The 57,671-nt window shown below is 57.2% G+C and carries 53 protein-coding genes, 2 tRNA genes and 1 riboswitch (2 of these 56 cut by a window edge); of the genes, 41 read left to right on the top strand and 14 right to left on the bottom strand.

The window, feature by feature from the left end; genetic code table 11:
- From Absy_RS00970 to Absy_RS00955, 4 genes are all read left to right on the top strand, one after another.
- Positions 1-1,625, top strand: partial view of a TonB-dependent receptor gene (locus Absy_RS00970; protein ID WP_048852842.1) — the 3' portion only. Its footprint begins 667 nt before the window's first position; 1,625 of the gene's 2,292 nt are visible here — the last part of the coding sequence; its start codon lies beyond the left edge, outside the window; it ends in the stop codon at positions 1,623-1,625.
- Positions 1,625-2,353, top strand: coding sequence for a tetratricopeptide repeat protein (locus Absy_RS00965; RefSeq protein WP_048852841.1), 729 nt, complete (start codon positions 1,625-1,627; stop codon positions 2,351-2,353). Before Absy_RS00970 ends, Absy_RS00965 begins: the two co-directional genes overlap by 1 nt.
- A 31-nt stretch (positions 2,354-2,384) precedes the next feature.
- Positions 2,385-2,981 carry a DUF4405 domain-containing protein gene (locus Absy_RS00960; protein ID WP_146802572.1) on the top strand — a complete coding sequence of 199 codons (597 nt, stop codon included), beginning with the start codon at positions 2,385-2,387 and terminating at the stop codon, positions 2,979-2,981.
- A gap of 361 nt (positions 2,982-3,342) precedes the next feature.
- A complete protein-coding gene (locus Absy_RS00955; RefSeq protein WP_048852874.1) occupies positions 3,343-3,672 on the top strand; it encodes a hypothetical protein in 330 nt (109 codons plus the stop codon).
- Positions 3,673-3,732: 60 nt separating this feature from the next.
- Here the strand turns inward: Absy_RS00955 and nfsB are convergent, their stop codons facing one another.
- Both nfsB and Absy_RS00945 read right to left on the bottom strand, forming a co-directional pair.
- On the bottom strand, positions 3,733-4,383 hold the full coding sequence (nfsB, locus tag Absy_RS00950) for an oxygen-insensitive NAD(P)H nitroreductase (RefSeq protein ID WP_048852839.1): 651 nt from the start codon (positions 4,381-4,383) through the stop codon (positions 3,733-3,735).
- 186 nt (positions 4,384-4,569) lie between these two features.
- Positions 4,570-6,363, bottom strand: a complete 1,794-nt coding sequence (locus Absy_RS00945) for a sensor domain-containing diguanylate cyclase (RefSeq protein WP_084596765.1) — start codon at positions 6,361-6,363, stop codon at positions 4,570-4,572.
- A gap of 313 nt (positions 6,364-6,676) precedes the next feature.
- Here Absy_RS00945 and Absy_RS00940 point away from each other — a divergent pair, with 313 nt between their 5' ends.
- From Absy_RS00940 to Absy_RS00885, 12 genes are all read left to right on the top strand, one after another.
- Positions 6,677-7,189 carry an RNA polymerase sigma factor gene (locus tag Absy_RS00940; RefSeq protein ID WP_048852838.1) on the top strand — a complete coding sequence of 171 codons (513 nt, stop codon included), beginning with the start codon at positions 6,677-6,679 and terminating at the stop codon, positions 7,187-7,189.
- Between the two features lie 92 nt (positions 7,190-7,281).
- Complete coding sequence (locus Absy_RS00935) at positions 7,282-8,247, top strand: FecR family protein (RefSeq protein ID WP_158319830.1); 966 nt, start codon at positions 7,282-7,284, stop codon at positions 8,245-8,247.
- Between the two features lie 421 nt (positions 8,248-8,668).
- Positions 8,669-10,843, top strand: coding sequence for a TonB-dependent siderophore receptor (locus Absy_RS00930; protein WP_048852872.1), 2,175 nt, complete (start codon positions 8,669-8,671; stop codon positions 10,841-10,843).
- Positions 10,844-11,000: 157 nt separating this feature from the next.
- On the top strand, positions 11,001-11,438 hold the full coding sequence (locus tag Absy_RS00925; RefSeq protein ID WP_052945667.1) for an RcnB family protein: 438 nt from the start codon (positions 11,001-11,003) through the stop codon (positions 11,436-11,438).
- Between the two features lie 152 nt (positions 11,439-11,590).
- Positions 11,591-11,691, top strand: a riboswitch (yybP-ykoY riboswitch).
- A gap of 17 nt (positions 11,692-11,708) precedes the next feature.
- Entirely contained in the window at positions 11,709-12,365 is a 657-nt protein-coding gene (locus tag Absy_RS00920; RefSeq protein ID WP_456303452.1) for a manganese efflux pump MntP, read from the top strand.
- 175 nt (positions 12,366-12,540) lie between these two features.
- Positions 12,541-13,758 (top strand): zinc metallochaperone GTPase ZigA, encoded by a 1,218-nt coding sequence (gene zigA / locus Absy_RS00915; protein WP_048852836.1) that lies wholly within the window; start codon positions 12,541-12,543, stop codon positions 13,756-13,758.
- A complete protein-coding gene (locus tag Absy_RS00910) occupies positions 13,755-14,090 on the top strand; it encodes a DUF6525 family protein (RefSeq protein ID WP_048852835.1) in 336 nt (111 codons plus the stop codon). The genes zigA and Absy_RS00910 overlap by 4 nt, the downstream gene beginning before the upstream one ends.
- A gap of 101 nt (positions 14,091-14,191) precedes the next feature.
- A complete protein-coding gene (locus Absy_RS00905; protein ID WP_245614645.1) occupies positions 14,192-14,455 on the top strand; it encodes a hypothetical protein in 264 nt (87 codons plus the stop codon).
- A 181-nt stretch (positions 14,456-14,636) separates the two neighbouring features.
- Complete coding sequence (gene gpt, locus Absy_RS00900; RefSeq protein ID WP_048852834.1) at positions 14,637-15,122, top strand: xanthine phosphoribosyltransferase; 486 nt, start codon at positions 14,637-14,639, stop codon at positions 15,120-15,122.
- Between the two features lie 58 nt (positions 15,123-15,180).
- A tRNA-Pro gene (locus Absy_RS00895) sits at positions 15,181-15,257 on the top strand.
- A 22-nt stretch (positions 15,258-15,279) separates the two neighbouring features.
- Entirely contained in the window at positions 15,280-15,585 is a 306-nt protein-coding gene (locus Absy_RS00890) for an ETC complex I subunit (RefSeq protein WP_048852833.1), read from the top strand.
- A 38-nt stretch (positions 15,586-15,623) separates the two neighbouring features.
- A tRNA-Arg gene (locus Absy_RS00885) sits at positions 15,624-15,700 on the top strand.
- A 119-nt stretch (positions 15,701-15,819) separates the two neighbouring features.
- Here Absy_RS00885 and cysE read toward each other — a convergent pair.
- A complete protein-coding gene (gene cysE / locus Absy_RS00880; RefSeq protein ID WP_048852832.1) occupies positions 15,820-16,674 on the bottom strand; it encodes a serine O-acetyltransferase in 855 nt (284 codons plus the stop codon).
- A gap of 17 nt (positions 16,675-16,691) precedes the next feature.
- Positions 16,692-17,939, bottom strand: coding sequence for a UbiH/UbiF/VisC/COQ6 family ubiquinone biosynthesis hydroxylase (locus tag Absy_RS00875; protein ID WP_048852831.1), 1,248 nt, complete (start codon positions 17,937-17,939; stop codon positions 16,692-16,694).
- Positions 17,940-18,154: 215 nt separating this feature from the next.
- On the opposite strand from Absy_RS00875, the gene Absy_RS00870 reads away from it, so the two are divergent.
- From Absy_RS00870 to hflX, 9 genes are all read left to right on the top strand, one after another.
- Positions 18,155-18,493 (top strand): P-II family nitrogen regulator, encoded by a 339-nt coding sequence (locus tag Absy_RS00870; protein ID WP_048852830.1) that lies wholly within the window; start codon positions 18,155-18,157, stop codon positions 18,491-18,493.
- A 249-nt stretch (positions 18,494-18,742) separates the two neighbouring features.
- Positions 18,743-19,897, top strand: coding sequence for a 2-C-methyl-D-erythritol 2,4-cyclodiphosphate synthase (gene ispF, locus Absy_RS00865; RefSeq protein WP_048852829.1), 1,155 nt, complete (start codon positions 18,743-18,745; stop codon positions 19,895-19,897).
- Positions 19,898-19,984: 87 nt separating this feature from the next.
- A complete protein-coding gene (gene dusB / locus Absy_RS00860; protein WP_095351330.1) occupies positions 19,985-21,055 on the top strand; it encodes a tRNA dihydrouridine synthase DusB in 1,071 nt (356 codons plus the stop codon).
- Complete coding sequence (locus Absy_RS00855) at positions 21,052-22,158, top strand: two-component system sensor histidine kinase NtrB (protein ID WP_048852827.1); 1,107 nt, start codon at positions 21,052-21,054, stop codon at positions 22,156-22,158. Before dusB ends, Absy_RS00855 begins: the two co-directional genes overlap by 4 nt.
- Positions 22,159-22,219: 61 nt before the next feature.
- Positions 22,220-23,662, top strand: coding sequence for a nitrogen regulation protein NR(I) (ntrC, locus tag Absy_RS00850; RefSeq protein WP_048852826.1), 1,443 nt, complete (start codon positions 22,220-22,222; stop codon positions 23,660-23,662).
- An 8-nt stretch (positions 23,663-23,670) separates the two neighbouring features.
- Positions 23,671-25,938, top strand: coding sequence for a sensor histidine kinase NtrY-like (locus tag Absy_RS00845; protein WP_048852825.1), 2,268 nt, complete (start codon positions 23,671-23,673; stop codon positions 25,936-25,938).
- The gene (ntrX, locus tag Absy_RS00840) at positions 25,928-27,319 is read left to right on the top strand and encodes a nitrogen assimilation response regulator NtrX (protein ID WP_048852824.1); all 1,392 of its coding nucleotides are present in this window, start codon (positions 25,928-25,930) and stop codon (positions 27,317-27,319) included. The genes Absy_RS00845 and ntrX overlap by 11 nt, the downstream gene beginning before the upstream one ends.
- 79 nt (positions 27,320-27,398) lie before the next feature.
- Positions 27,399-27,683: an RNA chaperone Hfq gene (gene hfq / locus Absy_RS00835; protein WP_048852823.1), complete on the top strand. Its 285-nt coding sequence runs from the start codon at positions 27,399-27,401 to the stop codon at positions 27,681-27,683.
- Positions 27,664-28,983 (top strand): GTPase HflX, encoded by a 1,320-nt coding sequence (gene hflX / locus Absy_RS00830; protein WP_048852822.1) that lies wholly within the window; start codon positions 27,664-27,666, stop codon positions 28,981-28,983. The genes hfq and hflX overlap by 20 nt, the downstream gene beginning before the upstream one ends.
- 81 nt (positions 28,984-29,064) lie before the next feature.
- Here hflX and Absy_RS00825 read toward each other — a convergent pair whose 3' ends face one another.
- The 3 genes from Absy_RS00825 to Absy_RS00815 all read right to left on the bottom strand — a co-directional run bounded on the left by Absy_RS00825 (position 29,065) and on the right by Absy_RS00815 (position 33,256).
- Entirely contained in the window at positions 29,065-29,697 is a 633-nt protein-coding gene (locus tag Absy_RS00825; RefSeq protein ID WP_048852868.1) for an NUDIX hydrolase, read from the bottom strand.
- An 89-nt stretch (positions 29,698-29,786) separates the two neighbouring features.
- A complete protein-coding gene (clpB, locus tag Absy_RS00820; RefSeq protein WP_048852821.1) occupies positions 29,787-32,402 on the bottom strand; it encodes an ATP-dependent chaperone ClpB in 2,616 nt (871 codons plus the stop codon).
- 245 nt (positions 32,403-32,647) lie between these two features.
- Entirely contained in the window at positions 32,648-33,256 is a 609-nt protein-coding gene (locus Absy_RS00815; RefSeq protein ID WP_048852820.1) for a superoxide dismutase, read from the bottom strand.
- 245 nt (positions 33,257-33,501) lie between these two features.
- Here Absy_RS00815 and Absy_RS00810 point away from each other — a divergent pair, with 245 nt between their 5' ends.
- A complete protein-coding gene (locus tag Absy_RS00810) occupies positions 33,502-34,272 on the top strand; it encodes a squalene/phytoene synthase family protein (protein WP_048852819.1) in 771 nt (256 codons plus the stop codon).
- A gap of 5 nt (positions 34,273-34,277) precedes the next feature.
- Here the strand turns inward: Absy_RS00810 and Absy_RS00805 are convergent, their stop codons facing one another.
- Positions 34,278-35,153, bottom strand: coding sequence for an NAD(P)-dependent oxidoreductase (locus Absy_RS00805; protein WP_048852818.1), 876 nt, complete (start codon positions 35,151-35,153; stop codon positions 34,278-34,280).
- Between the two features lie 135 nt (positions 35,154-35,288).
- Here Absy_RS00805 and Absy_RS00800 point away from each other — a divergent pair, with 135 nt between their 5' ends.
- Entirely contained in the window at positions 35,289-35,918 is a 630-nt protein-coding gene (locus tag Absy_RS00800; protein WP_048852817.1) for a protein-methionine-sulfoxide reductase heme-binding subunit MsrQ, read from the top strand.
- 26 nt (positions 35,919-35,944) lie between these two features.
- Here the strand turns inward: Absy_RS00800 and Absy_RS00795 are convergent, their stop codons facing one another.
- On the bottom strand, positions 35,945-37,384 hold the full coding sequence (locus Absy_RS00795) for a SulP family inorganic anion transporter (RefSeq protein ID WP_048852867.1): 1,440 nt from the start codon (positions 37,382-37,384) through the stop codon (positions 35,945-35,947).
- A 179-nt stretch (positions 37,385-37,563) separates the two neighbouring features.
- Between Absy_RS00795 and lpxB the strand changes: the two genes are divergently transcribed.
- The gene (lpxB, locus tag Absy_RS00790) at positions 37,564-38,739 is read left to right on the top strand and encodes a lipid-A-disaccharide synthase (RefSeq protein WP_048852816.1); all 1,176 of its coding nucleotides are present in this window, start codon (positions 37,564-37,566) and stop codon (positions 38,737-38,739) included.
- Between the two features lie 17 nt (positions 38,740-38,756).
- Here the strand turns inward: lpxB and hisI are convergent, their stop codons facing one another.
- From hisI to Absy_RS00775, 3 genes are all read right to left on the bottom strand, one after another.
- On the bottom strand, positions 38,757-39,176 hold the full coding sequence (hisI, locus tag Absy_RS00785) for a phosphoribosyl-AMP cyclohydrolase (RefSeq protein ID WP_048852815.1): 420 nt from the start codon (positions 39,174-39,176) through the stop codon (positions 38,757-38,759).
- Positions 39,173-40,048, bottom strand: coding sequence for a CAF17-like 4Fe-4S cluster assembly/insertion protein YgfZ (ygfZ, locus tag Absy_RS00780; RefSeq protein WP_084596770.1), 876 nt, complete (start codon positions 40,046-40,048; stop codon positions 39,173-39,175). The genes hisI and ygfZ overlap by 4 nt, the downstream gene beginning before the upstream one ends.
- A 102-nt stretch (positions 40,049-40,150) precedes the next feature.
- A complete protein-coding gene (locus Absy_RS00775; protein ID WP_048852813.1) occupies positions 40,151-41,065 on the bottom strand; it encodes a glycosyltransferase family 9 protein in 915 nt (304 codons plus the stop codon).
- Positions 41,066-41,233: 168 nt separating this feature from the next.
- Here Absy_RS00775 and Absy_RS00770 point away from each other — a divergent pair, with 168 nt between their 5' ends.
- The 6 genes from Absy_RS00770 to Absy_RS00745 all read left to right on the top strand — a co-directional run bounded on the left by Absy_RS00770 (position 41,234) and on the right by Absy_RS00745 (position 47,929).
- A complete protein-coding gene (locus Absy_RS00770) occupies positions 41,234-41,623 on the top strand; it encodes a hypothetical protein (protein ID WP_048852812.1) in 390 nt (129 codons plus the stop codon).
- Positions 41,624-41,780: 157 nt separating this feature from the next.
- A complete protein-coding gene (locus tag Absy_RS00765; RefSeq protein ID WP_048852811.1) occupies positions 41,781-42,476 on the top strand; it encodes a tetratricopeptide repeat protein in 696 nt (231 codons plus the stop codon).
- 4 nt (positions 42,477-42,480) lie between these two features.
- Entirely contained in the window at positions 42,481-43,875 is a 1,395-nt protein-coding gene (locus Absy_RS00760; protein WP_048852810.1) for a PQQ-like beta-propeller repeat protein, read from the top strand.
- 13 nt (positions 43,876-43,888) lie between these two features.
- Positions 43,889-45,298: a ribosome biogenesis GTPase Der gene (der, locus tag Absy_RS00755; protein WP_048852866.1), complete on the top strand. Its 1,410-nt coding sequence runs from the start codon at positions 43,889-43,891 to the stop codon at positions 45,296-45,298.
- A gap of 107 nt (positions 45,299-45,405) precedes the next feature.
- Positions 45,406-46,797, top strand: a complete 1,392-nt coding sequence (locus Absy_RS00750) for an MFS transporter (RefSeq protein WP_048852809.1) — start codon at positions 45,406-45,408, stop codon at positions 46,795-46,797.
- Positions 46,798-46,837: 40 nt separating this feature from the next.
- A complete protein-coding gene (locus Absy_RS00745; protein ID WP_048852808.1) occupies positions 46,838-47,929 on the top strand; it encodes a glycosyltransferase in 1,092 nt (363 codons plus the stop codon).
- Here Absy_RS00745 and Absy_RS00740 read toward each other — a convergent pair whose 3' ends face one another.
- Entirely contained in the window at positions 47,930-49,360 is a 1,431-nt protein-coding gene (locus Absy_RS00740; protein ID WP_048852807.1) for a glutamate--cysteine ligase, read from the bottom strand.
- A gap of 61 nt (positions 49,361-49,421) precedes the next feature.
- On the bottom strand, positions 49,422-50,186 hold the full coding sequence (locus Absy_RS00735) for a 16S rRNA (uracil(1498)-N(3))-methyltransferase (RefSeq protein ID WP_048852806.1): 765 nt from the start codon (positions 50,184-50,186) through the stop codon (positions 49,422-49,424).
- 176 nt (positions 50,187-50,362) lie between these two features.
- Here Absy_RS00735 and ubiA point away from each other — a divergent pair, with 176 nt between their 5' ends.
- The 7 genes from ubiA to Absy_RS00700 form a co-directional block, all read left to right on the top strand.
- Positions 50,363-51,280 carry a 4-hydroxybenzoate octaprenyltransferase gene (ubiA, locus tag Absy_RS00730; RefSeq protein WP_084596763.1) on the top strand — a complete coding sequence of 306 codons (918 nt, stop codon included), beginning with the start codon at positions 50,363-50,365 and terminating at the stop codon, positions 51,278-51,280.
- Between the two features lie 20 nt (positions 51,281-51,300).
- Positions 51,301-51,984, top strand: coding sequence for a LolA family protein (locus tag Absy_RS00725; protein WP_084596769.1), 684 nt, complete (start codon positions 51,301-51,303; stop codon positions 51,982-51,984).
- Positions 51,985-52,110: 126 nt separating this feature from the next.
- Complete coding sequence (locus tag Absy_RS00720; protein WP_048852803.1) at positions 52,111-53,454, top strand: replication-associated recombination protein A; 1,344 nt, start codon at positions 52,111-52,113, stop codon at positions 53,452-53,454.
- Positions 53,455-53,464: 10 nt separating this feature from the next.
- The gene (locus Absy_RS00715; protein ID WP_048852802.1) at positions 53,465-54,448 is read left to right on the top strand and encodes an RluA family pseudouridine synthase; all 984 of its coding nucleotides are present in this window, start codon (positions 53,465-53,467) and stop codon (positions 54,446-54,448) included.
- A gap of 35 nt (positions 54,449-54,483) precedes the next feature.
- Positions 54,484-56,646: an AsmA family protein gene (locus Absy_RS00710; RefSeq protein WP_048852801.1), complete on the top strand. Its 2,163-nt coding sequence runs from the start codon at positions 54,484-54,486 to the stop codon at positions 56,644-56,646.
- Positions 56,643-57,401, top strand: coding sequence for an ATP12 family protein (locus tag Absy_RS00705; RefSeq protein WP_048852800.1), 759 nt, complete (start codon positions 56,643-56,645; stop codon positions 57,399-57,401). The genes Absy_RS00710 and Absy_RS00705 overlap by 4 nt, the downstream gene beginning before the upstream one ends.
- 123 nt (positions 57,402-57,524) lie before the next feature.
- Positions 57,525-57,671: the start of a Spy/CpxP family protein refolding chaperone gene (locus Absy_RS00700; protein WP_048852799.1), read on the top strand. It continues 372 nt past the right edge of the window; 147 of the gene's 519 nt are visible here — the first part of the coding sequence; the start codon lies at positions 57,525-57,527; its stop codon lies beyond the right edge, outside the window.

Raw genomic sequence — 57,671 nt, 5'->3', positions numbered from 1 at the left:
TCGCTCTGCGTATTAACGGCATGTATAACCGTGCGGGTACGCCAGGGCGGGATTATGTTTATTCCAACCGTTATGGTGCTGCTGCTGACCTGGGGGTTGGGTTGCATAGCAACACGACATGGCACCTTAACTGGCGCTGGCTCCATACAGACAGTATGCCAGATTACGGCGTGGGTATGATTAAAACGGCGAGCGGGATTTATCGCCCCATTACCAGCGAAGGTCTGGCGCGCGATACCACCTACGCCCGGAGTGCCGACAGGGATAATTCCGATATTCATAGCCTGACGTCATCGTTGAAGTCCAAAATATCGTCATGGTTCACGTTAAGTAACAATACCCGTTTGACCAAATATGAACGCAATTATTCCGCAACTACGCCTGCCGCCTGTAGCACCGCTGATTGTATAAGCCAGTTTATGAGTGGTGGTAACCCGTTGTTATCTTACGGGGCGGGTGGGGGTACGGCCTACCTTTCCAAAGGGTGGGGCGCTGAGAATGTGCTTATGGGAAATGCGCATTTTAATACATGGCGCTTCAAAAATGATCTGAAGTTTGGCGTGGACATCAATTATCAGGATGAAAACCGCTATATTGGCACATGGCATGGACGGTCTAATAACCAGACAATCCGTAACCCGTCGCATTCTTCCAACGGGGCTTATCTGACCTTCCCCAATGCCAATATGTCCAATGCCGACCAGCGGGATGTGGGGCTCTTTTTGTCCGACCATATCCAGTTAACAAAGCAGCTTTCGCTTTTTGGAGCTGTCAGGTGGGATGCGTTCCAGTCCACTTTTGCTGGTTATCAGCTTTCAAGCACTCTTGTGCCACGCCAAAAACAGAATGCAGACCGGTGGAGCCCATCGGGGAGCATTATGTATAAAGCCATGGATAATTCGTCTTTCTACTTCACGTTCTCACGGTCGTATAAACCTATTGGGACCGATGTTTCTTCTCAGGTGACAATTCTGGCGAGTGACACGCCGCAAAATGGTGCGGACTTCAAGCCCCAGCGGAGTGATCTGTATGAATTCGGGAACAAGACGGACTTTTTCCATAAACGTCTGGGGATGGGTGTTGCATTTTTCCAGATCAATCAGAACAACTCCTACTATTATGATGAAAGTGGAGATGTTGTGAATGGTTTTAGCGATTCAGGTGTAGGGTTGCGCACCCGTGGTGTGGAACTGAACCTGAGTGGTAAAATTACCAAAAACTGGGATATTTACGGTGCATATTCCTGGATGGATGGAAAAATAAGGAACCGCGCCCAGTATAATGGTAATCAGGCTCCCGGTGTTTCGCATAACAACTTTTCTATATGGTCATCGTATGATCTGACAGATCATTTCTTTAACCCTGAAACCGGACACCTTAAAATTGCTGGTGGTGCACAATATGCATCGGGTTACTGGGCAAACGGAGATTTTAGCAATGTTGCCCGTATTCCTTATCAGTTTTCGCTCAATGGGATGATCTCGTGGGAAACAAAACATTACCGTTTCTCGTTTAATGCGAACAATATTACCGACCACCTCAACTATGCTTCCTCGTTTAGTTCCAGCCGTGCCGTGCCGGGTCCAGGACGTTCCTTTATTGGAAACATGGGTCTTACCTTCTAATGACCACAAAAAATCTGGTGGGAGCTTTATGCTCCCCCAGTCCAGACCCTGATGGCCCGGAAGTGCAGTTGCTTATTGGGCAAATGTATTTGAATAAAGGGCGGTTTGCGCAGGCTTTTGGCATGTTTGCCGTGGCTGCGCAAAGTGGGCAGGCGCAAGCTTTGACAATGCTTGGCCGTGCCTATGAACAGGGTTGGGGGGTAAAGCGCAGTGTGGCTCAGGCTGTAAAATATTTTATGGCAGCAGCCGAACAGGGTGATGGCTGGGCCTGTTTTAATCTCGGTGATCTTTACCTGTCGGGTGATGGTCTGGAGGAAAACCCGGAACTGGCATTCCAATACTACGTGCAGGCTGCCTGCAAAGGTGTAAGTAAAGCCTTGAATATGTTGGGCACCCTTTGCGAAAACGGTATGCTCACAGCACAACCAGACAAGGCGCAGGCCCGTCTTTATTTTAAAGCCGGTGCGGAAGCTCAGGATTGCTGGGCTGCTTTTAATATGGGACGCCTTGCTTTGGAGGAGGAAGATTACGTGAGTGCGGCGCAATGGTTTGAGCGCTCTCTTCCTCATGGGTTTCCCGATTACTGGCGCACCGTGGAGCTTTTTTTGCGCGTCATACCTATGTCAGTTTTTCAGGTCATTGCGGATAAAGCACAAAAACTGCTTTTTGCCGCCACACGAAGCAGGCAATATCCGCTTGATCAAATTGGACTGAATACGTCCCTGTAAGGGCCATCTTATCATCAAAGGCTGTTTAACAATGTCTACCCAGATCTCGGCATCAAAGGTTACGGCTTCTCCCAAGCCTCGTTCGTCCAAGCCCTTTGCAAAATTTATGAATAAATATGGAACTCCGTTAACAACAATTTTCTTTCTTATTTCTACAATAACGGGTGTTGCATTATTTTTTCATTGGGGGCCGAGTTCTTTTCACCCTATGCACGAATGGCTGAGCATGGTGCTGCTGCTGGCTTTTGTGCTGCATTTAATTAAAAACTGGACACCACTGGTCAATTATGGTCGCCGTGGATTGTTGTATATTCCATTGTTGATTGGCATTGTGGCCAGCGCCTATTTTTTTATTCAGCCAGCAGGGAGTAAGGTTGGCGGCAGGCAGGTTGCCATGCGTTTGATTGGCGTGGTGAGCAAAGCTCCTCTTGGACAACTTGCGCCGCTGTGCGGAACGGATGAACAGGGCCTTCTGGCACGCCTGCGTGCACAAAAACTAACCGTAGAATCTGCTACAGAAACGGTTGAACAAATATCCAAAGAGAATGACCGCACCCCAAATGAAGTGATTATGGCTTTAATGTCTGGTGAAAATGCCAAGTCTGAGCACGGACATGGAAAGCATTAACTGGGTTTTATTGTTGATCCCGAAAGCATCTTGCGGGATGGGATGGCTTTGTAATGGGAGTGGAAGGGGGCTTGCGTACCCTTTCCTGTTGAATAAATAACTTTTTCAACCCCAAGGTTGGCGGTCAATACGCCTTGCGCCTCTTCTTTCCTGCGTCAACGCCTGTCTGGCTGGATAACATGCACGCTCTCCTCTTGGCACACGCTCTTTTCATTGCTTGATGCGTGGATCGGGTAGGTCTGGAGCAGGGTGTCATGGTATGGCATGGGCATGATTGTTTTTTGCTGGAAGAGGGTAGGTATTGTACATGCGTAAACACTGGCAGCTTTTTGTTGTTGGCTGCATGGTCGCTGCCTGCTCCATGCCCGCTCTGGCACAGGATAATGAAGAGGACGGAGACTATAAGGCGTTAATGCAAAAAACAACCAATAACGCGAACGGTATATGTATAGATTATCTTAATTCCGAACATGGTGATTATTCGGGTGATAAAATGATAGAATCACGCCCACCGGATGAAATAACCAAAGGTCTTTCCAAAGCTATTCGGGATGAATGCCAGAAGCACCCCAAGGAGCGGGTGGATAAAGCCGTTTCCAATGTTAAAACAGCTTATGCACACGAGTTGGCTCAAATTGTGAAGAGCATGAAAATTCAGGAAGACCCCATGTACACCAATGGCGGATCATAGACCGGGATAGGCATAACCTCTCTTCCCCGCAGTGTGGAGCGAGGAAGAGCCTGAATCTGTTTAAATATGTGTGAAAACCGTTTTTTCCGGTAGGCGGGATTTAGGGAGCTTGGCGTTAAAATCCGCATCCGAATGGTAGCCCAAAGCAACAATAACGGCGGGTGACAGGTCTTTTTGCGCCAGATCCAGTTCCTTGGTCAGAATGGCAGCGTCAAAGCCTTCCATTGGGGTTGCATCCACGCCAAGCAGAGCCGCAGACAGGAGCAGAAAACCTTGTGCAATATAAGTCTGCTTTTGTGTCCATGTAGGCACATCTCCGGCCTGTTCGTGTAGGCCTACAAAACCGGAACGTCCTTTATGTGCGGTGGTGCGGGCATTGTCGTCGGCATAGCGACCGTCGGCCTGTTCCTGATCTGCAAGAGTTTGCAGGTATTCGGCAGGGAGCGTGTTGCGGCTGCTCAGCACAATAACATGGGATGCATCCATAACTCTGGAAGCATTGAACGCAAATGGACCACTGGTTGCCTTGGCAATCCGGGCTTTGCCCGCATCATCATCTGCAACAAAAAAATGCCATGGCTGGGAATTAACGGATGAAGGGCTGAAGCGCAGGGATTCCAGTAATTGCGCTACCAGCGGAGCCGGTATTTTGCGATTTTTGTCGTATGCTTTGGTGGTGTGGCGGTGGTGGAGGATGTTCAGAAGGTCCATGAGAAAAATCCTACGTTGCCCAATTACATTGCCCTGTGTGTTGAGCAGAGTGTCTCAGGTTGCTGGTTCTGTTGTAATCTGTGGTGCCACGCCACGCAGGTCAACAGCCAGTTCCGTGGCAAAATGGATCAGGTTATGGCATGGAACAGGCCAGCTTATCTGTTTGCTTGCGCGAACCTTGTGTTTTTACCCGATAACAATGCGGTCCCGTCCATTTTTTTTGGCTTGGTAGAGTGCGGTATCAGCCTTACGGATAATGGCGGATGTGTCGGTGCTCAGGGATTTGTCCCACATTGCAATCCCGAACGACATGGTGGTTTTGCCTAATGGCTGGCCGTTGTAATACAAATCCAGTTTGGACAGGGTGTTACGCAGGTTTTCTACCCGTGGGATGAGCGTGTCCAAAGGGTGGGACGTTGTGATGATCAAAAATTCCTCTCCCCCGTAACGGCAGACAATATCGTTGCTCCGAAAGGAGTTCTGAATTTCGCTGGCAATGGTGCGCAAAACCATGTCGCCCGCGTCGTGGCCAAATTCATCATTAATATGCTTGAAATGATCAATATCAGCCATAATCAGGCCAAGAGTTGTATTGTTTTTGCTGGCCATGGAGAGTTCTGTATTCAGGGTCTCTTCCATATAACGGCGGTTGTACAGGCCGGTCAGCGGGTCGTGGATTGTTTGTTCGCGCAGGTCTTTTTGCAGGTTCTGGTTAACCAGAGCAGAGGCAATGTTTTCTACCAGAGCCACAAGGCGGAAGCGGTTTTCTTCCTCCACGTTGCTTTGCAGGTATAAAAGCCCCACGACCTCCCCGCTCGCAAACAGGGGTTCGCAGTGGTAGGCGTTTACGTCGCTTGCAACATGCTGGCACACAACATCCCCCCCAGGGGCGGAAACAGAGTGGCTTTGCCCCAGCCGCAAAGCCCAGCAGGCATTGGGGAGCAGGGAGTCACAGCCCACTGGGGGCGTGCCCCACTGTGCAATGCGTTCAAGCTGATTGTTGATGTGGTTATGTGTGTAGAGTGCACCGGGAATACCGGGGAGCACACGCGGCACAAAAGCGCAGATAATGGCCGAAAGCTCAGAACTGGTCCGGGCCGCTTGCAGGCGATGGGCCATTTCCCCCAGCAGTTCCATGGCTTCATTGTTGCGTTTGAGTTCAGCGTTGGCTTTGAGCAGCTTGTCGTCGCTTGCTTCCTGTGCCTGCATGGCGGCATCCAGCCGGGCCGCCATGGTGTTGTAGCCTTGGGCAAGCATGTCAAACTCGGTGCAGCCCATATGGTCATCCACGCGCACCGTGCGGTTGCCATTACCAAAGTCGGACATGGCGCGTGCAATCTGGCGCACGGACCTGCGCATTCCGTTCAGCACGACATAAAGCAGGCCGTTAATCAGGATAACAATAATCAGACAGCCACCAATGACCAGTTTTCTGTTCCAGCTCACATGGGCTTTTGCCGTGGCCTCGCGGGCAATAAGGAGTTCTTGCTCTGTTTGCCGGATTTCGTCTGCTTTTTGGACAATAATCGCCATGTCCACACGGCCTTGCCCCAGCACAACCCGGGATCTGGCCTCTTCAAAGCGACCTTGGCGGGCAAGGGTAATCTGCTTTGTCAGGGTATCAATACGCTGGTTGGTGGCGATCTGTAGGCTCTGGGCGCGTTCGTGCTGGATTGGATTGTCCTGCACAAGCTGTTCCAGAAGGTTGACCTTGGCGAGAGCCGAGGCAACGCGGTCATCAAAATCCTTGGCGAAGGAGGCGTCCGTAGTGAGCAGAAAGCCCCGTTCTTCTGCCTGTGCTTCCCGCAGGTCGGACAGTGTTTCTGATACGATTTCTGTAATTTTCTGCTTATGGGAGTTCCACTCAAAGCTCGCGATCATGCTGTTGGATGCAGAGAGCAGCAATCCGGACAGGCAGATCAGGTTAATGCTAACAATGGAGCCAACAAAAACGATCCGGGACGTAAGGGAGTGGAGCAAAGTAATCTCTTTAAAATATAAAATTTTTCCCCAAAATACAGAATGTAATGAAAGGTATCAATTCTGTTTTTTGTGAATTTGCAATAAGGTTCTGTGAATAAACACATGATTTAAGTGATTATTAAAGAGCAGATAAAGCAAAAACGAATATGTAACGCCCTCTCAGCAGGGTGGGAGTTGCGCAAGGCAGGGGCAGGCTGCTTCCATAGGTTCCCGTCAGGTAGGCATCTGTTTGGTCACGGATGTGTAATTGATATTAAGTCGCATATGCGGTATTGGGGCTGCATTGTTCTTCTCCCAGAGTTTTCAGCTTATGCGGTCCAACGCACTTACCCTGTCGCAACTGCTTATTTCCCAGCGTTCGTTGTTTGTCCGTATGGTCAGGAAGATTGTCGGCAGCCGGCCAGAGGCGGAAGATGTGGTGCAGGGGCTCTGGATCAAGTTGCAGGGGGTGGGGGAGGAGCGTTCCATAGATAACCCTCAGCCTTACCTTGTTCGCCTTGCCATTAATTCTGCCAAAACACATAAAATGAAAGCTGCACGCCACAGTCAGGCGCAACAGGATGCGCAGGAGCTCCTGCACGGAAGCGTGGAACATTTTTCCCCCGAAAGGGTGAGCATAGGGCGTGAGAACATTCAGTATATGGAAGAGGTCATTAAGGCTCTGCCAGAACGCACGAGGTACATTCTGTTCCTTAATAGAATTCAGGGTGTATCGCAGCAGCGTATTGCTGCGAAGCTGGGTATTTCCACCACATCGGTCGAGCGGCATATGCGCCGCGCACTGGATGTTATTGCCATGAACAGGCATATGGACCCTTCCTGAGCAGAAAAGTCGTGATAAAGCAGTATTTTGTATAAATATATGCTGCGTAGAGTGTGCGTTTTTATTAAGCATAGGTCGGTTACGTGCCCGTTTTGAGTTCTCAGTCACCAACGCGTATTAAAGCCAGGGAGTGGATTATTGTGCTGGCCTCTGGCCATGCCACACCCGAAAATATTGCAGATATCAAGGTCTGGCTGGCACAGGCACCGGCACACCGGCAGGCGTTTGAGGCTGAACGGCAGCTTTGGCAGGGGTTGCAGAGGTTCGAGCAGGTTTTGTCCGGTCATGGTGCACAGTCTGAGGTGACACCTGTTGTGCCCCGCAGGAGCAGAAAAAAACGCTGGGCTTTGATGGTGCCTGTTGCGGTGGCCATGGGGGTAACGCTTTGTTTCCTGCCCGATATTCTGTTGCGGTTGCGGGCGGATTACCAGACTTTTAATGGGCAGGTAGCGACCTACACATTGCCCGATGGAACGCGCTTGATGCTGGATGCGCAGTCTGCCGTTGCCCTGCATTACACCAAGAATGAGCGCAGGGTCGAACTGTTGGCTGGCCGTTTGTGGGTGGCGGTGCAACATCAGGATACACGGCCATTCAGGGTGGCTGCGGTCGATGGTGTGACGCAGGATGTAGGGACTGCTTTTTTTGTGGGGCGCGAAAACGAGCAGGTGGATATTGCCGTAACCGAGGGCCATGTGTTTGTTGGTAAGCAGAACGCTGCGGACCGCACAGACCTGCTGGTTGGGCAGGCGGCCCATTACCGACAGGGAGGCGCGGTTGTGCGCGACCCCCCGGTGGACCCGGAGGATGTGGCCGCGTGGCGCTATGGTGAGTTGATCATCCACAACAAAACGGTGGCGGAAGCCCTGCAACTTGTGGCGCGGTATCGCCACGGTTCCACATGGGTGTGGGCCAATACAACTGGCATGGACCGGGTGGATGCCGTGCTACGGAACGATCATCCGGATGATGCAATTCTGTCCCTCATCAATGGGCGGGGCTTAAAGCTGACCCATCTGCCCGGTAATGGGTTGGTTATTACATCTGCCGGGCACTGATTTTTTTTGCGCGCAGGGGGTGGGTAAAATCCTGCGCGGTGAGTCTTAGTCTGTATGCAGGGAGTTGCGAATGCATCTCACTGTCGGTTCTGGCCTTTTTGCCAAAGCTCGATGGTTGTTTGTCAGGTGAAAGATGCATCAGATTTTGGGTCGCCGTTTTAAAAAATTATCTGTTGGCTGGTACGCTCTGGGGGGGCTTTTGTGTGCTTCAACGGCAATTATGCCCGTTTGTGCGCAAACGCCTTCTGTATCCGGGGGGGAGGTGCATACATTTACTATTGCGCCGCAGCCTTTGGCCACCGCTTTGCGCCAGTTTTCCCGTCAGTCCGGTATTCAGGTTTCCGTGCCAACATCCCTGGCGCACAATCTGGTGTCTCCGGGGGTGTCCGGGCATTTGAGCGCGCAGGATGCGTTGGGTAAAATGCTGGCTGGCACGGGTTTGAGCTTCCGCAGTACGGCACCTACGTCTGTTGCTCTTGTGCAGGGGGCGGCAACTCCGCAGGGTGTGGCCGCCACAGCGCAGGGCGAAAAAGTGGATGTGGTGGGGCGTGCACGGACTGCCAGCACCATGGCATCCTCCGGCACCAAAACAAACACGCCTTTGGTTAATACGGCACAATCCATTACCGTTATAAGTCGGCACGAAATGGATAATCGTGGCGTATTAAGTCTTAATCAGGCAATCCGTTATATGGCCGGGGTGCTGCCAGACCAACGTGGGGCGACTGCCACCCGTTATGACCTGTTTACCCTGCGCGGTTTTACCGTTCCCACCTTTTTGGATGGTCTGAAGGAACAAAGTAGCCCCAATGGCTACGCAACCGCCCAGACCGATACTTCCCGCCTTGACCGCATAGAGGTGCTTAAAGGTCCATCTTCCGCCCTGTATGGGCAGTCCAGCCCCGGTGGGCTGGTTGCTCTTTCCAGCAAGCTGCCAACGGAAGATAAGTTTTATGGAGGGCTTACAGCTACCGGCGGAAGTTTTGACCTGTACCGTGTGGATGGTGATGTTGGCGGGTGGGCAACCAAGGACGGTTTTGTGCGCTACCGGCTGTATGGCACGGTCAACGGCTCGCATAGCCAGCTCAGTCAGACGGTCAACCGGCGCTATAGCATTAGTCCGGCCATAACAATTGGTGGCGATGGCCCCACAACCCTAACATTGCTGGGTAATTACCAGTATGACCCCAAAAACGCCTCTTACGGCTCTGTGCCCTTGGTGGGGTCGCTTAAAAAAGCTGATTTTGGCTACATCAAGCAGAATTTTTACGATGGGGATCGCTCCTACGAGGAGTTCGATCGCAACCATGGTTCCATAACCTATATTTTCAAGCATGATTTTAATAAGGACTGGAGCGTTGCATCGCGCGGTCGGTATGATGATGTGCGGACAAAATATAAGAGCGTCTATGGTTACGGCATTTATCAGGACGCATCCTACAACCGGGATATGGCTATGGAGCAGCTCGGCAATTTTAGCCGGGGTGTAGGTTTTGCCAACGAGCGGATGCAGAATCTGGCCTTTGACAGTCAGGTTAAGGGGCGGTTTGATACATCCATCCTTCACCATCAGCTCATGGTTGGATTTGATTACCAGCAAAGCCATGCCACCGAACTGGATGGGTGGGGGAGTGCACCCTCCATTAACGTGCTGCACCCGGTATATGGGCAGAAGATCACCGCGCCTGCGGCATCGAGCAATTATATTACCAACCAGCATCAGGTCGGGCTTTACGCGCAGGATCAGATCCGGATTCAAAACCTCTATCTCACCGGGAGCCTGCGGAACGACTGGTACCGTAGCGAGCAGACCGAGCGTATGAGCAACTCGGTCACGCACCAGAACCCCGAACAGATTACCTTCCGTGCATCTGGTCTGTATCATTTTAATTTTGGACTATCTCCTTACATTTCATATGCAACATCGTTTGCGCCGCAGGCTGGTGTGGTATCCAGCGATGGTGTGCATATGCGTCAGGCTGATCCAAGCATGGGCAAGCAGCTTGAGGGCGGATTTAAATACCAGATTCCCTCCCTGCCAGTCCTGCTTTCTGCCGCAGGTTTCCATATTGAGCAGACAGGTGTTCTGGTGGCTGTGCCGAACTCCAGCTACTCCACTCAAAGTGGCAAAGTACATTCCGACGGCTTTGAATTTGAAGCCCATGTGGAAGCTTACAAAGGGCTGGATGTTACGGCTGCCATAAGCACCCAGCGTGTGCATGATGATTCAACGGGCCACCCTCTTATTGGAGCCAATAGGGGAAATGCCTCGTTGTTTGCGTTTTATACCATGCAGTCAGGCCGCCTGAAGGGCTTTGGTTTTGGCGGTGGTGTGCGCCATGTTGCCTCATCTTACGGGGGTACGGCATCCTACGGGTCAGTAACCGTACCGTCCTATACGTTGTTCGATGGGTCCATCAGTTACGATATGGCCAATCTGGGGCATTCGTTTAAAGGGTGGAAGTTGCAGGCGAGTGTGCGCAACCTGTTTAACAAACGTTATGTGGCAAGCTGTTATGGTTACGCACCGTATGACGAATGGTGCTGGTACGGGGAGCGGCGTAACGCACAGGCCAGCATTGGCTATAGCTGGTAAAAGACAGGCCCGCGCGCCGGGTCGGTGGCGCGCGGAACCCCATGGTCCATACCGGAGTTAAAGGCAGGCATCCGACCGACCACAATAGTGCCGCAAATATAGTAAAACTTCGGATGGAAAAGCCCTACGTGGCTTGGGTTCAAAAGGAACAGATCAGGTGAACACAAAGCTCCTTGTTGCCGTTATGCTGAATGGTTGTTTGCTGCTGGGGTCTTCTGCTCATGCGCAGGGCATAGGGCAGGGTGGCCCGGGTGGCGGTCCCGGTGGGCAGGGGCCAGGAGGTCATGCGGCCATGCACAATCCGCCTCCCCCCGGTGGTCCGGGCCGTGGCGGTATGCGTGGTGGCCGTGGCGGTCCGGGTCATGATTCTGATCATTATGACATGAACCGGCGCTGGCAACGCGGCGACCGGTACGATGGCCCGGTAAACAGCCGCTGGTATGTGAATGACTGGCGCAGCCATAGTGGGCTGTATGCTCCACCGCCGGGTTACCGCTGGATGCAGTATGGTAACCAGTTCCTCCTGACCAGCATTGCCAGCGGCGTTATTGCGGGCGTGGTGGGAGGGGTTATTTCCTCCGGTATGGCGCGTTAATCCATATGGGGCCGGGGGGATATGTCTCCGGTCCCGTTAACCCATTGGTTTGTGCTTTATCCACAGATTCTGAGGATGCTTGCGTGGGTAAGCCTGTGGATTAAGCGCGGATAAACAAATGGTTGCAATCTTGTCTTCCACTTGGTAGGCATCGCCCCGTCCTTGGGGAGTAGTTACCCTCAGTTATGAGGGGCCTTCATCAACAAGCTTGGCTTACGGGCCATGGTGAAGGCAGCGTTTTGCATAAAACGCCAGGCAAGACCAACGGCAGTGGATACCCCAAGTGTGGCCGGGGGATTCCGTCTGCTGTTTGTGTTTCTTGCGGCCCGTGGAATTCTTATGACCGGTATTTTCACGCTGGGTGTCCTTGGCCTCAGCCTGTCTGTCGATGCCTTTGCCGCAGCTGTTGGCAAGGGGGCAGTCGAACAGAACGCCCGTTTGAACGATGCGGTGCGTATTGGCGCTGTTTTTGGTTTTTTTGAAGCCATAACTCCGGTTATCGGTTGGGTTCTTGGGCTGGCGCTCAGCACATGGATTGCCGCAGTTGACCATTGGATTGCCTTTGGCCTGTTGCTGGCTATTGGTGGCAATATGATCCGCCTTGCCTTTAAAGAGGAGGAGCCTGCTCCGGAGCCGGTGATTGCAAATACCCCCCATGCCCGTGGTGGCGTGCTGGGTTTGGTGGCAACCGCGTTGGCAACCAGCATAGATGCAACAGCCGTGGGCGTGAGTCTTGGCGTTATGCAGGTCAATATTGTTGCGGCCTGTCTGGTTATTGGTGGCATAACCACTGTTGTCGCAACTTTTGGCGTTATTATTGGGCGGCACGCCAGCGAATGGATTGGACGGTATGCCGAAATTGTAGGGGGCATAGCTCTGATCGGTATTGGCTGTTCCATTCTGTATACGCACCTGACGGCACCATAAGAAAAACAGGCAGGAGCAGGGCAGGCCGCCATGGTCGTTCTGCTCCTGCGATCATTTTGTGAGGAATGCTGCCGGAACCAGAACCGGGACATTTTTTTGGCATGGAATTGTTATGTTATAATATAACGTATATAGCATGGGAATGTGATTGTAATAGTTAAGGTTCCTCCCCCCCATGCCCGCCAGATTGCCTGTTACCGTCCTGTCCGGTTTTCTTGGTGCCGGAAAAACAACGCTGCTCAACCATATTCTCAACAACCGTACTGGCCGCAAGGTCGCGGTTATTGTGAATGATATGAGCGATGTGAACATAGATGCTGATCTGGTGCGCGATGGAAGCGATCTATCCCGCACGGATGAAAAGCTGGTGGAAATGAGCAATGGCTGCATCTGCTGCACATTGCGCGATGACCTGTTGCAGGAAGTACGGCGGTTGGCAGAGGCAGGGCGGTTTGATTACCTGCTTATAGAATCAACTGGCATAGCAGAACCGTTACCGGTGGCCGCCACGTTTGAGTTCCGGGACGAAGCCGGTAACAGCCTGGCCGATATAGCGCGGCTGGATACAATGGTAACTGTTGTGGATGCGGTTAACCTTCTCAAAGATTACAGCTCAACAGATTTTCTAAAAGATCGTGGAGAAACAGCAGGAGATGAGGATGATCGCGCGCTGGTTTCCTTGCTGGTGGAGCAGATCGAATTTGCAGATGTTGTTGTGTTGAACAAGATTTCCAGCGCAACAGCCGAACAATGTGTGGCGGCGCGCCAGATTATTAAAAGCCTTAACCCGGATGCCGCTATTATAGAAACTGACCATGCGGTTGTACCGCTGGAAAGCGTGCTGGATACGCATCGGTTTGATTACGAAAAAGCCCATAAAAATCCGTTGTGGTACAAAGAGCTTTACGGTTTTTCCAATCATGTTCCCGAAACCGAGGAATATGGGATCAGGAGTTTTGTATTCAGGGCGCGACGGCCCTTTATTCCTGAAAAATTCAAGGCATTTATAGACCACGCCTGGCCGGGGGTTGTGCGGAGCAAAGGTTATTTCTGGCTTGCAACGCGTCCCATGTGGGTGGGGGAACTTGGGCAGGCGGGCGCGCTGGTCCGGACCGAGGCCGCAGGGTATTGGTGGGTGCATATTCCTTCCGAGCATTGGCCGGATAACAAGGAATGGCAGGATATGCTGGTAGAAAAATGGGACCGGGTTTACGGGGACCGCCGGCAGGAGATGGTGTTTATTGGCACGGCAGATATGGACGAGGCCGCCATTCGTGCCGCTTTGAACGCTTGCCTTGTGCCCGAGACTGAAAGCACGCGTTTTGACCCGGAGCAATTTGCTCATCTCCCCGATCCGTTCCCTGTGTGGCGTACGGAGGCGGAAGCGCAATGAGCCCGCTGCCATCCCGCACAAACGAACGCACACTCCGGCACGAAGTCTGGCGACGGTATGATGGGAATGACTGGAACGCCTTTGATTCCCTGCCACCCAGCATACGCCAGCGTGTGGCCCAGCATAGTTATGACGCATGGTCGGTCAATGTGCTGATGCTCTGGCGGCATTACAAACGGAGTTATGGGCGCACGGCACGGGCGGAAAAAGCCCTGATCCGTTATCTGGACTATTGCGAGCGACTGGAGAGGGATGTGTTCGCCACCCGTTATGTGGAGCAGTACGGTATGCCGCTGCCACACTTGGCGGCAGAAGGCACCGTGCAGCGATAAGCCTTGCCATACGACCATGCCAGAGCACGACTCTGGCATAAGTCTTGTGTTTGTTTATCGTAAAAATTAGTATAGAACAAAACAGGAACTTATGGGTGGTCATGGGGGTCGGTATGGCATTGGCAGAACGGATCGTATTTCAGCCATTTTTATGGCAGGGGGCCGTATTGCGGGCGGGCGCGCCTATTGTATGCCCCAGTGTGGAGGATGCGCGCAGACGGGTCGATAAAATTCGCGCCGGTATTCTTCACGTCGCGGGGGCCGTCGTCGTACGCATGGAGGTGGACGAGGAGATCGGCGATTACGGCGAGCCAGAATATCTGGAGCAGATTGGCCATGTGCCGGGTACGGAGGAGGATGCGTAAGGGCATGGGCGTGCGTGGCAAGCCAGTCTGGCATCTGGCCAGCGGGTATGCATGGGTGACAGAGGGGTGATTGCAGGCGCGTAACACTCTGTAGGAAGGCAGGCATGTTCCTGCTAAGGAGAGCGCAGAGAGGTAAGGGCATAAGACCCGACCCGCAGGTTGATCGTAAAGGATAGTGTTTATGGCTGTGCATTATGCCACGGTAACATGGGAACAACTGCATAGGGACGCCCGGGCGCTGGCTGCTGCCCTTGTGCCAAAAATGCCTTTTAAAGGTATTGTCGCCGTGACCCGTGGCGGCCTGATCCCAGCAGCTATTGCAGCAAGGGAACTGGGGTGCCGGTTGATCGAGACAATTTCCGTCGTCACATATGACGAGGAGGAAATGGGCAAACCCCAGATTATCAAATCCCCCGATGCCGCAGGTGATGGGGAAGGGTTTTTGATTATTGATGATCTGGTCGATTCTGGTGTGACCGCCCGTTTTGTGCGCGAACGTCTGCCAAAAGCCTATTTTGCCTGCCTGTATGCCAAACCTGCGGGTAAGGCTTTGACAGACCTGTTTATTACCGAAGTGCCGCAGGATACGTGGGTTCTTTTCCCGTGGGATACGGCTCCGCTGTTTGTTCCGCCACTGGTCAGCAACAAAAAAGAGTGCGCGGAGTAATTTTTTTATCGAAGCAGGGTTGCCAGTTTGGAATTAGGCGCTTAGGTTCCCGCTTGTTCGGGGCGTGGCGCAGCCTGGTAGCGCGCGTGTTTTGGGTACACGAGGCCCCCGGTTCGAGTCCGGGCGCCCCGACCATAAATAAAGCGGGAGGCACATAATGCCAGCGCGTATTTATAAGCAGTCCAAGCCTGCTGGTCAGTCAGGTTTAGCAGGCACCCGTTTGTGGGTGTTTGAATATGGGCAGAATGCTCCGCGTAAACAGGATGCCCTTATGGGGTGGACTGGCAGTGCAGACACCCAATCCCAACTTCGTCTTTTATTTGATACGTGTGAAGCGGCCGAGGCTTATGCCCAGCGTGAGCATATTGCTTACGAAGTGGAAAAGCCAACCGAGCGTCTGCGTCGCCCCAAAGTGTATGCGGATAATTTTGCCTACACACGGGTCCAGAACTGGACGCATTGATTTTTAGTCTCTTTCCCCTTATGCGGTAGGGGCTATAGGCGCCCTTAGCTCAGTTGGATAGAGCAACAGCCTTCTAAGCTGTGGGTCATTGGTTCGAATCCAATAGGGCGCGCCATCCCACTCCCGTCGTATTTGACCTGCCAGCAGTTCTTTGCCTGGCAGTTTTTTTATGTCTGCTGCAAATGGATGGGGACGAGGAAGGACGATAACCGTCTTTCCTCGCAGCTTTGATGTTCAGATAATATAGTCAATCGGCGGGAGTGTCTGGTCCATGTTCAGGGCGGGCATACCTTTGTGGCGTACACCTACTTTGCGGGCTGGATTGCCAACAACGGTGGTAAATGGTGGTACGGGTTCAAGCACAATGGAGCCAGCGCCAATTTTGGCACCTTCTCCAATTTCAATGTTCCCCAGCACCTTCGCGCCAGCGCCAATCAGTACGCCACGGCGTACTTTGGGGTGGCGGTCGCCGCAATGTTTGCCAGTCCCCCCCAGTGTTACATTTTGCAGAATGGACACATCGTCTTCAATAATCGACGTTTCTCCCACCACAATGCCTGTGCCGTGGTCAAACAGAATGCGGCGGCCAAGCTGGGCCGCAGGGTGAATGTCCACGCTGAACAGTTCCGATGCCCGGCTTTGCATGTGCAATGCCAGATGCCGCCGCCCAGAAAGCCAGAGCCAGCGCCCCACCCGGTAAGTCTGCACCGCATGGTAGCCTTTGAAGAACAGGAACGGGGTTACAAAATCCGGGCAGGCGGGGTCGCGCTCGCGGATGGCCAGCAGGTCGGCCGCAGCCGCGCAGACAATATCCGGCTCTGCATCAAAGCTTTCCTTGACCAGTTCGGACAGGGCATCGGCTGCTACGGACCGGTCCCCCAGTTTGCGCCCGATCAGAGCGGCAAGGGCGGAGGCAAAGCTGGAGTGGCTCCGTACGCCTGTTGCCAGCAGCCCCCTTACCAGCGGGTCATTGCAACTGCAGGCTTCCTGCGTCATCTGCCGCCACAGCACGGTCAGTTGTGGTGCGCACAACTGGCTGCTTTCTTCAAAGTGGCTGGAACTGACTGAGCTCACAAGATCGTCCTGCATCCCGGTTTTCTCCGCAATTACAAACCCATGGCGTGCTTTACAAAGGCTTTCCGCAGGGCAGGAAAGCGGTGCACGCCAGCAATACCCAGATCGCGCGCCAGACGGAGGACCGGGTTGTCGTTACTGAACAGTCTGTCCAGCGCATCTGTTGCTGCCAGCATGAGCATATTGGCCGGGCGACACAAGGCCTGATAACGCGCCAGCACAGCAGGGGCGCCGGGGTCTTTGCCCTGAGCGTGGATATCCAGCAGTAGTGTACTCAGGTGGATAATGTCGCGGTAGCCAAGGTTTAGCCCCTGTCCCGCAATGGGGTGAATCCCGTGTGCGGCATCGCCTACCAAAATCATGCGCGTATCGGTGTAGCGGGCGGCATACTGGGCCGAGAGCGGGTAAGTCCAGCGCCGTCCAACCGGGGTGACGCGGCCAAGGCGGGAATTGCCCATGCGGCGTTCAACCTGCCGGGCAAAGGCCTCATCGGGCAGGGCGGCAAAGCGCTCGGCAACGCCGTCTTTATCGCTCCACACAATGGCGGACATATAGGGGTGTTCTTCCGTGCCGGTCATGGGAAGCTGGGCAAACGGTCCTGCGGGCAGGAAGTGTTCCAGCGCACTGTTATCGTGCGGGAATTCGTGGGCAATGGCGCATACAATGGCAGTTTGCCCGTATGGCAGGCGGGTTAGGGGAATGCCTGCCTCTGAGCGCAGGCGGCTCCTGCGGCCATCGGCGGCGACAATCAGCCGGGCGTTAAAGCTGCGGCCATCGAGCAGTTGCACATGTGCGCTTTGGGCTGTGCGCGTAATTTTGGCTTCGGCGGGTGCCAGAACGCTCACGCCCGGCGTGGTTGCCAGGCATTTGTTCAGGGCGACCCGCAGGGCGCGGGCTTCTACCATCCAGCCAAAAGGTTGCGTTGCATCCTCGCGCGTGAATTCCAGAAAAAGGGAGGAAGCAGGCTCACCCGGCCGACCATCTGTGACCAGAATCTCCTCAATCGGGCAGGAGGCAGCTGGGAGCGCATCCCAGACACCTGCGCTTTCCAGATATTCCTTGGGGCCCGCGGCAATGGCATAGGCCCGCCCATCCAGATCGGGGTTTTCCATGGGGGGGAGGGCGGTTTTATCCACCACAGCCACACGCATTCCCCCGCGGGCCAGACGGCACGCCAGAGCAGCCCCAACGGGGCCTGCACCAATAATGCACACGTCCACATCCGCAAGGTGCTGGTGGTGGGCGTTCTCGGCCTTGGCGTCCGGGGAGAGTGCGTGCATGGGGTCTTTATTCCTTAAGTTTCACACTGCTGGCAGGCGGTTGAACCAAAAGCCTGCACAGGCTGTTGAAGATCATGCCCCCTATATGCTCCCTCCTGTGCGGGAAAACCAGCGGTCTTGCCTTGAGGTGCATCAAAGCCCTTTGCAATAGGTGTTTAACTGTGCCAACATCATAACGTCATGGAAATGTTTTGCAGCAGGGAGTTGCAGGCAGTATGAAGCTGGTTACCGCCATTATTAAGCCTTTTAAACTCGATGATGTGCGCGAGGCGCTTGCGCCTTTGGGCGTGCAGGGGATTACGGTCTCTGAAGTCAAAGGCTTTGGCCGTCAGAAGGGGCAGACGGAAATTTACCGTGGGGCTGAATACCGGATCAGCTTTCTGCCCAAAATTAAGGTGGAAGTCGCAGTGAGCGATGGGCTGCTTGATCAGGTTCTGGAAGCTATTCTGGATGCGGCGCATACTGGCAAGATCGGGGATGGCAAGATTTTTGTAAGCGAACTCGAACGCGTCATCCGTATCCGCACGCGTGAGACTGGAGATGCTGCTCTGTAACGGAGCCAGTTTCTTTTTGAGATTTTAGCACTTTAACAGATTTTGGGCGCTGTCAGCGAACGCTTACGTCTATGGCGGTGGCGCAGCTTGGTCGTGCCATGGAGCTGGGCGTGATCTGCCGTGCAGGCACTTATGCTCTGCCAGCTTTGCCACACCTAAACAATCAGAATGCAAATGGTGTGTGGCGGATGGCTCTTCTGACCATTTTGAGGCTTGACGGAGCGGGGGCATGGCTCCATTGCTTCGGTCATGCGAGTAGCTGCCATTCTACTGGCTGCCGGTACCGGTAGCCGCTATGCCGCCACCACAGGCTGTGCCACCCCCAAGCAGTATGTGCTGCTGGCGGGGCAACCTGTTATTCGTCATGCCGCAGAGGCTCTTCTGCCACATGTCACCTCCATACAGCCTGTAGGCGACCCGGCCTCTCTGGCCGAAGCGCTGGATGGTCTGGCCATTCTGCCTCCGGTGCAAGGGGGGGCGACCCGGCAGGCCAGTGTGCGCGCCGGGCTGGAGGCGCTGGACGCCCTGCCATTCGGGCAGAAGCCCGATCTGGTTCTGGTGCACGATGGTGCCAGACCATATGTGACCGGGCAGTTGGTGCGCAATGTTGTGGCCGCTCTGGCGGAGCATCCGGGTGCCATTCCCGCCGTGCCTGTGGCCGATACCCTCAAGCGTGAAAAAGATGGTGTTATTGCGGGTACAGTCCCGCGTGAGCATCTGTTCCGCGCACAGACCCCTCAGGGTTTCCGCTTTGGTCTGTTTTTGGACCTGCACCGTGCAGCGGCTTCGTTCAATGCAACGGACGACGCCAGATTGCTGGAAGAAGCCGGGTTTAGCGTAGCCCTTGTGCCGGGTGACGAAGATAATATCAAACTGACATACGAGGCTGATCTGGTGCGTCTTGAACGGCTGGTTGCGCCCACACTGCTGCCGCGTGTGGGGCTTGGATACGATGTTCATGCCTTTGAGGAAGGGCGTCCGCTGATCATGTGTGGGATCACCATTCCCCATACACATGGCCTTGCCGGACATTCCGATGCCGATGTGGGCATCCATGCCCTGTGTGATGCGATTTATGGCGCACTGGCGGAAGGTGATATTGGTCGCCACTTCCCCCCCAGCCAGAATGAATGGAAGGATGCGGATAGTGCGCGCTTTCTCATCCATGCTGGTCAGCGTATTCGCGAGCGGGGCGGAATGCTGGTCAATGCGGACCTGACGCTGATCTGTGAACGCCCCAAAATTGGCCCGCACGCGCAAGCCATGCGCGAGCGTCTGGCGGCGTTGCTGGAGGTGGATGTGGACCGCATTTCGGTCAAGGCGACAACGTCTGAACGGCTGGGCTTTACCGGGCGGGAAGAAGGCATTGCCTGCACCGCTACCGTTTGCGTTATGGTGCCGTAAGGTTTTTACGACCACACGACGAAAAACATTGCGCAGGGGCGCGTGGAACGGTATTTCTGCCTAATTCGTAGGCAAATGGAAATGACTGTGCAAACGCAACCCCTGCTGCGTCCCATTGATCTGGGCGGTGTTGTTCTGGATACACCGGTAATTCTGGCCCCCATGTCCGGTGTGACCGACCTGCCATTCCGGCGGTTGGTCCGCAAACTTGGTGCGGGCCTTGTTGTTTCTGAAATGATTGCCTCGTGGGCAATGGTGCGTGAGAACGACACAACCCTGCGCATGGCCGAAGTGGCCGATGCCGGAGGTCCAAACGCCGTGCAGCTTGCCGGGTGTGACCCTGACGCCATGGCGGAAGCTGCCCGGATTGCGGTGGACCGAGGTGCGGATCTGATTGATATTAACTTCGGGTGCCCGGTCAAAAAAGTGGCTGTGGGGCAAATGGCTGGTTCCGCTCTGATGCGCGACGAGGCCGCCGCCCAGCGTATGCTGCAAACAGTTGTCCGTGCCGTGCCTGTTCCCGTTACATTAAAAATGCGGATGGGCTGGGACCACGAACACCTGAACGCGCCGGTTCTGGCACGTATTGCGCAGGATGCGGGGATCCGCATGATCACGGTGCATGGCCGTACGCGCCAGCAGTTCTATAATGGTACGGCAGACTGGGCTTTTGTGCGTCATGTTAAAAATGCCGTGGATCTGCCCGTTATTGTCAACGGTGACATCCTGACTACAACCGACGCCCGTAACGCTCTGGCCCAATCGGGCGCGGATGGGGTGATGATCGGCCGTGGCTGCTACGGACGTCCGTGGTTTTTGGCACAGGTTGATCACGCCTTGCGGACAGGAGCAGAACTGCCAGACCCCACCCTGGAGCGGGAAAAAGCCATTGTGCTGGAACATTACCGCATGATGCTGGATCACTTTGGCCAGCGGCCCGGTCTGCGGCTGGCGCGCAAGCATGTGTCCTGGTATTCGGCAGGGCTTCCTGCATCTGCCGCATTCCGTGCAGCCTTTAACCGGGTGGAAACGGCGGAAGATGCTGTAAGCATGATCGCAGATTTCTATGACCAGCAGATTGCCGCAGGTGCCGAGCGGGAACCTCGTGCCTCCCGGCAGGAAACAGCACGGCAGCAAGAACAGGCTCACGCGGCGTGAGCACAAAGGCGCCAAGGGCAGAGCAGCCCGATGCGGCGCTTCTACTGGATAGTCTGCCTGTTCCCTTGCTGGAAATAGGGGCGGGCAATACGGTGCTGGCGGTCAATATGGCCGCTGAGGAATTTTTTGGCATGTCCCGCCAGCAGATCAAGGCGGGGGGCATGGCGGAAATTGCGCCACCTGACCATCCTATTTTTCTGCTGTTGGCTCATCTGCGCCAGCGTGGCGGCAGCGTGACCGAGCATGATCTGCTGTTTAGCTCGCCACGCTTCCACCATGAAGGGGTGAGCGTGCAGGGGGCGGAAGTGCTGGACCACCCGGACCATGTGCTGCTCACATTCCATCTGCCTTCTACTGCGCGGGTGCTGGACCAGCAGCAGGTTTATCGCTCGGCAGCCCGGAGTGTGTCGGGTATGGCCGCTATGCTGGCGCATGAGGTGCGTAATCCGCTTTCTGGCATCAAAGGGGCGGCCCAGTTGCTGGAGCAGGCTGTGGAAGGCGCGGACCGTGACCTTGCGACCCTGATCTGTGATGAGGTGGACCGCATAGATGCGCTGGTTGAGCGTATGGGCATGTTCGGGGAGGCACAGATGGATTACCGTGCCCTGAACATTCATAGGCTTCTGGAGCACGTCAAACTGCTGGCAAGCAATGGTTTTGCCAAGGGGCTGCGCATACTGGAGCGGTATGACCCGTCCTTACCCCACGTTTGGGGCGATAAGGACCGGCTGGTGCAGGTGCTGCTTAATCTGGTCAAAAACGCAGCAGAGGCCGTGCAGGAAGCCGGGAAGGAAGGGGACATTACCCTTATAACCAGCTACCGCCCTGGTATTCGCGTTACAGCCCCAGGTACAACCCAGTGGCGGCACCTGCCGCTGGTCGTTACCATAAGGGACACAGGACCCGGTATTTCGGAAACTGTTAAACCGCATCTGTTCGAACCTTTTGTTTCCACCAAGGTCAATGGCAGTGGGCTTGGATTGGCGCTGGTGGGGAAGGTCATGGATGACCATGGTGGGGTTATGGAGGTTGAAAGCCGTCCGGGACGGACAGAAATCAGTCTTTTCCTTCCGCTGGCGGAAGAAAGGGGCGGTCTCTCTTGACCTTGTGGACGCCTGCGTCTGATAAGCCTCTCCCTGTTGTTTTTCCTCTGGTCCAAAACGTATGACACCGCTGCCCACCATTCTTGTTGCTGATGATGACCGATCCATTCGTACCGTGCTGGGGCAGGCACTGGGGCGCGCAGGGTATCAGGTACAGGTTACGCCCTATGCCTCCACGCTTTGGCAGTGGGTGCAGGAGGGTGAGGGCGATCTGGTCATTACCGATGTGGCCATGCCCGATGGGAACGGGCTGGAACTGGTAACCCGCATTCGCCAGATCCGGCCGGACCTGCGGGTTATTGTTATGAGTGCGCAATCCACGCTGACAACGGCTGTAAAGGCCACTCAGCGTGGTGCGTTTGAGTATCTGGCCAAGCCGTTTGATCTTAAGGAACTGCTGGCTGTTGTTGCGCGGGCATTAACAACCCCCGTGCAGGAGGCGGAAAAGCCGGTCCCTCCCCAAACTCCGGAGGAGCGCCTGCCCCTGATTGGGCAGTCCGTGGTTATGCAGGGGATCTACCGCAGCATTGCCCGACTGACCACATCGGACCTGACTGTTATGATCTCGGGCGAGAGTGGGACGGGGAAGGAGCTGGTGGCGCGCGCCCTGCACGAATATGGTCGCCGCCGCAGTGGGCCGTTTATTGCGGTTAATATGGCCGCCATCCCGCGGGAGCAGATAGAGAGCGAACTGTTTGGTTATGAACGGGGGAGCAATCTGGGGCGGATGCCGGGGCGGTTTGAACAGGCTTCTGGCGGCACCCTTTTTCTGGACGAAATCGGGGATATGCCGCAGGAGGCACAGACACGCCTTTTGCGTGTTTTGCAGGAAGGAGAGTTTACCACAGTCGGTGGTTCCACCCCCCTCCATGCCGATGTGCGTATTGTAGCCGCAACGCACCGTGACCTGCGGCAGGCTATTCAGGCCGGTACATTCCGCGAAGATCTGTATTACAGGTTGAACGTGGTTCCCCTGCGCCTTCCCCCCCTGCGGGAGCGGAGGGAGGATATTCCCTTGCTGGCCCGGCATTTTCTGGCTCAGTGCCGCGAGGCAGGGGGCGGGTACCGCATGTTGGATGAGGATGCCATGGCCCGCCTGCAGGCATGGCGTTGGCCGGGAAATGTACGGGAACTGGAAAATCTTATTCGCCGCATTGTCGCTCTTTATTCGCAGGAAACCATAACAGCGGAAGTGGTGGATGCGGAACTGGCGGAACCCTTGGCAAGCGACTTTGCGCCCGATGCAAGGCAGGTCGAAGAACCATTGGTGGACTCTGTATCACGCCATATTGCCCGCTACCTTGCCGCCGGGCGGGAGGGTATGCCGTTGCATGACCTTCACGCTCGTATTATTACAGAGGTGGAACGTCCTCTGATCCAGATGACGTTAACAGAAACACGGGGTAACCAGATCAAGGCCGCCGCCATGTTGGGGTTGAACAGAAATACCTTGCGTAAAAAAATACGTGACCTTGAGATTCCTGTTGTGCGTGGCGTAGTCTAGCCACAGGCATGACAAAACCTTCTCGGCTCTCTTTTTGGCATCTGTTCTCGCGCACACGTTTGCAGTGGCTTTTGCGTGCGCTTGAACGCAGGAGCGTTGCCATAACCCTTGCTGCTCTGGCGCTATGCCTGGTGTTTGCAACCTTTGTTGTGCTCTCTGGCGGCATGTCCTTTGGGCATTATGCGCTGGTGGAGCCATTTGTACTGGTGGTCAACGGGCTGGTTCTGCTGCTGCTGCTGCTGGCCATGGGTGTGCGTGGCTGGCCCATGCTGGTCGAATACCGCAAGGGGCTGGCAGGTACCCGCCTGCACGTGCGGCTTGTAACCCTGTTTGGCATTGTGGCTGTGGCCCCCACTGTTGTGGTCGGGGTCTTTGCCACCCTGTTTTTCCATTACGGTATTCAGATCTGGTTTTCCGACCGGGTCAATACAGCCCTGAACGAAGCTTTACAGGCATCCCGCGGGTATTTGCAGGAGCATAACGCCAATATCCGTACAGATGCGTTCTCAATGTCCAATTACATCATGAGCGCACAGAATGAGCTGGCAGCCAGTGGCATGCAGTTATTGCAGGACCATGATGCTCTCTCCCAGATGCTGGATAGTCAGGCAACCATGCGCGGGCTGACAGAAGCCCTTGTGTACGACCCGATTACCAACCGTGTTGTGGCCGCTGGCGGGTTAATGAGCCGCACGGGCTATTTGCAGGAACTGCCACCCCCCGCAGCCACGCTTATGGCGCGCTCAAACGATGTAGCTATTCTGGATTCTCCAGATGAGCGCACGGTGCGTGCGGTTGTTGAGCTGTCGCAAACGCCAACGCTCATGCTGGTAATTACCCGTCTGGTTGACCCTTCCATTCTGGAGCATATGCACCGGACGGAAAAAGTGGTGGCGGATTACAAGCACCTCAACAGCAACAAGGCTAAAATCCAGCTTACATTTGTTATGATTTTTGTGCTGGTCGCTTTGCTGGTTCTGGCTGTTGCCGCATTTATCGGTTTTGCTCTGGCCAACCAGATTGCCCGCCCTCTGGGCCTGCTGAGCATGGCTGCTCGCCGGGTGAGTGAGGGCGATCTGCGTGTGCATGTGCCCGAAACCAACAGGGATGATGAGGTCGCCAGCCTGTCCCGTGCTTTTAACCGCATGACGGAAGAACTCGATAGCCAGCGTTCTGAACTGATGCTGGCGTACGGGCAGATCAATGAGCGCAGGCGTTTTACCGAGGCCGTTCTGTCTGGCGTGTCCGCTGGTGTGATCGGGTTGGATGTGGAGCAGCGGATTGAACTGCCCAACCGTGCCGCCAGCGTGCTGCTCCAGACCAATCTGGCAGATGCCATAGGCGAGCCGCTTGCAACCCGTGTGCCAGAGTTTGCTGAACTGCTGGCCGAGATTACCCAATCCCCCGAGACCGTGTTCACACGGGAAATCCAGATTGGCCTTGCCACAAGCCAGCGGACACTGCTGGTGCGGGTGGGTGCGGAGCTGCGCGGCACAGTGACCGAAGGGTATGTCATGACCTTTGATGACATTACGGCCCTCCAGCAGGCTCAGCGCAAGGCTGCATGGGCCGATGTGGCCCGCCGCATTGCGCATGAGATCAAGAATCCGCTTACCCCCATTCAGCTTGCGGCAGAGCGGCTCAAGCGGCGTTTTTTAAAGGAAATCACCTCAGACCCGGACACCTTTGCCCAATGCGCGGATACAATTGTGCGTCAGGTCGGGGATATAGGGCGCATGGTAGACGAATTTTCGGCTTTTGCCCGGATGCCACAGCCTATTATGAAGAATGAGAACCTTTCCCGTATTGCGCAGGAGGTGCTCATCCTGCAACGTAATGCCCACCATGAGATTACATATCACCTTGATCTGCCCGAACACGGACCAATGGTCCGCTGTGACCGGCGGCTTATCAGCCAGGCCTTGATCAATCTGTTGCAAAACGCGGCGGATGCGATCGCCATGGCCAACAGGCCGGATAGTGCCGCGGAACAGGCAGCCGCCACCAAAGGAGAAGTATGGGTGCGTATTGCGCAGGAAGAGGAAAACATTGCTATTGTCGTGGCCGATAATGGGGTGGGTCTTCCTGTGGACGACAGAAACCGCCTGACAGAACCGTACGTCACACACAAAGCCAAAGGAACTGGGCTGGGATTGGCTATTGTGAAAAAAATCATGGAAGATCATGGTGGGACTGTGCGTCTGGAAGACAGATCGGGAGAGAAGGGAACTGTGGCTACTCTGGTTTTGCCGGTGAAAGACGACCATGGCGCATGAAATCCTGATCGTTGATGACGAACCCGATATTCGGATGCTGATTGAAGGCATTCTGTGTGATGAAGGGTATGAGGCCCGGGTGGCCTCCAGCTCCGAGGCCGCTCTGGCGGCCTTCAGGGCCCGCAGACCATCGCTGGTCATTCTGGACGTATGGTTGCAGGGCTCGGATATGGACGGGCTGGAAATCCTGCAAACCATGAAGGCGGAGGAATCCTCCGTACCCGTGGTCATGATCTCGGGTCATGGTACGATCGAAACCGCTGTGGCGGCACTCCAGCACGGTGCTTATGACTTTATAGAAAAGCCTTTTCAGGCCGATCGTCTGCTGGTCATTGTGCGGCGTGCGCTGGAGGCATCCCGTCTGGCGCGTGAGAACGAGGAGCTCAGGCTCAGAGCCGGGCAGGATGCCGACCTGTATGGCAATAGCGCCCAGATTGTTGCCATTCGCAACCAGATTGAAAAAGTAGCGCCCACCGGCTCACGCGTGCTGATCAGCGGTGGTCCGGGGTCGGGTAAGGAAGTGGCTGCCCGGATGATTCACGCCCGCTCACGGCGGACGGATGGCCCCTTTGTAGCCCTGAACTGCGCCACGCTTGCGCCAGGCCGGTTTGAGGAGGAACTGTTCGGTCTGGAGGGTGGGGTAGATGGTGTAGGCCGCCGCACCGGCGTGCTCGAACGTGCCCATGGTGGCACCCTGCTGCTGGATGAAGTGGCGGATATGCCGCTGGAAACCCAAGGTAAGATCGTACGCGCCCTGCAGGACCAGACCTTTGAGCGTTTGGGCGGAGGTTCCCGCGTTAAGGTTGATGTGCGCGTTCTGGCAACAACCAACAGGGACTTGCAGGCCGAAATTGTGGGCGGGCGCTTCCGCGAGGATCTGTATTACCGTCTGGCCGTGGTGCCATTGCGTATGCCTGCCCTAAAGGAACGGCGGGATGATATTCCGGGGCTGGCAACGCTCTTCCTCCACCGCGCTGCGGAAATGGCGGGTCTGCCCTCGCGCGATCTCTCGCCCGATGCCGTGGCTGTTTTGCAGGCTTACGACTGGCCGGGCAATGTGCGCGAACTGCGGAACCTGATGGAACGGGTGCTGATTATGCAGCCCGGGAGTAGTCAGGATCTGATCAGGGCAGATATGCTTCCCTCCACAATAGGGGAGAATGCACCGGGGCTGCTCAAGTTCGATGCCTCGACCGATGTGATGAGCCTGCCCCTGCGAGAGGCGCGTGATCTGTTCGAGACCCAGTACCTTCAGGCGCAATTATTGCGTTTTGGTGGGAACATAAGCCGTACTGCGCTGTTTGTAGGGATGGAGCGGAGTGCTTTGCATCGCAAACTCAAGCAGCTTGGTGTAACATCAGATGAACGAAACGCTGGCTGATCAGTGAGTTGTTGCGAGCCGGATAAAGCGCTAGGTCTGGCTCCCAAGAAAAAAAGAAAATGGGATAGGGTCTCACACAGTGGAAAAAGAGAGTGCACATAATGTGCAGGATGCGTTTTTAGGCCAGATCCGTCGTTCCCGGGCGGCTGTTACCGTATTTTTGGTCAATGGTGTCAAACTTCAGGGTTTTATTACGTGGTTTGATGAACAGGTAGTGCTCCTGCGGCGTGATGACCAGACCCAGCTTATTTACAAACATGCCATAAGCACTGTTATGCCCAGCATTCCCGTAGATATTGCAGACTCCACCGGAGCGGGCGCAAAGGCGGACAAGGAACCATCTCTTGGCGACGAGTTTTACTGAGAAAAAACAGACGGTTGCAACACGCGCTGCCGTCATTCTGCCGTGGGAGCGCTCAGCCCACGGGCAGGACGTAAGGGCTGCGGAGGCCCGGCTGGAAGAGGCTGTTGGCCTGACTGCTTCCATTGGTCTGGTTATTGTTCGTAAAGCTGTTCTTCTGCTGCGTGCGCGCCGTTCGGCAACATTGCTGGGCAAGGGGCAGATCGATTCCCTTAGAATTGCCGTCAAAGCTGACAATATTGATGTTCTGGTGGTGGACACCAAGCTAACCCCGGCCCAGCAGCGTAATCTGGAAACCGAGTTTGGCTGCAAGGTTATCGACCGTACGGGCCTTATTCTGGATATTTTTGGTGCCCGTGCTGCTACGCGGGAAGGGACGTTACAAGTCGAGCTGGCTCATCTGGAGTATCAGCGTTCCAGACTGGTGCGGTTGTGGACCCACCTTGAGCGGCAGCGTGGTGGCTTTGGCTTTTTGGGTGGTCCAGGTGAAACCCAGATCGAAGCCGACCGCCGCATGATTGGTGAGCGGATTGTTCGGTTAAAAAAAGATCTGGAGCAGGTCCGTCGCACACGCGGGCTGCATCGGCAGGCCCGTAAACGTGTGCCTTTTCCCGTTGTTGCTCTTGTGGGTTATACCAATGCGGGCAAATCGACCCTGTTCAATGCCCTGACCGGCGCGACCGTTTATGCGCAGGATCAGCTCTTTGCAACGCTGGACCCTACCATGCGCGCCATTGAGCTACCCTCCGGCCGTCAGGTTATTCTGTCCGATACGGTGGGGTTTATCAGCGACCTGCCCACGGAGCTGATTGCCGCCTTCCGTGCAACGCTGGAAGAGGTGGCAGAGGCCGATATTATTCTGCATGTGCGCGATATTGCACATCCCGACAGTACGACCCAGAAAAAGGACGTGCTGGGTGTGCTGGAGAGCATGGCCAAGGATAATATGCTTGAGCAGGACTGGCCTAACCGGATGATTGAGGTCCTGAACAAGGTTGATCTGCTGGGTGGACAGGCCGCAGTGCCACAGGGCGATGAGACAGTCGCCATTTCTGCCATAACGGGCGATGGACTGGACCGTCTTTTGGCCCGGATTGACCAGCGGATTACATCGGGCATGGAAGTGGTGCGCTATGCCATGCCATTGGCCGATGGTGCGGCTCTGGCATGGCTGTACCAACATGGCGAGGTGGTGGACCGTAAGGATCAGGAAGAGGAGACGGACATTACTGTCCGCCTGCTGGCCGAGGATCGCGCCCGGTTTGAACGCCAGTTCCGGCATATTACGCCACAAATGGCCTGAAATACGGCTGATATAAACACAATAAACAGAGCCCCCTGTCCTCAGCACTAAGGGCGAAGGGGGCTCTGTTTGCGTTAACCTTCAGTCAAATTCGGTCATCAGGCTCAGGTCTGCATGGTGTGCAAACAGCCGGTCAATCTGATGGCGCGAGATGCGACCTGTAGAGAGGTCATGTGGGATCTCGTTGCGGGCAAAAAAACGGACTTCGCTGGTTTCAATACTGGTTGCAGCGGCTCCGCCAGTCAGTTCTCCCAGAAAAAACATTTTGGTAATCGAAAAAGGTTCCGGGGGTTCGTGCCCTTGCCGTGCGCGGTCCAGCACCATGGCCAGGCGGGTAATGCGCACTGTGTAGCCGGTTTCTTCCTGCACTTCCTTGGCTGCGGATTCAGAGGCGGTTAAGTTTACATCGGCCCAGCCACCGGGTACGGTCCAGCGGTTGTGGTCCAGTACCTCACGCACCATCAGTAGGCGGTTTTTGGCGTCGAACACGCCTGTGCGGACTTCCAGCTTGGGGGTCGCATAACCCGCCTGGCGGGCAAACAGGTTTTCAATCTGTGTTATGTCGGCTCCGGTACCTTTTGCCATGGTCCGGGCGGCAATGTTGCGCAGCATTTCGTAACGCTCGCGGTCAAACGGGTCTTTGGCAAAGGTCAGCCCGGTTTGGGCAATGGCCTGAACCTCTCTGGCCCAGACAAGCCATTCAGGCTCGGGCATCATGTTCCTCCTTATTTGAGATAATAAAAAACGGGAAGGCATGCGCCCTCCCGTCTTTTGTCTGCACCGGGCAGAGTTGGCTGGCCAGCTTAGTAAGCGAGTTCAGGCTCCGCAGCCGCCTGACCGTTAATGAGCAAACCATCACCATTAGCGGAGATGTTAACGGTCTCCCCATCATGGATGGTCCCTTCCAGCAACTGTCCGGCCAGCGGATTTTGCAGGCTACGCTGGATAACCCGTTTAAGGGGGCGCGCGCCATACACAGGGTCATACCCTTCATTCGCCAGCCATGTTTCAGCCAGTGTATCAAGGTGCAGGCTGATCTTGCGGTCTTCGAGCAGCTTTTGCAGACGACTGATCTGAATATCCACAATTTTGGCCATATCTGCCCGCTGCAGGCGCGAGAAGAGGATAACCTCATCCAGCCGGTTCAGGAACTCAGGGCGGAAGTGTTCGCGCACTACCTTCATGACCTGTGCCTGCACCATATCAGGTGTGTCACCATCCGGCTGGTTGGCCAGATATTCGGAGCCAAGGTTGCTGGTCAGGATGATCAGCGTATTGCGGAAGTCCACCGTGCGGCCCTGACCATCAGTCAGACGGCCATCATCAAGCACCTGTAGCAGGATGTTAAACACATCCTCATGCGCTTTTTCCACCTCATCAAACAAAATGACCTGATAGGGGCGGCGGCGCACGGCCTCGGTCAGCACTCCACCTTCTTCATACCCCACATATCCCGGAGGTGCACCAATCAGGCGGGCTACGGCGTGCTTTTCCATAAACTCGCTCATGTCGATGCGTAGCAGAGCTTTGTCATCATCAAACAGGAAGCGGGCCAGTGCCTTGGTCAGCTCGGTTTTGCCAACCCCCGTTGGGCCAAGGAACAGGAACGAACCAATCGGACGGTTGGGGTCCTGCAAACCGGCACGTGCACGCCGCACCGCATTGGCTACGGCCCGCAAGGCGGGTTCCTGCCCAACAACGGATTTGCGCAGTTCATCCTCCATCCGCAGGAGCTTGGCGCGTTCACCTTCCAGCATCCGATCCACCGGTACGCCTGTCCAGCGGGAAACAACAGAGGCAATGCCCTGATCTGTTACGGCCTCGGATACCAGATTGGCGCTTTTGGCCTCCTGCTCTTCAGTCTGCTGCGCAGCGGTAATCTGGCTTTGCAGGTTGGGAATAACACCGTACATCAGTTCAGATGCGCGTTGCAGGTCGCCTTTGCGCTGTGCCACTTCCACATCGGAGCGGGCCTGATCAAGCTGCTCCTGCAATTTTTGCACGGCATTCACGCGGTCTTTCTCCGCGTGCCATGCAGCGCTGAGTGTATTGGACTTTTCTTCCAGATCAGCCAGTTCGACTTCCACAGATTCCAGCCGGTCCTTGCTGGCTGTATCGTCTTCCTTGCGCAGGGCTTCGCGCTCAATTTTGAGCTGGATAATCCGGCGGTCCAGTTCGTCCAGTTCTTCGGGCTTGCTATCAATCTGCATCCGCAGGCGGCTGGCGGCCTCATCAATCAGATCAATGGCTTTGTCGGGCAGGAACCGGTCGGTAATATAACGGTTGGACAGGGTTGCCGCAGCCACAAGAGCGCCGTCGGTAATGCGAACGCCGTGGTGCAGTTCGTATTTTTCCTTAATCCCACGCAGGATGGAAATGGTATCCGCCACAGAAGGTTCGCCCACATAAACGGGCTGAAAACGACGGGCAAGTGCTGCGTCTTTTTCAATATACTTGCGGTATTCGTCCAGTGTGGTGGCACCAATGCAGTGTAGCGTACCGCGGGCCAGCTCCGGTTTGATCAGGTTGGAAGCGTCCATTGCGCCATCGGTCCGGCCTGCGCCAACCAGTGTGTGCATTTCATCAATGAACAGAATGACCTGACCTTCGGCGGACTCAATTTCCTTGAGTACGGCTTTCAGGCGTTCTTCAAACTCACCACGGTATTTGGCACCGGCAACCAGTGCGCCCATGTCGAGCGAGAGCAGTTTTTTGTTTTTCAGGGCTTCTGGCACATCGCCATTAACAATGCGCTGGGCCAGCCCTTCCACAATGGCGGTCTTGCCCACCCCCGGTTCACCAATCAGGACCGGGTTGTTTTTGCTACGGCGTGCCAGCACCTGAATGGCCCGGCGGATTTCCTCATCCCGGCCAATAACGGGGTCCAGTTTGCCCTGTTGGGCAACTTCGGTCACATCCCGTGCATATTTTTTAAGTGCGTCAAAATTAGCTTCAGCATTTTCGCTGGTCACAGTGCGTCCCTTGCGGATTGCGGCAATGGCTTTTTCCAGTGCCTGCGGGGAGGCCCCATTGTTTTTGAGTGCCTGACCAGCCGGGCTGTCGGTCGAGGCCAGAGCAACCAGAAGGCGGTCCTGCGCCACAAAGCTATCCCCGGCTTTTTGGGCAATCTGTTCGGCGGAATCCAGTGCCCTTACCAGATCGGGGGTGGCTGCGGGCTGGCCTGCACCACCACCTTGCACTTTGGGAAGCTTGGCCAGAGCCTGTTCATTGGCGGCCCGCACACCATCGGGGTTGCCGCCAGCTGCCCGGATCAGGGCTGATGCAGCGCCTTCCTCATCATCCAGCATGGCTTTAAGCAGATGCTCGGAAGTCAGCTGCTGGTTGAAGTCACGCAGGGCAATCGTCTGTGCAGCCTGTAAAAAACCGCGTGAACGTTCAGTAAATTTTGCAATATCCATAATATCCCTCTTGTCCCTTTATCGTAGGCGACTGAAGGAAGGCCTTGCCCCATCCCGCTTTGCGGCAATGGGTGGCAGGGTCTGCCTTGTTGACAGTTCTAAGATTGGAAGCAGGGACCGGACAATCAAGAGGGATGTGTGCATAAGCTGCACACTGGCGGAATGCCGGATATGAAAAAAGGCGAAACCCTGAAAAAAGGGTTCCGCCTTTTTGTTCCGCACCGCTAAGGGAGGCGGAATAAAAATCAGGCCGCGTTCAACTGGGCTTCAGCAAACTCATAGTTTGCCAGTTTGTCCAGGAAGTTGGTGATGTAGTCGGGGCGACGGTTGCGGAAGTCCAGATAGTAGGAGTGTTCCCAAACGTCGGCTGTCAGCAGTGCCGTGCCCTGACCTTCGGCCAGCGGGTTGGTGCCATTGGGGGTTTTGGTAATGGCCAGCTTGCCATCCTTGCCCAGAACCAGCCAGGCCCAGCCGGACCCGAACTGGGAGACAGCAGCCTTGCGGAATTCTTCCTTGAAGGTGTCCACGCTACCAAAGTCAGCAGCAATCTTGGCACCCAGCTTTTCGGGCATTGCACCACCGGAGGTGGACAGGCTGTTCCAGAAGAAGGAGTGGTTCCAATGCTGACCAGCATTGTTAAACAGGCCGGTCAGGTCGGCTTTGCCGTGGGCTGCAAGAATAATCTCTTCGAGGGACTTGCCAGCCAGTTCGGGCTTGCCTTCCAGCAGCGTGTTCAGGGTGTTCACATAGGCCTGGTGGTGCTTGCCGTGGTGGAACTCCAGGGTTTCCTGGCACATGCCACGGGCAGCCAGAGCGTTAGGTGCGTAGGGGAGGGTTGGCAGTTCAAAAGCCATAACATAACTCCGTCGTATAAAGCAGGGCGTGTGTATAACGCGCCTGTCCCAGAGCTATGGGCGTGCCAAATGGCACAGAGACCGGGTGTTAAAGCCCGGCATCTCTTTCCCCTGGCTCACGGAAACTTGCCCTGCTGGTGGGGGTGGGGTGGCGCGGCAGTCCGTAAGGAAAGCTATATGTGCATTACGCATGAAAGTGCGGAAATTTGCAACATGCCACCACGCCTGAACAATAGGATACAGCCATGAAAGACCATTCCTTACAAGGTGATATGCAAGCGTTGGCGCGGCTGGCTGCGGCTGATCCGGACAGGGTGCTTTGTGCACGTTTTTTGCCAGCATTCGCACAGCAGGGTGCACTGGTGCTGCTGGTCTTCCATAATGAACTGATTCGCGCCCTGCTGCCCGCACGTTCGGCAGCGGTTGCCGGGCCAATGGCCGGGCTGATCCGCCTGCAATGGTGGCGTGATGTGCTGGAGCGGACCCGCCCGCCGGAACATGTTCTGGCTCCCTATGTGCTGGATATGGTGGAACGCGGGCAGGTTGGGCAGGCAACATTGCTCCGCCTTGTACACTCGTGCGAGGTGGAACTGGCAGGCGGGCGCGACCTGTTGGCATGGCAGGGTATGATGCAAGATGGTGCCGGGGCCCTGCAACGCGCCACGGGCGAACTGCTGGGGGTGGAGGATACATCTGCCCTGCAACAACTGGAACTGTGCGGCATGGCGTATGGAGCGGGGGCCATGCTCCGCCACTGGCCAGCGCTCCAGCAGTCAGGGCGGTTCATATGCCCCGAGGGTGCAGCGACACTGAGGCAGCAGGGGCAGGTCTGGCTGGAGGCTGCGGGCTGGTCCCAGCTTTCCTCTCCGTTGCGTCTGCTGGGGTTGCCTGCCGTACTGGCCAGGCGTGATCTGGCGCGCAAGGCCAGTCAGGCGGAGCAGCCCAGAGGACTGGGGGACAGGGCCGCCGTCGCATGGCAGGGCCTTAAAGCCCTGCGTGCTTTTGATCGGTCCTAAGCAAATTATGGGTCGTTGGCGACAATGTTTTCCATAACGCCGATCAGGGCCGAGTAATCGGCATCCGCGGCGGCACGGCGGGTCAGGGAAAGCTGCTGCGTGACTGACGCCATGGTCGGTGCGGGTACAGCCAGACGTGTACAGGCATCCATGAGCAGGCGCATGTCTTTTTGCATCAGCCGGGTGGGGAACTGGGGCGAAAAGTCACCCGCCTTGGCCATTTTGATCTTGCGTTTGTGATGGGGGGAGATCACAGCCATTTCATCCAGCGCATCAAACAGCATGGAGCGGTCAAGACCTGCTGCCAGCCCGTAGGCAATACCCTCGGCCACAGCGGCCAGCCCGGCTCCCATAATGCCGTTAATAACCAGTTTAAGCCGCGCGCCACTGCCAGATGGGCCAGCATGGATGGTCAGGCGGCCAATGGCGTCAAACACGGGTTTGGCACGGGTCATTTCCTCATCGCTGCCGCCTGCGAGGACAACCAGATTGGCACTTTCCGCTTCGGGTGTGCTGCCGGAAACCGGGCAATCCACCACACTTACCTTCTGTTTTTGTCCCGCATCCAGCAGGTTCTGTGCGGCTTCGGGCGATACGGAACTGGTGTTCAGCAACAACCCTCCCTCTGGCATACCGGCAAGGGCACCTTGTGGTCCGTACATGCTGGCGGCCAGAGCCTCATCATCGGGTACGCACACAAGCACAATATCGGCTGTTTTGGCGACATCCGCAGGGCTTGGCAAAAACGCTATGGTTTCATCCCCACCTTTGCCCGAAGGCGTGTAGGCAATGGCGGTAAACCCTGCTTTTTTCAGATGAATGGCCATACGGCTAGCCATGGCACCAAAACCGATAAAGCCAATTGTCTGTGCTGTGGTCATAATCTTGGAGACTCCTGCCTGTTTTGCTTACTATGGACATAACGCACAAAGTCTTCCCAAGGTTAAGGTCCATGGTTTGGGCGCGCTAAGGGGTGATCCTCTTTTGCCAACATATTTGATTTAAAGGGCAGACATATGGCTCCACCCGTTGCCGGTCGTACGCGGCGTAAAAATTTATCCCCGCTGGCGCGGCAGGTTCTGCTTTATGCCCTGTTTCTGCTGCCCGCCGTATTTGATCTGGTGGAAGCATGGATGGGCTGGCTGGGACCAAGGCCCTACCGTGAGTGTTTGCATGATTTTGGGCGGTATGCGTTCCGGTTTTTGCTCATTTCTCTCATGGTCACGCCTCTACGGCGGTTTGCCGGGATTAACCTTATTGTCTATCGCCGCCCGCTGGGGCTGCTGGCATTTACATATGCGGCCCTGCACATCACGCTCTACCTGACATGGGCGCGTAGTTTTGACCCGGCCTTGATCTGGAAGGATTTTACAACCCGTCCGTTCCTGACCTTTGGCCTGCTGGCGTTTGTTATTCTTTGTGTTCTGGCGGCAACATCCACCCGCAAGTCCATCATGCGTCTGGGCAGGCGGTGGGCACCGCTGCATAAAACCGTTTATCTGGCCATGGTGCTGGCCTGCATTCACTATAGCATTGCCTTTAAGGTCTGGCATGTAGAGCCGTTTATTTATGCCGGTATAGCCGCTGTGGTGCTGGCAGTACGCTTTGTTCCCAAAGCCCAAAAAACCCGCCCGACCTCCCAATAAATCGGGGGGGCGGGCTGGAATGGTGTTCAGGCCAGCAGGTTGGGGTGGCCAAGGGCAGCCAGCAGTTTTGCAGCCCGGGCATCGGCATGGATAATGCGGACGGTTTTGCCTCGCCCCTCCAGCCGTGTGGCCGTTTTTTCCAGCGTGTCAGCCGCACTTATGTCCCACAGGTGGGCGTCAGCCAGATCAATGATCACCTGTGTGGCTGTGCCCTGAAAATCCACGGCATCCGTTAGAATACTGGTGGATGCAAAAAAGAGCTGACCATGCACAACATAGGTCCGGGTTATGCCATCTGGCGTATCCTGCACGTTGACCTGCACCAGCTTCATGACCTGAAACGAGAAGAACAGCCCGTTCAGTAGCACCCCGCAGGCAACCCCGGCGGCCAGATCATGCGTAAGAACCACAACGGCAACCGTTGCCAGCATAACTGTGGAAGCCAGCTTGGGGTGGCGCACAACATCGCGCAGTGAAGACCATGAAAACGTGCTGATCGAGACCATAATCATAATGGCGACAAGTGCTGCGACCGGCACCTGCGCCACAAAGCGGTGCATGGCAACCAGCAGCAGCAGCAAAAAGGCGCCTGCCGTAAAGGTGGACAGGCGGCCACGGCCGCCATACCGCAGGTTGCCAACGGTCTGTCCGATCATGCCGCAGCCTGCCATTCCCCCGAACAGACCAACAAAAATGTTGGAAATACCAAGCCCGGTGCACTCCATGCGTTTGTTGGAGTGGGTGTCTGTGAGTTCATCCACCACGGCAGCGGTCATCAGCGATTCCAGCAGGCCCACCATGGCCATGGCAAAAGCATAAGGCAGCACAATCTGGAATGTGGCCCATGTCAGGGGCACGTGGGGCAGGGTCAGGTAAGGCAGGCCGGTGGGCAGCGCCCCAAGGTCAGCCACAACATGCACAGGCATGGGAAAAGCAAAGCTGATCCCGGTCAAAACCAGAATGCAGATAAGGGGGGAGGGAATGGCCGTGCTCAGCCGCGGCATAAGGTAAACAATGGCCAGCCCCAGTGCGATCAGGGCGTAGGTATGCCACGTAACATGCAGCATCTGGGGAATCTGGGCGGAAAAAATAAGAATGGCCAGCGCGTTAACAAACCCGGTTTCCACTTCGCGGGAGACAAAGCGCATCATGCTTTGCAGCCGCAAAAGACCGAACAGAACCTGAAAAGCCCCCGCCAGCAGAGTTGCCAGCAGCAGATATTGCAGGCCATGCCCATGCACCAGATCGGCTGCCACCAGCGCAACCGAACCCGCTGCACCCGAGATCATGCCCGGTCTGCCACCAGTAATGGCAATGGCAATGCTGATGACGAACGAGGCAAAAAGCCCAACTTCGGGGGCAACGCCCGCAGCGTATGAAAAAGCAATGACTTCGGGAATAAGGGCAAAGGTGCCGACCATGCCGGCCAGAACGTTACGGACGGGCTGTTCCGTCCATTCACGCATATACTGCTGAACACTCACGAGGCAGAAGATATCCTGTTCACTGGGTTGGTGGTGTGGTGCCAGCAGGCATAAACCGGACTTTTTATGTGCGGAAAGGTTTTTCTTTTCGCTGCATGGGTTGCGCATTACACGCTGGAGCGGAATGGTGGTGCGTCCCTGTTGTGTTTGCAGGTAGGAATATGGTCACTCTTGCTGCTTCTTCCCCCTTCATATGGATACTGGCCGGAGAGGCGAGTGGCGATGTGCTGGGCGCACGCCTGATTCATGCGTTGCGTGCCCGCAACCCCAATATCCGCTTTGCGGGTGTGGGCGGCCCGCGCATGGCGGCGGAGGGGCTGGAGAGCCTTTTTCCCATGCGGGATCTGGCGGTTATGGGGCTGGTGGAAATTCTGCCCCGTGTGCGCCAGCTTTCTCGCAGGCTTGACCAGGCTGTGGCAGATATTGCCGCGCAGCGGCCAGATATGGTCATTACCATAGATAGCCCCGGTTTTGCCCTGCGCCTGCTGCGGCGCATTGAAGCTATGGGCATTTTGCGTGTGCATTACGTGGCGCCGCAGGTGTGGGCATGGCGGCAGAAAAGGGTACGCAAATTCCCCGGTCTGTGGGACGAACTGCTGTGCCTGTTGCCGTTTGAGAAGGAATTTTTTGGGCGGCATGGGTTAAAAACGCGGTTTGTGGGGCATCCGGTTCTGCAATCCGGTGCGTGCGATGGGGATGCTGCGCGCTTTAGGGCGCGTTATAGTGTGGCGGAAAACGCGCATGTGCTGGTGCTTATGCCCGGTAGCCGCCGCTCGGAGGTGCCAAGGTTGCTGCCGGTGTTCGGGCAGATGCTGGCCCTGCTCAAGGCCCGGATGCCCGATGTGGTGCCGGTTGTGCCGGTCTCTCCCGTGGTGGCGGCTACGGTGGAGCAGGCGGTGCGGAACTGGCCGGTCCGCCCCATAGTGGTAACGGACATACACGACAAGCACGATGCCTTTGCCGCTGCGGGGGCCGCCTTAACCAAGTCGGGGACATCCACGCTGGAACTGGCTCTGGCTGGTGTGCCCATGGCCGTAACCTACCGTGTTAACCCGCTAACGGCCTTTATGGCGCGCAGGCTTATCCGCGTGCCATACGTGGCTATGGTTAATCTGCTGGCCGGGCGGCAGGTTGTGCCAGAACTGCTCCAGCAGGACTGTGCACCAGAGGTGCTGGCGCGGGCAGTACAGACCCTGTTTGAAAATCCGGCTGTGGCACAGGCCCAGAAGGATGCCTTTGCGACCGTGCTGCACGGGTTGGAAGGTCCGGGGGGCGCGCTGCCAGCCGATGCCGCCGCAGGTGCCGTGTTGGACCTGCTGGCAAGCCGGGGCCTGTAAGGCGGGAGAACCCGCCCTTAACCGTGTGTGTGGTAGAGCTGTGCCGGATCAATTTCAGGTTTCATCAGCTCCACCAACCCGGTGGGGGTGAAGGCGCGGTAAAAGCAGCTCCGGCGGCCTGTGTGGCAGGCAACGCCAATCTGGTTGACCAGCAGCAGAACGGCATCAGCATCACAATCCAGCCGTGCTTCTTTCAGATGCTGGATCTGGCCGGATGTTTCCCCTTTGCGCCAGAGCTTCTGGCGGCTGCGCGAGTAGTAACAAACACGACCGGTCTGCAACGTCTCACGCAGGGCATCGGCGTTCATCCATGCGATCATCAGCACTTCGCCGGTATCGTGCTGCTGGGCAATGGCGGCAATCAGGCCGGAGGCATCGTATTTGATCGCGCTCAGCATGGCATCGAGCATCGGGGCGTCGGGTGGGGTGTAGGTCATGGTTTGTCCGGTGTGGTGGCAGAAGGGTCAGCAGGGGTGCTCAGGGCAGGTAGCAGCCACGCGGGTGGGCGGGCAACCACGTTATGGCCAAGGCAGCTTAAGGGCTTGTCCACCGCATCGACCTTAAGCAGCGCCAGACCGATATGATCGCGGGAGGAGCGCAGGGTACCGACCTCCAGCTCATTGTGCATAAGGGGCGTGCCGGGGGCGGGGAGTGGCGCTGTGCTGGCAATGGGGACAAGGCGGCGTTTGAGCAGCGTGCGGTAGTGCATACGGGCCGTAACCTCCTGCCCCATGTAGCATCCTTTTTGCCATGCAATGCCACCGAGCAGATCCATATTGGCTTCGGCGGCCAGCGTTCGGCCCTGTTCGCAGTCCTGCACACCATCGGGCAGGCCAAGGGCAAGTCTGTGCAGGTCGTAGTCCAGTTGCGTTGCGGTTTGCTCTATGGTGGCCGGTGGGTCAATCAGCCGCCAGCCTGCTGCCGGGAGTCTGGGGTCTGCAACGCTTATGGCATTTTCGAGCAGTGCTGCGTCTGGCGGGTTGCCCCATGCGGCATAAACCGGGAGTGCTGTTGGCTCCATCTGCACGTCCGAACGTAGGCGGAAGCGGAGCAGCAGGGTGCAGAGCGCTTCCGCCTGTGCGGTTGCGCAGTCCAGAAGCAGGCACGTGTCATCCGGGTCGGAGATTACAAAAAAATCAGCCTGCCAGCGGCCTTGTGGGGTCAGGCACGCAGCCCATGTGGCTTGGCCGGGGTGCAGGGCGGCAATATCCGCCGTGACCAGCCCTTGCAGAAAGCGGACACGGTCGGCACCGGAGAGTTTGATCAGCGTGCGGCCTTCAAGCCGGGTTATATGGGCGGGGGTGGGTATTGGCATGGTCGATCTTTCCTACAGTCAGGGCTGGCAGCCAGAGCAGGTCAAAGGTGCCAAAACTCTAGACCGGGGCCTGCACCCGGGCCAGAGGGTGTATGGTCAGGGCTGGGTTTCGCGCAGGAGCGCCAGTGCAGCGGTTGCCACGCGTTCAATGCTTAACCCGGCTATGGGGGCGTGTCCTTCTGGTCCGGGGGCCTCCACCCAACGCGCCAATGGCCCACTGGGTGCATATTCCGATGCGCGGGAAGGGCCAAAAAGCCCCAGTGTTGGGGTGCCCGCCGCAGCGGCCAGATGCATCAGCCCCGAATCATTGCCCACATAAAGCGCACAACGGGCCAGCATGGCTGCGGTTTCGGTCAGGGCAAAGCGCCCTCCCGCATCTATGGCATGGGGGAGGGCATTCAGCACGGGGCGGGCCAGTTCCGCCTCCTGCGGGCCGGGGCCATAAAAAATGGCAGGGCGCGCATGGGGGTAGGCTGCGGCCAGTTGCTGCCAGAGCGGCTGGTAACGCGCGGTTGGCCAGATTTTTCCGTTCCAGTTGGCGGTGGGGCCAAGGGCAATAACCGGGGCGCCGGGCGTGCTGGGGGGGAGGACATCTGCGGCGATTTTCTGGTCAGCAGCATTGAACCAGACTGTGGGCAGTGGCGCTGGGGAGAGGCCCATAACGGCCCCCAGATGGTCAACCCGCCGGCCGGGCCTGCGACCACCACGCATGATCAGCCGCCGCCCGGAGCGCAAAAAAAAGCTGACCCCGGAACCACGGAGGTCCACGGTCATATCCCACCGTGTGCGGGCGCAGTCTTTCCACAGGTCCAGCCAATGCAAGTCATAGCGGCGTTTTTGCATGACCACGACCCGGTCGAGTCCGGGCATATGCTGGAACAGCCCGGCAGCCACCGGCCCGCAGGCAACGGTTATGCAGGCATGGGGATATTGCTGCAAAAGCGTGTTGAGAATACCGGTGGAAAGAACCGCATCCCCCAGACGTGTGGCCGTAATAAAAAGAATGCGCATGTTATGGGGCTATACTGGCTCTTCACGCCTTTTCCAAGCATGGGAGATATGGACATTTGCGTAGCCTGTGCCAGAAGATGAGCCGTTCAATGGCAACGCAGTCCGCTCCTGTTGGGGCTGACTTGCAGGTTTTGGTCCACTGTTTGAACAATACAAGGTGTTTGGGCAATGTTGCACAAAGGGTTTTTGCTGGCCTGCGTTACCGGGCTGGCGGCTATGGTGGTAAGTGTTCCCGCCCATGCGGCGGAGCGGGGCTGGGTGCCCTCAACCTGCGGTGCGGAGCCTGATGCTCCCGCGGTTGATGCCTCCAGCGTGGAAAAATATAATGCCAGCGTGGATAAGGTCAGTGCTTACGAAAAAGCCGCCAGAACCTACAATGCCTGTGTGTCCAAAACTGCGGTGAAGGAAGAAACCGCAATCAGTAACGAAGCACGGGATAAAATTGCGCATATTCACGAGGGCAGTTCTGCCGTGCAGCAGCGCATAAGCGCCAACTTTACCCAGTTGACCTCAGCGCTCAAGGCTGGGGGAGCCAAGCTGCAAAAAGCTGCCCATTAAGGTGCTTTTTGGCTTTTGGTGTGCTGCCTGTTGCCCCACAAGGCGCTATAACAGGCACACAACACATACGCTGCGCCTTGTATGATACGTCCGGCTGGGGCAGATATGCCAGAGAGCGGATAGGCATGGATTGGCAGGAACAGGAACGGGCCGGATCGTGGCAGAGGATATTTACCGGGAAGTTGACGAAGAGCTGAAGGCCGAACGCCTGCGCGCCGTTGCACGGCGGTACGCCGGGCTGGCGGCCGTGGCTGTGGTGGCCGTGGTGGCAGGTGCTGGCCTGTGGTCATGGAAGGTGGCGCAGCACAAGGCTCTGGATCAGGCGGCAACAGGCACGTATCTGGCCGCCCTGCGCCAGACGGACCACCTGCCAGATCAAATCGGGCACGACCCCATAACCCTTACGGGTAAAGCCCAGAGCGGACTGGAATCCTTGCAAAAGCTTGCACCCTCAACAGATGCGGGTGTTGCTACGCTGGCCCGTATGCAGGAGGCTGCGGTGCAGGCTGCCCGGGGCGATGCCAAGGCCGCACTGGCTGCATGGAATGCAGTACAGGACGACCCGAAGGCTGATCCCGCCCTGCGCAGCATTGCGACCTTGCTGTGGTGCCAGCACCAGCTGGATACGGGGGATATCCCCACCCTGCGCTCACGGTTGTCCCTGCTTGCCGGGCAGGGCAAAGCCTGGAACGGACTGGCCGAGGAGGCTCTGGCTGTTCTGGATGTACGCGAAGGGCATAAGGATGATGCCCGCAAAAAACTGTCTGCCCTTGTGGACTCGGCCGATACCCCCGCAGGGGTGCGCAACCGGGCGCAGGATATGATGCAGGCCCTTGATCCGTCAGCAGGATAAAACCATGAGCAGCAAGACACATATTGGCGCCGTTGCCCGGTCCGGCATGACCCGCAGAAGCCTGCTTGCAGGTGCGGCGCTGGCCCCCACACTGGCGGCTTGTGGTGATGATGATGACAAAAAACCCCTGCTGGCCGGGCACCGGACGGATGTGCTGTCTTCCGGCGCAGGGTTGATGGTGGATAAGGAAGACCATACCGCCATTACCCTGCCTGCCCCGATCACGGTTTCGGAATGGCCGATCAGCGGTCGGGTGCCAGAACATACGGGCAGTAACTATGCTTGGGGCGGCCTGCACCGCCGCTGGCGGCACAGCATTGGTGCTGGCATTTCCGAGCCGGATTTTATGGCATGGGCCGCCCTTGGCTCTCTTGGGCGTGGAATGCTGGCCTGCGTGCCGCTTGTGCATAATGGCCATCTGTTTGTTATGGATGCACAGGGCCTTGTGCGGGCCTTTACATGGCCTGCCATGCGGCACGTATGGACCTTTAACCCCCGGCCCAAAAAATCCCGTTCCAGTAATACCGGTGGCGGTATTGGGGTGGACGGTGATGTGCTGTATATTGTGGACGGTATTTCCCAGGCCATTGCCGTTTATACGGCCACAGGCAAGGTCAAATGGCGGACCGATATTGGAACGCCTGGCCGTTCCGCTCCAACCATTGCGGAAGGGCGTGTCTATTTTGGCACCATAGATGAGCGGTTCTTTGCACTTGATGCCGCGACCGGTCGCCAGATATGGACATACGCCGCCACTGCGGCGGATACGACCGTGTTCGGGCAGGCTGCTCCGGCCTACGCCAACGGCGTTGTGGTGGCAGGCTTTGGCGGGGGCGATCTTGTTGCCTTCCGTGCAGAAAGTGGTGAGGTTGTGTGGAGCGAAATGCTCGGCAATGTTGGCGCACAGGCCAGCACGCTCAACCTGAACTGTGTGCGTGGTCTGCCCGTTATTGTTGGTAGCGTGGTCTATGCCATCAGTATGGCTCAGGTTCTGGCCGCGGTGGATATTCGTACGGGTCGGCGCGTGTGGGAACGCTCGGTTGGAAGCCAGAACAGCATTCTGTGCGTAGGGGACTGGCTGTATATCCTTTCCCTTGACCAGCAGGTGGCCTGTATTGACCGCCTTTCGGGCCATGTACGCTGGATTACCCAGTTGCGGCGCTTCCGCAAAATTAAGGAAAGCAAGGACATTGTTACATGGTTTGGCCCCGTTATGGCGGGTGGCCAGATTGTGTGCCTGAGCACGTTGCCAGAAAACGGCATGATCCGGATTAACCCGCAGACCGGTGCAATTATTTCTATTGATGCAATGGAGGCTGTTTCCTTCGTGCCTCCTATTGTTGTGGACAATCAGATGCTTATCGTAACCAATGACGGAAACCTGACCTCCTATGGTTGAACGTCGCAAGTCTATGCGCCCCCTCCCGCCGGTACCGACGGGGGACCTTCCGGTCGTTGTTATTGCCGGTCGCCCCAATGTGGGTAAATCCACCCTGTTCAACCGGCTGGTCGGGCGCAGGCAGGCTCTTGTGGCAGATACGCCCGGAGTGACGCGCGACCGTAAGGAAGGCGTGGCGCTGGTACGTGGCCGTCACATACGCCTGATTGATACGGCGGGGCTGGAAGAGGCCGCGCCAGACAGTCTGTTTGGCCGGATGCGTGCCTCTTCCGAAAGTGCGGTGCAGGAAGCGGATCTTATTCTGTTCTGCATTGATGCACGGGCAGGCATTACCCCGGCAGATGAACATTTTGCCCAGTGGGTACGCCGCCAGAACCGCCCCGTTCTGCTGATCGCCAACAAGGCGGAAGGGCGGCAGGGTACGGCAGCAGCGCTGGAAGCATACGCGCTGGGGCTGGGTGACCCTCTTGGTCTGTCCGCCGAACACGGTGATGGCGTGACCGACCTGATGTGGGAAATTGCCGAGCGCCTGCCCCCTGAAAAGGTGGAAGAGGAAGAAGAGGCATGGGCCCCCGAACCGGAGTTGTCCGAAGAGGAGGAAATCCGCCCCACAGGTCCGCTCAAAGTTACCATTGTTGGTCGCCCCAACGCAGGTAAATCCACGTTGCTCAATACGCTTTTGGGTGAAGAGCGTATGATTACCGGGCCAGAACCGGGGCTGACGCGGGATTCCATTGCCGTGACCCTGCATGACGGGGATGATACATTCGAGATCGTGGATACAGCAGGCCTGCGCAAAAAGGCCCGTATTGACGAAACCTTGGAAAAAATGTCGGTTTCCGCCTCCATTGAAGCCCTGAAAATGGCAGAAGTGGCGGTTCTGGTGCTGGATGCAACGCTTGGTGTGCATGAGCAGGACCTTCAGATAGCCCGTCTGATCGAGCGTGAAGGGCGTGCCTGCGTGCTGGCGCTCAATAAGTGGGACGCGGTGGAAGACCGTACCGCCACGCGCAAAGCCATTTTGGACCGTCTGAGCATTTCTCTGGCGCAGATGCGTGGCGTGCCGGTTGTTACCTTTTCGGCCCTCACCGGCTCTGCCGTGCACAAGCTGCTTCCCGCCGTGCGGGATGCCTGGACCGTGTGGAATGCCCGCGTGCCAACTGGCGCGCTGAACCGCTGGTTTGAGGAAATGCTTGAGCGCCATCAGCCCCCGCTGGTCGATGGCAGACGCCTGAAGCTGCGCTATATGACACAGGTTAAGGCCAGACCGCCTACCTTTGTTGTGTTTGGCACCAGAGCCGAGCAGATGCCCGACGATTACAAGCGGTATCTGGTCAACGGTCTGCGAGAAGAGTTTGACCTCCCCGGCGTGCCCATTCGGCTGCAAACGCGGGGCACCAAAAACCCCTATGCGAATAACTGACCTCAGCCGGTCGGGATAAACGCACAAGGGGTGCCGGTGGCGGCTTTGTCATTGGGGTCTGACCGCAGGCCATGCGGCACCCTCCCAGTTAGGAGCCAGAACCCACAATGTCGCCCCCCCAGCAGCTCCCGGCCAGCAAGCCAGTCCCTTCTGATGGTTTGTATGGAACGGCCAGAAACTGGGCCATGCTGGCTGTGTCCCTCTCTGTCTTTCTGGCATTGCTGGATTACGCCATTGCCAATGTGGCCCTGCCGGATATAGCGCGGGACCTCAAAGCCTCATCCTCATCGTCCATCTGGATCGTTAATGCTTACCAGATGGCCAGTCTGGTTTCGCTTCTGCCATTGGCGGCTCTGGGGAGCCGGGTTGGTTTTGCGCGGCTGTGCCGGGCGGGTATTCTGCTGTTTATGGTTGCCTCATTCTTCTGTGCTACGGCAACCAGCCTGCCTGTGCTGGCGGGTGCACGTGTGTTGCAGGGTATTGGCGGTGCCTGCATTATGAGCGTGAACATTGCTCTGGTGCGTTTTATTTACCCACAGGCCGAAATTGGCCGGGGCATGGCGGTCAACGGTCTTGTTGTGGCGCTGGGTGTGGCGTTGGGGCCAACGGCGGCGGCGGGTATTCTAACTTTTGCATCGTGGCCATGGCTGTTCTGGATTAATCTGCCATTGGGGGCAGCGGCGCTGGGTATGGCATTTTATGCCCTGCCCAATACGCCACGGGCCCCCCATATGCCCGATGTAACCGGCAGTGTGCTCTGCGTTGTGGCTTTTGGTGCCTGCATTATGGGGGGCGATGGTCTGGCCCATGCCCAGAACTGGGCGGCATCGGTGCTTCTGCTGGTGTGCGGGCTTATGGCCGGGGCGTGGCTGGTTCGGCGCGAGGCACATTTACCACACCCGATTTTGCCTGTGGATCTGCTCCGCAGGCCAGATTTTGCGGTTGCTTTTACCACTGGGTTCTGTGGGTTTATTGCCTCCAACTTCTATATCGTTTCCATGCCATTTACCCTGCATGATGCACTGGGCCTGAGTTCGGCTGAGACGGGGTTGCTCATTACTCCATGGCCTATTGGCATCATGCTTTCCGCACCGGTTATTCGCCGGGTGGCGGATCGTATTTCGGCTGGTGTGCTCTCTTCCATCGGATTGGGGTTGACGGCCACCGGCTTTTTTCTGCTCTGGCAACTGCCAGCCCATCCGGCTCTGTGGGATATAGCGTGGCGTACAGCGCTGGCCGGTTGGGGGTTTGGCTGTTTTCAGCCTCCTAACAACAGGGCGATGATGGTCGCAGCGCCCATGCACAGGGCCGGTGGCGCCAGTGGTATGGTGCAGGTTGCCCGCCAGGCGGGGCAGACCGTTGGTGCCATGGGGGTGGCGGCCTTTTTCACCCTTCTGGCGGATACGGCCAACCGCGAGTGCCTGCTGATGGCAGGGTGTATGGCCCTGTTTGCAGCTTTGCTGAGTGCCAGTCGTTTGCTGGTAGGCCGCAAGGCTTAGAGTTGCCATAGGTCACAGCCAGAGGCCGGAGGAGCGTGGAATGAAAACTTGCCTAGTGTACCGGGACAGGATTTTACCCGCATCCGAACAGGCTTTTATGCGCAGGCAATATGTGGCCTTCAGTTCCCTCAAGCCCTATTGGGTGGGATGCCATAGGGATAATCCTCCAGCGGATATGGCGCGCGCCATGCGTATTATTGGCGAAGGCCACATGCTAGGGGCCATGCGGCGGCTGGCGTTCCGGCAGATCGGGTGGAGGGCAGGGCAGGCGGTAGCAGATCTTGCCCCTGTTGTGGTCCATGCCCAGTTTGGCCGAGGGGGAGCACTGGCGCTGCCTATTGCCATGCAACTGGGGCTTCCGCTGGCAGTGACCTTCCATGGCGGGGATGCTTTTAAGGACAGACATTATAGCCATACATTTCCGCCCCCCATTTTTCAGCGTCGCTGGCGGGCACTGGTGGACTATGCTGCCGTGTTCATCTGTGTGTCCGAAGGGGTGCGTAGCAAACTGCTCGAACGCGGTGTGCCAGAGCAAAAACTGGAAGTGCTGGCCATAGGTACGGAGGATACGGCCCCTGTGCGCGGGCCTTTTGACCGTTTGGTATTTGCTGGCAGGTTTGTAGAAAAAAAAGGCTTGCCCATTCTGCTACAGGCTTTGCGCATTCTGGCCCAGCAGGGCTTAACGCCTTCTGTTGTGCTGGCGGGGGATGGTCCATTGCGGGCCGCCATGGAACAGCAGGCACAGGGGCTGGAGCATGTTGTGTTTGCGGGGTGGTTATCGGCTCAACAACTCCGCCAGCAGTTTGAACAGGCAGTGGCGCTGGTTGTGCCCAGTGTGCGTGCCGCAGGCGGAGACCACGAGGGCCTGCCGAGTGTTGCCGCAGAAGCAATGATGTGTGGTGTGCCTGTTGTGGCCTCCACCCAGGCCGGGTTGGATGAGGCCACATTGGGCGGTGGCGGCCTGCTTGTGCCAGCGGGGGACCCGCAGGCTTTGGCACAGGCGTTGGTGCATGTGCTGCGTGGTAGCGAACGCTCGGCCATGGGGCAGGCGGCCCGGCAGGCAGCAAGGGATCAGCTCAGGGCGTCAGTCCAGTCTGCCAGACTGGAGCAACGTCTGCTGTCCCTGATCTGATCAGATTTCGCTTTCCAGGAAAATCCGCGAGGCATCCCCCATCCACGGGCCATAATAGCGTTCCAGCCAGTGTTCGGCCTGTGTGGGCGCTCCTGCGGCAAGGGCTGTAAGGGGTGCCAGATACACCCATTCGCTCGTCTGGCTCTGCTCGTCCACTTTATCGCGGTTTTGCAGGCCATCCATGGAAATGGAGAGCATGTGGGCCGCCAGATCGCGCACTGTGCCTTCGCCCCATGGTGTATCCAGCCCCATCATGGGAACAAGGTCACGGAGCTTGACGTAATCTTCCCATGGGCGGGTGCGGACCAGTTCCCATGCGGCTTCCAGTGCCGCATCATCATACAGAAGACCGGTCCACAATGCGGGCAGGGCCATCATCATTTCGGGCGAGCCAGCATCGGCCCCACGCATTTCAAGGAACTGTTTAAGCCGCACATCGGGGAAAGCGGTTGTCAGATGGTCTTCAAAATCCCCAAGTGTAGGGGTTACATCTTCCAACCCGTCCTGCCGGTCGCCCTGCATCCATGCACGGAAGGAGCGGCCAGCCACATTCCGCATCTTCCCCTCACGCATGATGAAGTACATGGGCACGTCCAGCGCCCATTCCACATAACGTTCAAAGCCAAAGTCTTTTTCAAACACGCAGGCGGGCATACCGGACCGGGCATTGTCCGTATCTGTCCAGACCCGTGCCCGGTTGGAGAGGAAGTTGTTGGGCTTGCCCTCCACAAAAGGAGAGTTGGCAAACAGGGCGGTCGCCACGGGTTGCAGGGCCATGGAAACTTGCATTTTGCGCACCATGTCCTGTTCGGAGCCAAAGTCCAGATTAACCTGAACCGTACAGGTGCGTTGCATCATGTCCAGCCCCATGGTGCCAACCTTGGGCATGTATTCACGCATAATGCCGTAGCGGGTTTTGGGCATCCATGGCTGGCTGGCGCGGGTTGCTGTGGGGTGGAACCCCAGAGGCGCAAAACCCAGCCCCAGCTTGCGGGCCAGCGGGCGCACGGCATCAAAATGGTTGCTGAGTTCTTCTGCCGTGTCGTGCAGGGTGCGTACAGGCGCACCAGAGAGTTCGAACTGCCCGGCCGGTTCCAGCGAAATGGCAGCCCCAGCCGCTTCGCCCTGACCTTTAAGGCCAATAATGTGGCCATCATCAAGCACGGAGGTCCAGTCATCCGGTTCGGACTTGTGCAGACCTTTGAGCAGGCTTTCTATCCCCTGTGGGGTGTAGGGTGGCGTTGCGTAGGCGGTGCTGCCTGCCTGTGGGGCGTTCTCGCCCACAATGGCTTCTGGGCGGACAAAACCGAATTTTTCATGTTCGGTGCCGATGCGCCACGCATCACGCGGTTTGCAGCCCTGAGCGAGCAGTTCGGCAAGTTGCGAAATGGAACGAACAGGCGTTGCGTCTGAAGCACCGGGGTTGGACATGAGGTTTTCTGTATCCCAAAAAAACAGCCTTGCGGCAGCGCAGCAGGGCAGGAGCAATCCCTTATTGTGATGAAACAGGGGTTGAGCGCAAGCCATTGCCCAGCAGCGCCAGCCCCGCCACCACCGCCGTATCGGCCCGCAACACCAGCGAACCAAGGGAAATTGGGGCAATAAAAGGGCGTTTAAGCAGGGTCTGGCACTCTGCATCGCTCAAGCCCCCTTCCGGGCCAATCAGGAGTCCGTCTCCGGCTTTGACCTTGGGGGGCGTGTGCGGGTTTGTCGGTGCGCGGTCATCCAGCCGTTCAATGGCGGCAAACAGGGTGGCCTGCTGTGGCCACTCTCCCAGCAGGGCAGGGAGCGTTTGCACCGGGGTTATGGTCGGAATATCCAGCCGTTCGCATTGCTCGGCAGCTTCGGTGGCTATGGCGTGGAGCCGCTCGGGGTTAATACGGTGCGTATTCGTGCGTTCGGTAATTAACGGCAAAAATTCTGTCACGCCCAGTTCTGTTCCCATACGCAGCACCAGATCGGTGGCATCGCGCTTGAGCAGGGCAAAGGCCAGTCGCAAGGGGGGGCATGGTTGTGGCGGGCGGATCTGGCGCTCAAGGGTCAAGCTGCCGCGATCCTTGCGAATGTCGGCAATGCTGGCCAGCCACTCACCTATGCCTGCATGAAAAATGCGGAGCTGATCCCCCGTTTTTTTACGCAAGACAGTTCCAAGGTAGCGGGCCTGTTCCGGTGCAACCGGGCAGGGCGCGGCTGGCTGTGCCTCGGGTAAAAGAGTGGGGTCAACATACAGGCGGGGGAGGCGGGAGAGGCCATTCATGCCGATCATATATCCTGCGGTTGCGCACATAACGGAAGGAAAACGCCGGTTTAGGCATGAAACACCCTGTTTTGCAAAGCAGGGGCCGTCGGGTGGTTATGGGTTTGCGCCAGTTTGTGGCATAGGGGGAACGCTTAACCGCGTGCGTATTCCTGACCAAAGGCCATATGAGAATCGTGTCTGCTTCCCCCAGCCATACTGACATCCGGGTTACCGGATGGATTGCCCGTCTGCCCCCTTCCTTGCAGGCTTATGCCTTACTGGCACGGCTTGATCGGCCAGTTGGCACATGGCTTTTGTGGCTGCCTGGTGTATGGGGCATTCTGTTGCCCCAGGGGGTTGCCCCCATGGAGCGTGTGCGGCTGATCGTGCTGTTTGGTATTGGCAGTCTGGTCATGCGGGCCGCAGGCTGCGTGGTTAATGACATGTGGGACCGCGATATTGACCGGCAGGTTGTGCGCACCGCCGGGCGGCCTCTGGCCTGCGGGGCTTTGAGCATGGGGCAGGCCACTGGCTTTCTGCTGCTCCTGCTGGCGCTTGGGCTTGGGGTTCTGGTGCAGCTCAATAGCCTGTCCTGGGGGCTTGGGGTGTCCTCTTTGGTGCTGGTGGCCCTTTACCCGCTGGCCAAGCGGTTTACGTGGTGGCCGCAGTTGGTCATGGGGTTTACGTTTGGCTTTGGCGCCCCCATGGGCTATGCCGCCGCAGCCGGGCATCTGGCATGGGCGCAGGCTGCCCTTTATGCTGCCACGATTGTCTGGCAGCTTGGATTTGATACGATCTACGGCTTTCAGGACATGGAAGATGATGCCCGGATAGGGGTCAAATCCACCTCGCGGCTTATGGCCGGGCGGGCGCAGTTCTTTATTGGCGTTTGCTACGGGCTTACGGTTGGGTTTTTGGGAATTGCAGGCATACTGGCGGGGGCGGGCTGGCTGTTCTGGCCCGCGTTGCTGTTGCCTGCTGTACTGTTCTGGCGGCAGGCGGTGGCGGTCAACCCGGCGCGGCCAGCCCTTTGCCTTGCACAGTTCCGTAGCAACAGGGAAATTGGGTTGACCATAGCGCTGGCACTGGCGCTGGGGCTGCTGGTGATCTGAAGTTATTTGTGTGTATTTGTCTGGCTGAAAAGTGGGATGCCACGTCCATGAAGAGTGTTTTGCGTGCTGTTGCACCAATGTGTGTTGGTCTGGCCCTGTTTGCAGGCGTTGCGTACGCGCAGGATACAGGTGGGGATGCGGCATCTGCCGCCGTGGTGCCCGCGCACCTCTCTGCCGCAGATCAGGTCTGGGTTGCCAGGATTGAGCAAACCCTCAACCACGCGCTTACGTTTGAGGCCCGTATTCAGCAGATTGATGCGGATGGAAAGCGGACAACTGGCAGGGTGTGGATGAAGCGCCCCGGCCAGATGCGCCTTGCATATGACCCCCCCTCTCCCCTGCTGCTGGTGGCCAATCAAGGCAAAGTGGTGTTCCGGGATAGCCAGCTGGACCAGACAACGGTTATTCCCATGGACCGTACACCGCTGGGGCTTTTGCTGGCCCAGCACATAAGCCTGTCCGATGGCGTTACTGTGACGGCATTCCGCCACGAGGCCGGGTTGGTTGCGGTCAAACTGGTACGGACCAGTGCACCGGGTGATGGAAGTCTGACGCTGGTTTTTTACGACAATCCTCTGGCTTTGCGGTCATGGAGTGTGCTGGACGCACAGGGGCGGGAGACACGGGTAACCCTGTTTGACGTCCATCCGGGGGCGGATGTTCCTGCAAGCCTGTTTGACCTGCCCGCCCAGCCGGATGAATAGGCCCGGACCGTAGCCGGGGTGTTCAGCCTACTGGAAAAAACCATGGTGCAGGACGATATAAGCCATACGGAACTGATTTTGAGACCAAAAGGTATGACCCCCCATGACCACACGGCATGATACGCCATGACGGGCGATGACCTGTTTGGTGCTGCATCCCCAGCTTCCGGGGCAGCGCCTGTGCGATCTGGTGGCAAGCCAGCCCCGACCCAGCCATTGGCAGACCGTTTGCGCCCGACATGCCTGGCCGATGTGGTGGGGCAGGGGCATCTGCTTGGGCCGGAGGGTACGCTTACGCTTATGCTGGAGCGTGGTACGTTGCCCAGCCTTATTCTGTGGGGTGGTCCGGGGGTTGGTAAAACAACAATTGCCCGTTTGCTGGCGCAGGCTGCGGGTTTGCAGTTCATGCAGATTTCCGCAGTATTTTCCGGTGTGGCAGATCTGAAAAAAGCGTTTGATACGGCGCGTAAGCTTGCGCAGAGCGGCACGGGTACGCTGCTGTTCGTGGACGAAATTCATCGTTTCAACCGCGCCCAGCAGGATGGTTTTCTGCCCGTGGTGGAAAATGGCACTGTTGTACTTGTGGGTGCTACGACCGAAAATCCTTCTTTTGCCCTTAACTCAGCGCTGCTTTCACGCTGTCAGGTCATGGTGCTCAACCGTCTGGATGACCCGGCGCTAGAGTCCCTTCTGGTACGGGCGGAAGAGGAAACCGGGCACCCCCTGCCGTTAACGGAGGATGGACGGGCCACCCTGCGCGCCATGGCCGATGGGGATGGGCGCTACCTGCTGAATATGGTGGAACAGGTTCTGAGCCTGAAAAACACGCAACCGCTGGATGCGCAGGCATTGGCCCGGTTGCTGGCTAAAAGAGCCGTCCTGTACGACCGGGATCGCGAGGAACATTACAATCTGATTTCCGCGTTGCATAAATCGCTCCGTGGGTCGGACCCGGATGCAGCGCTTTACTGGTTTGCGCGTATGCTTGAAGGGGGGGAGGATCCCCGTTATCTCGCGCGCCGCTTGACCCGCTTTGCCACTGAGGATGTGGGCATGGCAGACCCCAATGCCCTGCCACTGGCCGTGGCTGCGTGGGAGACGTACGAACGTTTGGGCTCGCCGGAAGGGGAGCTGGCTCTGGCACAGCTTGTGGTTCATCTGGCCACGGCTCCCAAATCCAATGCCGCCTACAAAGCTTATGGTGCCGCGCGCCGTGCGGCAAAGGCAACAGGCAGCCTTATGCCCCCGGCTCATATTCTGAATGCCCCTACGCGGTTGATGCAGGATATTGGCTACGGCAAAGGGTACGAATACGACCACGATGCGGAAGAAGGCTTTTCAGGGCAAAATTATTTCCCTGATGGTATGCGCCGCCAGACCTTTTATAATCCAACGGGTAGAGGCTACGAACGGGAGGTCAAACACAGGCTGGATACATGGTCCCGCTTGCGGGAACGGCGCCAGTCGTGAATATCAGCGCATGAGTGTTGTCAATCTTACCGTGAGCGAGGACGAGGCCGGTATCCGCCTCGACCGTTATTTCCGTCGCCATTACCCGCACCTGACCCAGGGCGCATTGCAGAAGCTGTGCCGCACAGGCCAGATTCGCGTTGAGGGCAAACGGGTGGAAGCCTCCACCCGGCTTGAGCCGGGGCAGAGTGTGCGTGTTCCCCCCATTCCCATGGCCGCCAAACCCGCGCGCGATGTGCCGCGCCCGCTGGACGACAAGCTGGTGCGCGAAATCCAGCGTATGGTCGTTTATCAGGACAAGCACCTGATCGTGCTTAACAAGCCGTCCGGCCTTGCCGTGCAGGGTGGTCCGGGTATTACCCGGCATGTGGACATGATGCTTGATGGCCTGCGGGAAAACCCGGATGACCCACGGCCAAGGCTGGTCCACCGGATTGACCGCGATACGTCCGGCCTGCTGCTGCTGGCCAGAACACCGGGTGTTGCCGCCAAACTTGCCGCATCCTTTAGGGGTCGGGATGTCAAAAAAACATATTGGGCGGTGGTCGTTGGTCGGCCTGACCCACTCTCGGGCGAGATTGACCAGCCGCTTGCCCGCCTGGGAGCCGGGCCGGGAGCCATTACAGTCGCCGCTGACCGCAAGGATGAAGATGCCCAGTCCGCCCGCACGGTGTACGAGGTCCTCGATTCGGCGGCCCGCAAGTTCTCCTGGCTCGGGTTGTCTCCCTTAACGGGGCGCACCCATCAGTTGCGTGTACATTGCGAGTCTTTGGGAACCCCCATTCTGGGGGACCCCAAATATGGAGGGGCCATTGCCCATCCATCTGGCTTTACTGACCAGTTGCACCTCCATGCGCGCGAGCTGGATATGCCCCACCCTGCCGGTGGCCGTCTGGTTGTGAGCGCGGAACTGCCCCCCCATATGCGGGAGACCTTTCGGGCGCTGGGCTTTACCCCCGGTACAACGCCACCCCCCGTGCGCAAAGGCGGCTGAGCGACAACACACCTTGCGTGGGAGAAAAAATAGCAATGCGTTTAAAGTGGAAAATCGGCCTGTTTGCGGGTGTTGTGGTTCTGGCAGCAGGAGGCGGGACGATTTTTTCCGCAACGCAGGATGCAACATGGCTTAAAACCCGCCTGAGCGATGCGGTGGAGCAGAACACCGGACGGCACCTGAGCATTGGCGCACTCCATGTGTGGGTGCTGCCTTTCCCTTGGGTGGAGGCGCAGGATGTACGCCTGTCCGGTGTGGCGCCGGGTGGGGCCGATGTGCTGGCCGTCAAACAGGTGCGGGCACGGCTTTCCATTATGCCGCTGTTTTCCCACCGTATTGCCCTGCGTGATGTCAGTATTATCAATCCCGGCATAACCTTGCGCCGCCTGAGCGATGGTCGGGCTGACTGGCTGCTTACGCCTCCACCACCAGCACCGCAGAGTGGGTCTGCTACGCCGTCGGGTGCGGTGCGGATGCACTGGAATATCAGTGTATCGGACCTGACCATTTTGCAGGCTACTGTGCAGTGGGATGATGCGATAACCCGTTATTCGGGCCAATTTGGCCTTGGTCGAGCGCACATCCGCGGGCTGGATAGTACTGCGCCAGACGTGGATATACAGGGGGAAAAAGGGGCAGGGCGCTTCAGTCTGACCGGGCAGACAGGCCCGCTCTGGCCCATGGATGCGCAGCTTCCCGTCCAGCTCCGTATGAGCCTGAGCAACGGTGGCCATTCCATAGGTCTTGCCCATCTGGACGGGGTGATCACTGCTCCAAGGGCAGAACGCGCCTATAATCTGCACATGGGGGGCTCAGTAGGCCAACTCAGGGATCTGAACGTCTTTTTCCCCCACGCGAATTTGCCCGATGCACAGAATCTGTCGGTCGATCTGAGCGTTGGAGGGAGTGGGGATGCACCGCAGATGCAAAGCCTGCATGTGCGGACGGGCCGTATTGATCTGGGCCAGTGGCTGCCTCAGGTCGTTCTTGCACGCATGGTAGTGGACGCGGCCACACCAGTTGCGCCGCTAAGCCTGCATGTGGATGGCCAGATGGGGGGGCAGCCCGTTGCCATCAATGGGTCCGCAGGCACCCTGCAACAGCTTGGGCAGATGCAGTCGCAGGCTGAAGCCCCGGTCGATCTGGCACTCACGCAGGGGAGTGCGTCCGTGCAGGTCAAGGGAACGCTTGGTGCGGCCCATTCTGCGCTGGATGTGCAGGGGCAACTGGACCATCTGGCATTTGGTACACAATGGCCAGAGGCCACAGGGCTGCATGTGGCAGGGCATGTTGAGAGCGCTCAAACCCAGCAGCTTTATAAAAATCATACCTTTGCAAATATCCTGCATGGTCTGGCTCTGTCAGGCGATGTGCAGGCTCAGGCCATGAACTGGCAGGGCGTCGCCTGGACGCAGGTGCAAACCCATGTGGCTCTGGGCAATGGTCGCCTCGCCTTGGACCCCATCCATGCCGTAGGCAATGGCCAGCAGCAGGTTGCGCGCGTGGTGTATGATCTTTCTGGCCCACAGGCGCAGATCGAGGCATCCGCCCGTTCCGTATTTCTGCCGTTGGCCGTGGTCCAGAGCTGGATGAATGTTGCGCCGGACATACACGGAACCGTTCAGCTTGTAGGGGCTCTGAGCACGCAGGGAGATACGCCATCAGCCCGGACCCATAATCTGGTTGGTCATGTTGGTGCCTCCGTGGTGGATGGCAGTATTGGCAGCACGCTCCTGCGTAGTCTGCTCGGGCCGCAGGTGCCGGTCAAAGGGCAGATGCCCATTCGCTGCTTTGGTGTGCACACCCAGTTTGCGGAGGGCGTTGCCCATATTGATCAGGTGGGGCTGGAGAGCGACATCCTGCACCTGCGCGGCCATGGCAGCGTTACGCTGGAAACGCACGCTTTAAACCTGCAACTTGCTCCGCAGGTTCTTCTGGGTGGTGCATCGGCTTCTTCCACGCTGCATGTTTCCGGTACATGGACCAATCCGCAGGTGAGCATGGCACCCGCAGGCGATGGTCGGTTTGGCATAACCATTGGTGGCGGTGGTGGCTCGGATGATGGCACGTCCTGCACAGGGCTCCTTGCCACTGCGCGTGAAGGGGCGGAGGGACCGGCTCCGACAATCGTGCGTAAAAAGGCCAGCAAGGAGGAAAAAATTATGAACATGCTGCATGGTCTGGGTCTTTTCCGATGAGCGGTAGCGCTACAGGGCTGCCCGGCCGCACACCTGCGGGGCGCAAACGGTTTTGGAAACAGGTCGCGCTTGTACCGCAGGGCGATAAGGGGTTTGCCGTTCAGCTTGATGGGCGCAGCGTGCGCCTGCCGGGTAAAACGGAACTGTGTGTCCGCTCCCGCGCGTTGGCCGAGGCACTTGTGGCTGAATGGCAGGCGGCAGGGCAAAGCGCGGATGGATATTTTACCCCAGATGACCTGCCGCTTACGGGTATTGCTGGCTCCATGCTGGAGCGTATTCCTCAGGCGCGGGCGGGTGTGCTGGAGAGCCTGCTGGCGTACGCCAATAGTGATCTGGTCTGCTACAGGGATGGTGCTGGCAGCAGGCTGGCAGCGGAGCAGGCCGCAGTGTGGGACCCGTGGCTGGTCTGGCTGGAGGCCACCTATGGCGCAATGTTCCACACAACGCATGGAGTTATGCCCATCTGCCAGTCCACGCAGGCGTTAGGCGGGCTAAAGGCTGCACTGGGTGAATTGACTAACGCCCAACTGGCTGTGCTGGGAGTGGCGGTTCCTGCACTGGGGAGTCTGGTGCTTGGGCTGGTGCTGCTTGGTGGTGCAGCTACGGTGGAAGAACTGGTCGCCTGCGCCACAGTGGACGAGCGCCAGCAGATGGCAATATGGGGGCAGGATATTGAGATAACGGACCGCATAGCCCGGATGCAGCAGGAGCTGGAAACAGCAGCCCGCTTTAAGGCGTTAACGCAGCAGGCCTGAGCATTCATTGCCTCCAATACCCCGTGCGCAATGGTGGTAGGGGTGATTGGGGGCTTGGAGTTTTGGGTTTTTTCTGGTCACATCCAATAACGGTATCTGTTTTTACAGGAGAGTAATCAGGTCATGAAAATCAGCAATGGTGTACTGGCTGCGGCAATGGCCGTAGGGCTTTCTCTCTCTGGTGTGTCGGCACATGCGGCAGGTCCGGGTGGCTGGGGTGGCGGCATGGGCATGGGGTCCACATTTGGTGGGCCGGGCGGTAATGCGCTG

This window comes from Acetobacter syzygii (genome assembly GCF_000964225.1).
In the GTDB taxonomy this organism is placed as follows: domain Bacteria; phylum Pseudomonadota; class Alphaproteobacteria; order Acetobacterales; family Acetobacteraceae; genus Acetobacter; species Acetobacter syzygii.
The sequence above is the reverse complement of the archived record's forward strand: the minus strand, read 5'-3'. Positions and strand labels throughout refer to the sequence as shown.

Coding starts and splice junctions, on each gene's coding strand:
- Absy_RS00845 (WP_048852825.1), top strand. CDS start 23,671: ATGACAAAACCTTCTCGGCTCTCTTTTTGGCATCTGTTCTCGCGCACA.
- Absy_RS00710 (WP_048852801.1), top strand. CDS start 54,484: ATGCGTTTAAAGTGGAAAATCGGCCTGTTTGCGGGTGTTGTGGTTCTG.
- Absy_RS00825 (WP_048852868.1), bottom strand. CDS start 29,697: ATGCCCGAGCCTGAATGGCTTGTCTGGGCCAGAGAGGTTCAGGCCATT.
- Absy_RS00720 (WP_048852803.1), top strand. CDS start 52,111: ATGACGGGCGATGACCTGTTTGGTGCTGCATCCCCAGCTTCCGGGGCA.
- Absy_RS00770 (WP_048852812.1), top strand. CDS start 41,234: ATGTTGCACAAAGGGTTTTTGCTGGCCTGCGTTACCGGGCTGGCGGCT.
- Absy_RS00760 (WP_048852810.1), top strand. CDS start 42,481: ATGAGCAGCAAGACACATATTGGCGCCGTTGCCCGGTCCGGCATGACC.
- Absy_RS00960 (WP_146802572.1), top strand. CDS start 2,385: ATGTCTACCCAGATCTCGGCATCAAAGGTTACGGCTTCTCCCAAGCCT.
- zigA (WP_048852836.1), top strand. CDS start 12,541: ATGCCCGCCAGATTGCCTGTTACCGTCCTGTCCGGTTTTCTTGGTGCC.
- ispF (WP_048852829.1), top strand. CDS start 18,743: ATGCGAGTAGCTGCCATTCTACTGGCTGCCGGTACCGGTAGCCGCTAT.
- Absy_RS00740 (WP_048852807.1), bottom strand. CDS start 49,360: ATGTCCAACCCCGGTGCTTCAGACGCAACGCCTGTTCGTTCCATTTCG.
- Absy_RS00775 (WP_048852813.1), bottom strand. CDS start 41,065: ATGCGCATTCTTTTTATTACGGCCACACGTCTGGGGGATGCGGTTCTT.
- Absy_RS00910 (WP_048852835.1), top strand. CDS start 13,755: ATGAGCCCGCTGCCATCCCGCACAAACGAACGCACACTCCGGCACGAA.
- Absy_RS00745 (WP_048852808.1), top strand. CDS start 46,838: ATGAAAACTTGCCTAGTGTACCGGGACAGGATTTTACCCGCATCCGAA.
- Absy_RS00705 (WP_048852800.1), top strand. CDS start 56,643: ATGAGCGGTAGCGCTACAGGGCTGCCCGGCCGCACACCTGCGGGGCGC.
- Absy_RS00795 (WP_048852867.1), bottom strand. CDS start 37,384: ATGCGTGAATGGACGGAACAGCCCGTCCGTAACGTTCTGGCCGGCATG.
- Absy_RS00965 (WP_048852841.1), top strand. CDS start 1,625: ATGACCACAAAAAATCTGGTGGGAGCTTTATGCTCCCCCAGTCCAGAC.
- Absy_RS00805 (WP_048852818.1), bottom strand. CDS start 35,153: ATGACCACAGCACAGACAATTGGCTTTATCGGTTTTGGTGCCATGGCT.
- cysE (WP_048852832.1), bottom strand. CDS start 16,674: ATGCAGGACGATCTTGTGAGCTCAGTCAGTTCCAGCCACTTTGAAGAA.
- Absy_RS00735 (WP_048852806.1), bottom strand. CDS start 50,186: ATGAATGGCCTCTCCCGCCTCCCCCGCCTGTATGTTGACCCCACTCTT.
- gpt (WP_048852834.1), top strand. CDS start 14,637: ATGGCTGTGCATTATGCCACGGTAACATGGGAACAACTGCATAGGGAC.
- Absy_RS00955 (WP_048852874.1), top strand. CDS start 3,343: ATGCCCGCTCTGGCACAGGATAATGAAGAGGACGGAGACTATAAGGCG.
- Absy_RS00800 (WP_048852817.1), top strand. CDS start 35,289: ATGGCTCCACCCGTTGCCGGTCGTACGCGGCGTAAAAATTTATCCCCG.
- Absy_RS00870 (WP_048852830.1), top strand. CDS start 18,155: ATGAAGCTGGTTACCGCCATTATTAAGCCTTTTAAACTCGATGATGTG.
- hisI (WP_048852815.1), bottom strand. CDS start 39,176: ATGACCTACACCCCACCCGACGCCCCGATGCTCGATGCCATGCTGAGC.
- Absy_RS00815 (WP_048852820.1), bottom strand. CDS start 33,256: ATGGCTTTTGAACTGCCAACCCTCCCCTACGCACCTAACGCTCTGGCT.
- nfsB (WP_048852839.1), bottom strand. CDS start 4,383: ATGGACCTTCTGAACATCCTCCACCACCGCCACACCACCAAAGCATAC.
- ntrC (WP_048852826.1), top strand. CDS start 22,220: ATGACACCGCTGCCCACCATTCTTGTTGCTGATGATGACCGATCCATT.
- lpxB (WP_048852816.1), top strand. CDS start 37,564: ATGGTCACTCTTGCTGCTTCTTCCCCCTTCATATGGATACTGGCCGGA.
- Absy_RS00905 (WP_245614645.1), top strand. CDS start 14,192: ATGGGGGTCGGTATGGCATTGGCAGAACGGATCGTATTTCAGCCATTT.
- ntrX (WP_048852824.1), top strand. CDS start 25,928: ATGGCGCATGAAATCCTGATCGTTGATGACGAACCCGATATTCGGATG.
- clpB (WP_048852821.1), bottom strand. CDS start 32,402: ATGGATATTGCAAAATTTACTGAACGTTCACGCGGTTTTTTACAGGCT.
- der (WP_048852866.1), top strand. CDS start 43,889: ATGCGCCCCCTCCCGCCGGTACCGACGGGGGACCTTCCGGTCGTTGTT.
- Absy_RS00930 (WP_048852872.1), top strand. CDS start 8,669: ATGCTGGCTGGCACGGGTTTGAGCTTCCGCAGTACGGCACCTACGTCT.
- Absy_RS00810 (WP_048852819.1), top strand. CDS start 33,502: ATGAAAGACCATTCCTTACAAGGTGATATGCAAGCGTTGGCGCGGCTG.
- Absy_RS00940 (WP_048852838.1), top strand. CDS start 6,677: ATGCGGTCCAACGCACTTACCCTGTCGCAACTGCTTATTTCCCAGCGT.
- Absy_RS00750 (WP_048852809.1), top strand. CDS start 45,406: ATGTCGCCCCCCCAGCAGCTCCCGGCCAGCAAGCCAGTCCCTTCTGAT.
- Absy_RS00715 (WP_048852802.1), top strand. CDS start 53,465: ATGAGTGTTGTCAATCTTACCGTGAGCGAGGACGAGGCCGGTATCCGC.
- Absy_RS00875 (WP_048852831.1), bottom strand. CDS start 17,939: ATGCACGCACTCTCCCCGGACGCCAAGGCCGAGAACGCCCACCACCAG.
- Absy_RS00890 (WP_048852833.1), top strand. CDS start 15,280: ATGCCAGCGCGTATTTATAAGCAGTCCAAGCCTGCTGGTCAGTCAGGT.